Here is a 56,929-nt window from a genome sequence, read left to right as displayed (position 1 = left end):
GTTATCCTTTTATCCAAGTCACAAAAACTAGAAAATCAAAACACCCGGTTTTACTCCAATTTATTTTAATAGAACACTAAAAATATTAGCATATTTTCACAACTTTGAGCCCGATAGATATTCCCTATAATAAAAACGCTTTTAATGGATACCTCCGCTAAGCCGGAACTTGATATGATTTTAGCACCAGCAGATAACATGACAGAACTAAACCCGGTGATGCAGCTGGCTTATGATTATTTAACAGATACGAACACCATAGTTTTCCTGACTGGCAAGGCAGGAACGGGTAAAACTACATTTCTGCAGCGCGTAAAGCAGGAATCAAAAAAGAAGCTGGCAGTGGTTGCGCCCACGGGAGTTGCTGCAATCAACGCCGGTGGTATGACCATCCATTCCCTATTCCAGATCCCCTTTGGGCCTATTATTCCGGGTGGAAACAGCAGACCAGATGCGCATTATAGCACTGAAAAAAAGGAGCTGTTATCAAGTTTAGAATTACTGATCATCGACGAGGTGAGTATGGTACGGCCGGATGTGCTGGATCAAATAGATCTTATCCTGCGAAACCTGAAGGATTGTGCTCATCCGTTCGGTGGCGTGCAACTTTTACTTATCGGCGATCTGTCTCAACTAAGCCCTATCATTCGCGATGAAGAATGGATCATGCTTAACCGTTATTATGCTACCCCATATTTTTTTAGTAGCCAGGTAATGCAAAAGGCTCCCTTTGTCCGAATTGAGCTTAACCACGTGTTCCGGCAGAAGGAACAGGCTTTTGTAGACATTCTGAACGAGGTCCGCAATCAAACTATCAGCAGCTCAAGCCTTGAATTATTAAATGCCCGCCACCTGCCCGGTTTTCGTCCAACAATTGAGGAGCCTTATATTACGCTAACCACTCATAATAGCCTGGCCCAGCAAATTAATAGCGAATTTGTAGAAGTGTTGGATGGAGAGGAATTTGAATTTAAAGCCACCATTCGCGGAGAATTTCCGAAGGATGCCTATCCTACTGAAACTAATCTTAAGCTGAAGATCGGCGCGCAAGTGATGTTCGTCAAGAACCACGGCTCTGCCGAAAAACTATTTTACAACGGAAAGATCGGAACCGTAATCCGGATTGAAAATGATACCGTGTTTGTTCAATGTGGAAATGAAGGCAGAGAAATAGCAGTTCAGGCTGTGGAATGGACCAATATCAAGTATCAATTGGAAGAGCAGCAGATAAGTGAAACGAACGCAGGCAGCTTTGCACAAATACCCCTAAAACTGGCTTGGGCGATCACCATTCACAAAAGCCAGGGACTGAGTTTTGACAGGGCCATTATTGACGTTAGCGAGGCCTTTACCCACGGCCAGGCCTATGTTGCCCTGAGCCGCTGTCGTACGCTGTCGGGGATGGTGCTGCGCAATCCTATTACAACCCAAAACATAATTGGTGATCCGGCAATTTCGCTGTTCAACGAACAGGCAAAAGCCCTGCAACCTGATGCCTTAAAACTTGAACAGGATCGTGAACTTTACAAGCTTTTCCTAATCTCCGAACTATTTAACTTTAATGGCCTGAAAACCAAGGTCGCAGGCTTTGAGGAACTCATACCAGATCTGCAAAAAGATATTTTGGGTGTTTCGGGAAAATTTACCCGGCAATTGGCTCCTGAGCGCGTGCAAAAAGCAGCCGTCTATTTTTATGAAAAATTAAAAAGCGCGATCGAAGTGCTACATGGGCAACTCCCCGGAATGATAGGCCAATCAAAAGAAAAAGCGGCAAAAGCCGACCGCCTAATCAATTGGATGATGGTAAGAATGGAGTTGATGGATTGTTTTTCCACTGTAGATTTCACACCGTTCACATATCTTGATCGTAAAAAGAATGGTGCAACCACCCAAACAAGCTCCTATTTGAAAATTTTGAATGCTAAACCCAATGAAAAGCTATACGATGAATTTTTAACCTGGCGGAATGTGATCGCTGAAAAAGAGCAAATAATGCCGAACATGGTTTTATCCGAAAAAACATTAGCTGCCGTCGCTGAAAAGCTTCCGTCTACTTTAAAACTTATCAGCGCGATAAAAGGCGTTGGCCCGCAAAAAACAAACCAATACGGAACCGATCTTATTACGCTTATCCGCTCCTACCAACAGAAAGAACAAGGCTCCGATACTGAACAGAAAAGTTTATTTTAACGCGTTCGCTACCTGCTTTGGTGTTAGTAAGGTTATCTTCATCCAAACTTCCTTATCCGGATTTCCATCCTTATTGACTTTTACAGCAGTTATTTTATCGATCAGATTCATTCCCTTTACAATTTCTCCGAATACGGTATAGTTTTGATCAAGCATAGGTGTACCGCCCCGGGTACGATAAACTTCCCGCTGGGATTCAGAAAAATGAACGTTGTTCTTCTTTTCAATGGCATTCAGTTGTTCATCTGTGTAAGTCCGACCATCTACGATATAGATCTGCGTTGTGAATGATTCCTTCGCCTTATTATCATCACGCCCCATTGCCAATACTCCTCTTTTATGATATAAAGCGGCGTTAAACTCAGGTTTGATCCATTTTTGTTCGGGCTTTAAGGTTTTTGATTTATCATAAAGCGAATCGGGGTCGCCACCCTGGATCACAAATCCTTTTAAGATCCGGTTGAAGGTCGTCGCGTCGAAATAGCGACTTTTTACCAACCTGATAAAGTTATCGCGATGTATAGGCGTTTCATCATATAGTTTGATTATACAGGATCCTTGCGCGGTTTCAATTTTTACAAATTGATTTTTTAGCTGCGCGTTTGCAGTAGTTATTGCCATGAAAAACATGGCCAGGAAGATCATTTTATTTTTCATTTCCTAAATTAAATAAAAATGTGTATATTCAACTATGGGTAGATCAGTAGAAACATTTAGTAAAAAAGAACGAGAGAAGAAAAAATCTAAAAAACAACAGGACAAAAAGGAAAAGGCAGAAGACAGGAAGGCCAATTCCGGAAAGGGTAAAAGCCTGGAGGATATGATGGCTTACATTGATGAGAATGGCAATATTTCATCAACACCGCCCGATCCGTCGAAAAAGAAAAAAATTGCAGCCGAAGATATTCAGATCTCGGTATCCAAGCAGGCTGAACTTAGCCCCGAGGAACTGATCAGGAAAGGTGTTGTTTCCTTTTTTAATGATTCAAAGGGATATGGCTTTATAAAAGATTTACAAAGCCAGGAAAGTGTCTTTGTACATGTAAATGCTTTGGAAGAAGCTATTAAGGAAAACGATAAAGTTACCTTTGAAACGGAGCAAGGACCGAAGGGATTGAGTGCTATAAAGGTAAAGAAGCAATAGACTGACTTCAAGGAGTATTAGCTTTGTAAGTAAAATACAAGATTGTTGCCGACAATGTAAATTTGTCTCTTTTAAAAATTCTAACCTGTGAAGGTTGGCTGCTAAGCCCGATGTTAAATATCGGGCTTTATCGTTTCTATTCCAGCTCTTGTGATTAGGAAAGTAATTCTATAATTTATTACTTTTATCAACCCAATCAATTAAAATGAAACGATCGTTACTCGCTCTCCTGGTAGCAATACTTTGTTTTAGCAGCTGCAAGAAAAATAACATTAATAAAACTACAGCAAAAACCGACCCGCCAAATACCGTCACAATAAACGGCACTTTATATCCCACCGCTGTAATAGCCGAAAAAACATGGACGGTACGAAATTATAATGGCGCGGATGGGGTTGATTATATTGAGGGGCATAACGACACGACAAAGGGCAAGCTGTATACTCAGTCAGAAGCCAAAGCCATTAAAGTGCCGATTGGTTGGCGTTTACCTTCTCAGGCAGATTATAACACCTTGCTTGATTTGATCGGCAATTTATCAGATGGAAACGGACACTATATTGGTAATGACAACTCTAAGCCGCAAATGTTAATTTCGACAAGTGGTTGGGATTATGGAAGTGGCACCAATGCAACCGGTTTTAATGCGCACCCGGCCGGGTATTACGCTGTTGATTCCGGCGATGCTATTTACTTGGATGCCGGTTGGTCGACCCATTTGGTTACTTCTTCTACCTATCCTGCTGGTGATTCAATAGGCGCAGGTGCTGTATGGATAATAATTTATGAAGATGCCTATAGCCGGTTAGGTGCAGGTGAGAACTCCGGCACAACCTCACCGGCAGATCGAGGATCAGTTAGGTTTGTTAAAGATAATTAGTACTAATATTCCTATAAAAGTTAAACCCAAATGAGAAACAGCTTAATTTTAACTGCGTCGATGTTGTGCATTGTCGCTTTTGTCCAGGGTCAAACGCAAACGTCAGCCATCAGGAAGGCAAATATTCCATCTGCAAATCCAAACAATGCCGAGGTTTATGCGCCATTGCCAAACGTTGTTGTACCCGGGAAAACCTTTAGTAACGCTCCCTCTGATGCGATCATTTTATTTGATGGAAAAAACCTGGATGAGTGGACTTCTGCAGATGGTAAGTCCCCGGCAAAATGGACGGTGGCAGATGGCATCATTACCGTAAATAAGGCAACCGGTGATATCGAAACAAAAAAACAATTTACCAGCTACCAATTACATATTGAATGGAGGATCCCTGCAAATATTGCCGGCGAGGGCCAGGAACGGGGTAACAGCGGTGTGTTCTTGTCGGGCAAGTATGAAATTCAGGTACTGGATAATTCAAATAACGACAACAAAACCTATGTTAACGGAATGGCGGGCAGCATATACCGGGAGGCTATCCCTTTAGCAAACCCGGAGAAAAAACCCGGCGAGTGGAACGTCTATGACATAGCTTATACTGCTCCTGAATTTAATGATAATGGCTCGGTAAAAACGCCTGCCCGTGTAACCCTATTCTTCAATGGTGTATTGGTTCAAAATAACCAGGAAGTCCAGGGTTTTACTTCAACAGATACAAAACATGTTTATGAAAACCATGGACCGGCCCCACTTAGGTTGCAGGCACATGGTGATAAAAGCTTGCCTATCAGCTACCGAAATATCTGGATAAGGGAATAATAAATACTTACCTCTGTTATAACAAAGAAGCCTTTCCTCTGGAAAGGCTTCTTTGTTTAGGATATCTCATCAAGTAAATTAGTCTTGTTTTCTTATCGGCAATATTTTGTGCAACTCAGGAATACGCAGGTAAAGCCCCAGCCAAACCAGCAAACCGAAAACCGAGGCAAAATATAATTGCTGCTCTGCCCGAATCATTATAGCAATGGCGCCGCCGAGGTAACCTGTCAGCAAAATCGCACCGAGGATTGACGTCCGCGGAATTAAGTAAAGAATCGTACTGATCAGTAATGCTATCCCGATGCCCTGGATGGCATGTTCCGGCCACCCCAATTGAACTGATCCTTTTACTGAATGCTCTTCCTTAATGATTTTGGTGATTGAGTCGAAAAGGAAGAAAAGGATACAAAGGCCGCTGATTATCCAGCCGATGCATAATGAAGCTTTTGATGGTGTTGAATTTCCGGTTTCCATAATTTTAGGTTTTAATGAATAAATCTACAAAACAAATCTATTCCTATTTACCTAACATTAAAGATGGAGAACATGCCGATCAAAGGGGGAAATCAGGCCATTATAACGCCCGAATATAGATTGATGCCCAATACGATTATACTAACTGTCAATTCCTTAAATTTATAGGTATGAAAAGTATCCTTATCTCTCAGTACCAGGCATCCTTAAAAATGATACTGAAGACCATTGAAAAGTGCCCGGATGATTTATGGGAAAACAACACCTATGAAAATGCCTACTGGCGGATTGTTTACCACTCGCTTTTTTATACGGCGTTATATTTATCTGAAAGCGATGACACATTTGTTCCTTGGACGAGACATATCTTTAACTATAACGTATTAGGGTTTGTTGACCATGAAAATAATCCAATCGTTATCCGGGATGCCTATTCAAAAGCAGACATGATAAGTTATGCGGATGCTATCTTAAACAACCTTGATGAATTGGTAGTTAATTTAGATACCACAGGTAACAGCGGCTTTGAATGGTTGCCGATGAGTAAGATGCAACTGCATATATACAATATCCGGCATTTGCAACACCATGTAGGGCAGTTAGTAGAACGCCTTCATCAGAACGATGTTACCGGAATTCATTGGGTAAGATGAATTTAGTACGCTCATATTTAATCAAATTTTGTTAATGGATGAAAATGCTTCCACGAATGCAAATATTCCTGGTAAGCCTGGATCTTGCCTAATTGCGCGCCTTTGTTTAAGCCCGCCGTGCACAGGCCATCCCAGTTCCAGGTAGATGCGGTTTCCTTATCAGTCAATGAACCTGTGGGATCGATGCTGAAGTGCAGTGCTTTACCATTTACCGTCCTGTTTAAAACGTGATAGCTGAGACTATCCTTCTCTAACCCAACCATCAGAGGAGTATTTGCCAGGCTATCACTCAATAATTTCGCCTTAGCAAGTTTGCGCCAATTGTAAGCCTTGGCCTGCCCGTTTACAATTACGCCAACAACCCAGCTTTTCCGGTATACGGTATCCTTGTTTTTTATTGTGCTGTCCCTGTCTGCAGCCTGTAGTCGATCGTAGTTTTTAAGATCATCATAATCTGCCTTATAATCTTTATCCGGTTGCAGGATCAATGATGCCGGATGCTTTGCCAGCCATGCACTTAAAGTAGACTGCTCATATGGCAATTCGGTTAAATGCTGACCTTTTAGCGGTCCCGCTGCCGCATTACCGGTAGCCTGGTACCACCAGGTTTTGGTATCAGCATCTTCAATTACGGCATTGTAGTGCCTCGCTCCCACCAACCGAAACTCCTGTTTTTTGCCATTGACAATTGGGCTATAAACCCGCCCGGTGCGGCACATGGTACAATAAGTTACTAGCACGGGTTCGCCGCCTACATTATCCTGTACCTTGTGGTGATATCCTAAATAAATAAGTGGATACGCCTTTGCTACACCATTATTAACTATCCCAACCACCACAAAACGCTCCGGGACTTTATTGTGTATAGCATTGGCAAATTTTACCGTGCCGGGTTCCCTGAACATTGTTTCAGCCTTGTACAGCACATCGCTCACATAAAAGCTTCCGAGGAATAAAAGCAGCGCTACAATTTTTATTATTTTATTTTTTGTTGAGTTTGCTGCAAAGTATTTGATGATGTAAAACAAAACCATCAGCGCCCCGACAATCCGTAACGGTGTAACAATTTTTTCGAGGTAATACGATACGGTTATCGCATTAAGGTCCTGGCTGCCGGGGAATGGCATTAATAAGTAAGCATGTACCAGCCCCGGGATCAGTAGCAAACAGAAACCTATCCAAAACACCCGCGGGTTCGTTTTATTATCTCTCATTTAAATATAATTGGTGGTTTGAATATAGTTATTCAAAATTACTTATCAAGTATTGAATACAGAATCCTAATTTGTCCGGCCATTTTTTCTAGTCTCTAGTCTCTAGTCTCTTGACTAACTCTTCCCGTATCCAACAAAAGCCATTCGTTCGCCCATTTCCTTGTAAGCTTCATTAGGTTGTGGCGACCAGGTGCCCAAACCGTCTACATATCTGTTGAACATGCAAAACGCGGCTGCAATGAGCACAGTATCATGGATCTCGCTGTCTGTCGCACCCTGTTCGCGGGCTGCTGCAACATCGGCGTCTGTTACGTTTTTACCGGCTCTTTGAACCTGGTGTGCAATATTTAGTAAAGCCCTCAGTTTATCAGATACTTCAGTATTGGGTAACCCCGCTTTAATATCGTTGATCAGGTTAAGTCCGCTATCCAAATGAGCGGCAGCTGCGGCGGCATGCGAGGTATGACAAAAATGGCATTGATTCCACCACGAAACCGATGCTGCTATTATTTCACGCTCCCCGCTGGTAAGGCTTGATGGGCCGCGTAGCAGGGTTTCAGCAAGATCAAGTAATGGTTTTGCCGTTTCGTGGCGATAGTTTAAAAGGCCTACTATGCCTGGTAGTTCTTCATTTTTTAACGCTATATGTGCCATTGTTTTTTTCGTTAGATCCCGGTTAATTCCATTTCGCTTACTTTTTTGGGCGGCGTAAGATAGCCTTCACGTGCGCGTTGTTCGCCCATTTTATCATATAATTCGCCGTTGTTGGGTTGCCATGTGGCAAGCCCGTCTACATAACGGTTGTACATGCAAAATGCGGCAGCGATTAATACGGTGTCGTGAATATCAAGATCAGTGGCGCCCTCGCTACGGGCAAATTCAACATCCGCATCGGTAACATTTTTACCACCCGATTGCACCTTTGCGGCAATTTTCAACAAAGCCTTTAACTTGTTGCTGACTGGCGCGGTGTCCGGATTGGCTAATACCTGTTTTACAATTTCCGCATCATTACCTAACTGGTGTTTGGCTATAGCACCATGAATGTTGGTGCAGTAAAAACAGGTATTCAGGTTTGATGTATAGGTAGCTATCAATTCCCGCTCACCTGCTGAAAGCGATGGATGTGGGTTATGAAGCATTGCTTGTACCAATGCGTTCAAAGGCGCAGCAGTTTCGGGCCGGTAAACAAATAAGCTTCGGATGCCCGGAAAATCATTTGATAAATTAATGTGTGGCATATTATAATAATTTACTGATTCTATTTATAAACGCTCGATTGATAGCCCTCTTCTGCCCGGCGTGGCGCTCTTTCTACATAAAATTGTTTGTCCTGCGGGGCCCAGGTGCCGAGGCCGTCGACATAGCGGTTAAACATGCAGAACGAAGCGGCTATTAACACCGTATCATGGATTTCAATGTCAGTGGCGCCCTCAGCTTTTGTTGCTTCAATTTGAGCCGATGTTACCTGCTTCCCTCCTTTTTGAACACTTTCAGCTATGCTTAACAAAGTTTTCATCTTTGGAGAGATCTCTGCCGACCTGAAATCCTGTTTTATATTTTCGATCTCGCCAATATCACATTGCATGTAATGCCCGGCTAAAGCACCATGAACATTCTGACAGAAAAAGCAATCATTGAGATATGATACGTAGGTGCCGATGAGCTCGCGTTCCCCACGGGTTAAGGTGTTATTGTCGTTTCTCAGCAGTGTTTCTGCAAGCAAATTTAATGGCTCAGCTATTTCCGGCCGATAAGCCATCAATCCACGGATGCCGGGTAAATCATTATCAAGCTGGATATGTGCCATATTTTAGTTTTTATAAAGCTCCTTTTTATCGTCTATATCTGTTTCTTAATCGCTAATTCACTAAATCACTAAATCGCAAATTCACTAATTGCTTACTGATGATCGGCCGGTTGAATATTTTTAGCGAACAACACAATGAATAACCCCGGCAAAAACACCAGCGAAAAAATAAACAAAGCATTGCTGTATCCGCCAAGGACTATTACCAATACGCCAACAAACAACACCGCTGCCGCGGTAAATAAGCGACCTGCATTAAAACAGATCCCGGTGGCGGTCGCCCGCACCCCTGTTGGAAACAATAACGGGATGTATACTGACAAAATTCCCTGGCTCGCCCCAAAAAATAAGGCAAGCAAGACAATTTCAGCATAAATAATTCCCGAAAACCCGGCATTGGTTTTAAATAACAGGAACGCCATGATGGTGCACACCGCAAAGCTGGCAATAAGCGATTTTCGTAACCCCATTAAATTTACCAGCCAGCCGGAGAAAAAGCCCCCGGTTAAACCTCCCATTCCAAGGCACATCATGCTTAAGCCACGTTGTTCGTGCGAATCACCTTTAATCAAGCTCCCGATCCATGTTGGCATCCATGAAAAAATAGCCCATAGCCCTATCAACATCGTTCCAAAAATTAAGGAACCGATAAGCAGAGATTTCCTGTTTGTAGCCGAAAATAATTGATCTGCTGCTTCCTGCTTGTTTAATCGTTCAGACTTATGCTTTTCCCATAAACCCGACTCACCAATAAAAAAGAAGGTAAGCAACGCCAGCAAAACCGGAACAATGCCGATGAAAAACCCTTGCCGCCATGAGCTAACAAAGAAATTAATAGCCCCTGCAGAGAAGATGCCAACCGGGAACGAAATTGATAATATGCCGGTGTAAACAGCTTTCGTTTTCTGCGGCCATACTTCGCTCAGTAAAGTAAATGCTATAACCAACTCCCCGCCCACGCCAAAACCGCTGAAGAAACGGCATATCATAATACCATACCAATTGGTCATGAACCCGGTAAGAATGGTAAATATGCCATAACTGGCAACAGCCAGTATCAGCGCTTTTTTTCTGCCTGTTTTGTCGCTAATTGCACCCCAAAGGAACCCGCCGATGGCCCATCCGAAAATGAACAATGAATTGATAGATCCGCTTAAATAATTTAGTTCTTCGGGGCTTTTGTGGCCCTGCATCTCCTTCACAACGTCGGGTAAATAAACCGACATTAATGTGGAAACTGCGCCGCCAAAAGCCGTACTTACAAAACTGATTGTAAACAACGCAAAAAGTTGAGTTCGCTTTACTTGTGTCTTTTCGGCTAAGTCGATTGTTAATGCTTCCATGTTACTATTAATTTGAGACTTGCTTTTTCAGGTGATCATAACCTTGGGGCAGGCGCGCGTAACCGTGATTCTTCAGTCTGTCGGCCAGTACATTAAAATAACCTGCGTCGGCAGGCAATGCTGTATCTAATCCATCAACATATTTATTGTACAGGCAAAAAAGACCGGCAATAAGAACAGTGTCGTGGATCTCCAGGTCGGTTGCGCCCTCGGCCTTTGCCTTTTCTATGTGGGCCGGTGTAACAAGCTTACCACTTTCCCGAACCTTGTCGGCAATTACCAACAATGCCTTCATCTTTTCACTTACGGGCGCCGCTGAAATATTGGTTTTAACCAGTTCGGCAGTTACGGTATCGCCCAAAAGCACATCAGCCGCAGCGGTATGGGCTGCGGTACAGAACTTGCATTTATTGCCGTTTGATACTACTGTTGCTATAAGCTCACGCTCGCCCTCCGTAAGTGACGACGGGCCGCGAAGCAACAGTTGTGTAAGATCGCGAATAGGTTCGGCGGTGTCTCTTCGGTATTCCAACAGGCCGGTAATTCCTGGTAAATGTTCTTCAAGCGGTATATGTGGCATAGTTTGAATGAATTATCGGTTGAACGACTTTAGAAAAATACCTACACAATAATAAACGCACGGTGAATGTAAATTCATGACAACAGGCTTATCGGTATTATAACTGGTTTGTATAAGGTTCTTAAAGATGAGTTTAAAAGATTGTATTTCAAAATTATTTTAAATGATATTTTGAATAAATAGCCTGGCATATTCACTCATAAATAATATATGCGGCTCAGAAATAAACACACCCGAAAAGACCAAGTGTAAGCAACATAGCGTTCCAAAGCGTTCCGTTTTTACAAGTGGAACACCCGGAACGCTGCGGAACATCCTCATTGTCAGATGTTATGACTTTTACAAAGAATTGCAAGTGGCTGATAAAAAGAACTATCCACCAAAATTTATGTCGAACTCAGGTTAATTAAATCAATATTATCGCAATATAAATTCATAGGTGATGCTGCTATAGCAGATCCCTTAAAAAGCAAAAACCGGGATTGAATGATCAACCCCGATTTTGCGCCTCAACTTTTCTTAACTATTATTACCAAAACTTGTTAAGCATCTCTAAATTTACTTTTGCGCATTAAATATGGCCGACAAAAGTGAATTTGCACCCAGTACGTCGTAATCCTCGGCCCATAAATACGATCCCTTAAAACCGTTATTTTTAACCCAGGTAGCTTTTTTCGTGATCAGCGGAACGCCGTTAAAATAAATGCCCTGCCCCATGTTGGTTTCCTCTTTACCAAACGCAGTCGGGTCAAAGGCTAAAATATCTTTGTAGGCGGCGTAGCTGTATGAACCCCAGCTCAGGTTGTTGCCACTACCGTCCAGTTCATCGTAACGTAAGCCAAAGGCAGGCATACCTACAACAATTTTGTTGGCCGGTAAATGGAAATTAGTCCAGATCTGTGCGCTCGATACCATGAAATCATAGCTGGATGATTGGCCAACAGGAGCTCCCGGCCCAATGTGAATATTGTCTTCAAATGCGTGGATGTTCACCCAATCTGCTGATGAAAGATCCGGGTATCCCCAATGCTGGTAATTAACTGTTACTGTAACTGTGATAATTTTACCGGGCAGTGCTGCACGCAACGCCGCTAAGAATGGCGCAATTGCAGCCATATTATCCGGTGTTTGTCCGGAGTTAATATCAGTCATCATGATATCAACGCCATCCATGCGTTTGTTGGTCACATAGGTTTTAACTGAATTCACCAGCGCCGCTCTCGAAGTAGGGTTGATTATAGCCGTTCCGAAATCATTGGTTTCGTAGATGGCCCAGCCGTCAATGCCCGATAGCCTGCCGCTGATGCCCATTATAATAGGAATACCATTGATGTGTGATCTTGCCACCAATTCATCAGCAGTTTGATTGATCTCGCCCGTGGACACATCAAGGCTGCCATCAGGAGATACTAAACCAACCTTATAGGCCACGTGGCTGACAATTCCCCAGTTGATATTAGCAGCTGCACCAGCGCTTGTTAAATAAGCCATGGTAACCTTGTCGAAGCTTTTAAGGGTATAGGTTGTAGGATTTACCAAAACCTTTGTGCTGCGCACGCTACTATCACCGTTATAGGTAATTTTTAGCTTTATGGTGAACTCACCGCCGCCGGTTGGCTTAAAATTAAAGGCGGTATCACTTGAAGCTTGTACTCCATTTACCATCCAGCTGATTTTTACTTTTCCGGCCGGTGTATATTGAATCCCGCTAAACTTTGCAGTTTCACCCTCGCTGATGATCCTGTTGCCCGCAAAATCACGCAGGTTATCAAAGATCCTTGGCGAAATCGGGTTAGCCGCTTCTTGTTGAGCAACTTCGTCCTTTTTACAACCTGCAAACGCAAATAGCACCATTACCAGTAGCAATGGATACCTGAATTGTTTTAATTTTTTCATTTCTTATTTTTTTTAAATATTATACCCGGCGCTTTAGTTCGCAGGGTTTATAGTAGCGTTTATAGTAGTTAATAATGATTTGCTGCCTGTAGCGTCCTGCATAAGCTGCCATACCATAACCCCGCCCGCACTTTTAAGGGCAAGCGTTGTTTTATTTTTTATGGTTGATGTACCATTGTAATAAATAATGCCGCCGCCGGTAACCGTAACCTGGTCAGAATTTTCTGACCCCGGATATTGAATCACCAGGTCATGGAAGCTGATATCAGATGGTGCACCTGTGCCAAAACCGTAACCGTAAAAAGGTAAGCCAAGGCTGATCTTCTCCTTAGCTATTCCCCTGGTATTTGTCCAGTAATCCAAATCAGATACCGCCATATCATAAGGCGAATGCTGACCCGGATTTGCCGGGTTCCACGGTCCGGTTTTATCATACGACATTATATTTACAAAATCGTACTTAGCCAGGGCATTATCTGTATACTGTGATTTATAAGCGGTGGCAATGGCAGATGTGAGCAATTTGCTTTTTGGCTTTAAGGCCGATGAAAGTTGTGTAACAAACGCTTCGTAGTTGTTATCTATCCGTTCACCCTCAAGGTCCACATCTACGCCATCGAGGTTATTATCAGTAACCAGCTTTACCAATTTGTTCACAAAATCACTACGCATGGCATCGCCCAATAGCGAAGTATAATAGGCCGGGGCCGAACCACCACCTATGGATACTAACACTTTTACCTTTTTTGCGTGCGCGGCATTTACCACATCACTTAATCCCGACGGAATGGTAAAAACGCCATTCCCATCCGGATTTATAAAGGCGATGTTTAAATGCGTTATGGTGCTAAAATCAAAAGCTGCGCCGGTACCGTCAGCAAGGCTATAGGTTGGTAAGTAACCAACCACCCTGAAATCGGTATTCTTCTTCGTGGCTACAGGCCCGTCAACCTTTGCACTGCCTTTATTGCAACCTGTAACCAGCGTTATCAATAATATGGCTACCCAAAATTTGTTCAAACTTTTCATCATTCCATTATTTGTTATTGTTTATCCCACCAAACCCTTGCATTCCAGTCGTCAGTTCCGCCAAGAGCCGTAATTGCTTTAGCTATGTTGGCCGAATTTTGTTCGGTTTCTGTTAATGGATATTCAAACCTGCGTGGTGTTGTTGTACTGGTTGATTCAGCAGTAACAGCAGGCACTAAAACCGGGAAGCCGGTCCTGCGCCATTCGGCATAAGCTTCAGGGCCATTTAACAATAAGGCTGCCCAAAGCTGGGTATCTATCATCTGTAATTCCTTACCTGGCGCTAAAGGGTTATCGGTTTTAAACTGCTGGATCTGTGCGTCAGTAATAACCGGTCCGTTTTTAAATAATGCCAGTTGCTGGCAAGCTGCTGCCATCCCGTTGTGGTAATGCGTTGCAGCGTCGGCACCCAGGCTTAAGCCCCAGCGTTGAGTAGCCTCAGCCAATAAAAACTCTACTTCGGCATACGTTAAATGCAGATAAGGTGCATCATTGGTGATCAGGAAATCAGCCAGTTGTGCTTTCTGGCCATTGTTTGGTACAGAAACTGTTCCGTGGCCGGCAACATCAACATTTATCGATCCTAAATAATCATCGTAATTGTATTTGCCTGGCCCTACTCCTATTAACCCAATTTGCGCCTTTACGCCATCGGTAACGTCAATCCTTTCAGATGGCTTGTCTGGGTTTACCCAATAATCACGGGCGATGTATTGTAACCGGGGGTCGTTTGTTCCCTTCATTTCGTCAATCAGGGTATTACAAACCCGTGGGCGACCATCGTCAGGATATTGGTTTATAGCTACCGAAACGCCATTGCCACGAATATCGCTATAGCTATTCTGGATATCTGCATGTTGGGTTTTGCAAATATCATCGTTGCTGGTAAACACGCCGGCAGCATAGGCAGCCATAACTTCGGTTTTAGCCTTTTCAGGATCAATTTTGCTTAGGCGCATTGCCAGCCTTAATCTCAACGAGTTAGCAAACTTCTTCCACGCAGCAATATTTCCCTGGTAGTAAATGTCCTTTGGAACAGCATCTTTTGTTGCATCAAGCTTAGCTACTGCAGCAGTTAATTCTGTAAAAAAGTTGTCATAAATATCCTTTTGGGTGTCAAAAGCGGGCCTTACTACACCTGTTGTGTAAGCTTTACCGGCCTGTGAATAAGGCACATCGCCATAAAGGTCTGTTATTCTCGAAAAAATGTAAACCTTCATGATGCGGCAAATGGCATTTAGGTTACTTTTTGTTGCATCGCTTGCTGTACGGTCAACCGCGTCGGTAATATTTAGTACATCATTCGGGTATCCAAGCTCCCACAGTTCGCTCATGTACTGCTTGTTTTTGATGTATTCAAAGCCGTACCTGTTATAATAAGCCCCGCCAATTTGCTGTACCAGCGGCATGGTCATTATTATGGTGGTACGCTCATTAATAGTAAGCTCACCCGAGAATCTCAATTGTACCAGTGCTAACTGGTTGGCCGGGTCGAGATTACTTGATTTTGTTGGATCAGTATTCACGTCACCAAATTTTTTACATGATCCCAATATCAACAGTATCAACATTGGTATTATCATCCGTTTTGTTAAATCTCTTTTCATTTTATATGTGATAATTGTTGATGTTTAAAATTTTAAATTAAGGTTAAAACCCCAGCTCTTTCTTGAGGTAATGAACCATATTCCAATCCCTGTCCGTTACCGTTGTTATAGTTGGAGTCGGGGTCAACATTCGGTACATTTTTATGAATAATAAATGGATTACGCGCAACTAACGCAACTGTAATATCCTTTATATGCCATTTTGAAGTTAACGACGCCGGGATCTGGTAGCTGGCGGTTATTTCGCGCATTTTGATATAGCTGGCATCGTAAATAAATGGTGTTGCTATGCCGTTACCATCGCTGTAATAGTTGGCCCAATAAACTGATGGATCAAGCGCTTTGGTGTTGCGGGCATAAATCGGGTTCCCTTTTGCATCGGTTCCTGTTTGAACCACGCCTTGCGGTACATATCCCTGCACTTTTCCCGCAGCCGCCCATTGTTCAGCTGACATCCCAGCTGTTTGGCGGGCTTCTTCCGATTTTATCCATTCGGCACGGCCAGGCAGGGTAGCCAGGCTGCTTCCCCTTATCACATCGAACAGGTTGGTCATGGAGAACAGGCTTGAGCCATGTTTGATGTCGATAACAAAGGTTAACCCGAAGTTTTTATAGTAAAGCGAGTTTGTTATACCACCGGTCCAGTCCCAGGTGCCTTTACCCAATACGGTACGGTCGGCGCTTTGTACAGGCGCAAGGGTAACAGGATCGAGTATAACATTGCCATTCGGATCCTTTTGATAGCCATATCCAAGGATGGAACCATAAGCCGCACCTGGTTTTGCAACTACAGATACGCCGAGCCAGCGAGCGTCGGACAAGGTAAGATACGGTACACCTGCAGCGAGCGATTCAACAGTATTCACGTTACGCGCAAAATTCACGCTTACATTCCAGTTGAAATTTTTAAAAGCCAACGGTTTGCCTGTTAGCATTATTTCAACACCTTTATTATCAACTACCCCCGCGTTTATGATCTCCTGTGCAAATCCCGAAGAGAAAGGCAGCGCAACTACGTTGATCTGATCTTTTGATTTAGAAGTGTAGTAAGTAAAATCAAGTCCTAACCTGTCGGTAAAAAACTTCAGTTCGGTACCTGCCTCAAAGCTGGTGGTACGGGTTGGCTTTAAATTTTTGTTAGGTAATATAGTCGTCGCAATGCTGCCTAACGATTGTCCGTTAAAAGTTTGCGGATATAAGTTGTAGTATAAATTAAGCTGGTATGGATCGGTATCATTACCTACTTCAGCGCCTGATAATCTTATTTTACCGAATGACAGGATCTTTTTATCGATCTTAAACGCGTCGGTGAAAACAAAACTGCCTGCCAAAGACGGGTAAGTATAGGTGTTGTTGTTTACCGGCAACGTTGAGGACGCATCTCTGCGTAAGGTTGCATCTAAATATAAAAAGCTCTTATATGCAGCGGTGAATAACCCATATATCGAGTTTGTTTGCTTGCGGTAACGATTTTCAACGATAGTTTTATCTGAAAAACTGTTAACACTAACCACATCAGTGACGGTCATATCGATATTATACCCGGTAGTACCAGGATTATCAATTCTCGAAATACTGGTACCCAGTCTTGCAGATAACCATAATGACGGCGTAACCTGCTTTTGAACAGACAATAATAGGTCAGCTTCAGTTGTTTGCAGCTTTTGGTTGATGTCATCCAGCTCACCCGTTAATGAACCGGGAGTTGAAATCGGGCTGAATTTGGTATAATCAAAATAGGTAAAATCTGTTGAAGCCCTGCCCTGCAAGCTTAACCAACTGGTAATGTTATAATTTCCGGTTGCACCTGCTATAACGCGGTTCTTGGTGGTTTCATTCTTCATCTTGTTGATCACCCAATATGGGTCAAGGCGATATTGACCGCCGCCCCAATCAACATAATTACCCTCAACATCCTGGTAGCCTTGCTTAAAATAAGCCTGGTCAACGTTGTTAGCCAAACCGATGAAGTTATTACCAATATTACCCGGATCGTCAGCTAACGATGGGCGGTTAACCACATCTTCATTCATGTACATCAACCGGGCCTCCATGGTTATTTTGCTGCCGAATTTTGAACTCCCGCTAAAATTGAAGGAGTTACGCCTCATGTGGCTTCCGGGTAAAATGTCATTGTTCCTCATATCCGAGGCTGATAGCCGGAATGAAGTAACATCATTTGAGTTGGAGAATGCAACTGTATTGGTAAATGTTGAACCGGTACGAAAGAAATTCTGAATATTGTCCTTTACCAAAGCATAAGGCCTGTATTTGCCATCGAAGCCAATTACCTGCAGGTTAGGATCTAAACGCGGACCGAAATTATTGAACAGCGTATTTTTAGCCTGGTCAGCAGCCACAACTAGTTGTTCGCCGGTGCCCTGTCCGTAAATATACTGATTGCCATCTTCGTGGGTTAACTGGGTTTCAATTGATGAAGTACTGTTGTATTCAATACCCAGCTCCTTCTTATTACCGCCTTTTTTTGTGGTGATCAAAATAACACCGTTTGCAGCGCGGCTGCCATATAATGCCGAAGCCGAAGGCCCTTTCAATACACTGATCTTATCGACATCATCCGGGTTGATGGCTGAAATGGCATCGCCAAAATCCTGCCCGCCCGAATATTTTCCGCCACCCACCTGGCCGTAGTTCGAATTATCGATAGGCACACCGTCTACTACATAAAGCGGTTGGTTATTGCCTGTGATACTGGTATTGCCGCGAATGATCACACGTGATGATCCTGCCGGGCCGCCTGCGCCGCCGGTAATAACCAAACCTGCTACCCTGCCCTCTAATGAGTTAATAATATTAGGCTCACGTGCTTTTTTCAGATCATTGCCATCAACTTCCGAATAGGCATACCCCAAAGCACGTTCCTCGCGTTTGATACCCAGAGCTGTAACTACTACTGTTTTTAACTCTGTGCTGTTTGGTTTGAGGGTGATAGTAAGATTTTTTTCCTTGTCGGAAGCTGTGATCGTAGTCGGATCAAAGCCAAGCATTTTAAATACAATCACATCGCCGTTATGAGCCTCTATCACAAAGTTACCCTCGCTGCCGGATGACACCGATTTTTGTGTTGTGGTATTGGCAATGCTCACACCCGGCAAAGGCAAATGATCGTTGTCAAATACCTTGCCCGCCAGCTGAAAAGCCTCCGAACCCTTTTGCGTTTTGATCGCTTTGATCATGATGGTTTCGCCATCAATTTTATAATTGATACTTATTTGTTTGGCAACCATGCCAATAACCTGTTCAAGATCTTTATTGCTTACTTCCAGGGTGATCTTTCTTTTAAGATCGATATCCTCCGGGTTGTAGGTGAAATGAACTTTGGCAGCATCTTCTATCTGCCTGATAACGGTTGATACGGTTGAGTTTTGCCAGTTAAATGAATACAAACCCTTTGAACGGGACTGCGCATAGGTTGTTGTTGAGATAATCAACAACAACACTGCCGCCATCCGGAGCAATATTGGTTTGGAAAGTAATTTACTGAGTAATTTTTTTTGCATAGTGATTAGTTTTGAGTTGGTTGATTGTTTGGTTTATTTGAGTTTAAAAATTTAGGGTTACTGTATTTCCATTTTGTTTATAGGTAAAGTGATTGGAAAAGCCGATTGCCTCTAATACTTCAGATGGCTTTTTATTAATGAATGTGCCTGTAAACAGCACGCCCTCGGCAGGAAGATTGGAAGCGACTATATTTATGCCGTAGATGTTTTTAAACTTAGCGGTGATCTCATTAAGGTTCGAATTTGAAAACACCAATTTCCTGTCAATCCAGTTTTGCAGGTTTGAGTTATTATAATTTGACTTCTCGAAACTTAGCTGGCCTTGTTTCAAAACCGCCTGTTCGCCCGGAGTTAGCTTAACATCATCGATATTTGAGGATTGCGTACTTTCTACCTTAACCTTGCCTGTAGCCAGCATAACAGTTGCAGTAGTTTCCGATGGATAGCTTTGCACCTTGAATGATGTACCAAGTGCGGTTGTGGCTGTTTTGCCCGTTAAAACCACAAAGGGGCGTGTGTGATCCTTTTTAACCAGGAAAAAGGCTTCGCCGCTCAGCAATACATACCTTGTTTTTTGATTGTAGTTATTGGCTATTTTTAAGGAGCTTGAGCCGTTCAGGATAACCGAAGTGCCATCAGGCAAAACCACTTTTTTACGTTCGTCAAATGCCGTTGCAGAGGTTAAATGATAGGTCGATGTGCTTACCCGGCTATAAAGGATTGCTGCAGCAGGCGTTGATGAAATATTATATGTTAAATATATTGCAGTTAAAATTAAAATAGACGCAGCTATACTTGCCCATGCCCAAAGCTTACGAACCGGCCTGTTTGATATGCTAATGTTTGAATTGTCTGCCTCAAGTGCTTCTATCTCAAGTTTTAGCTTACTTAGTTGTAAAGCCTTTTCTGCAGGTGATACCTTAATAGCAAGCGAGAGGCATAATTCGCGGGCCTGCTCAATATTGTTTTTAAACTCAGGGTGAGTTACCAATATATTTTCCCAATATATTATATCGTCCTGGTTTAGTCTGTAACAATAATTTACGAAGCTTTCGTTGGTCGCTAAATTCTCAATATTAAAATCTGAACTGTTCATGCTTTTTATTAATTTGTACACAAGTGCAGCAGATCTTAAATTTTTACCAACGCTTTTTAAATTTTTTTATAAAGTATTATTTAATTAAGACTATTTTTAAAATCTTGAGTATCTTTCCCTTAGTTATCAATGAGTTTCAAATCAAAATATACAGTAAAGAACTGGCAGCTGCTGGCGGATGGCGAGCAGCAGGGGCTTTATGAATGTTTTGATATTTTTTACGACGACCTATATAGATTTGGGTTGTCTCTATATAAAAACCCGGAATTGGTTAAGGAGAGCATTAATAACCTTTTTATTGAATTATGGAAAATAAAGGACAAACTATCGGCTGTTAAAAATATTCAGCAATATGTTTTAACCATATATAAGCGGGTATTATATAAAACCTATATCAATAATACCTGCGGAATGCCCTTCGACGGGTTGGACCAGGAAACAATAGAGGCAGGATTAACAGAACAATCCTACGAAACTATATTAATAGCAAGCCAGCACGATGAGCATTTAAAGAAACGTCTGCAGCAGGCGCTATCCCAGTTATCGCCGCGGCAAAAGGAGATTATACGTCTTCGTTACTTTGAGCAAACGAGCATTGAGGGGATCGTTGAACTAACAGGTTTAACCGAACGCACTATCTATAATACAATGTATAACGCGATAAAGGTTTTAAAAGAGGTTTTTGCCTTCCTTGTGGTTTACAATATCCATATCAAGTAAATCGCCGCTCATCTTTTTACCTTGATTAGCTATAATTGCAACTTTCATCGTTATTTAACAACTTTTTTACATAATTTGTCGTTTAACTCGGCTACATTTATCTTAAATACAAAAAAATGCTGCAATAAATTAGCAGCTTGTTATAACCGTTGGCATTTTCAAGTATTTTCGTTTTTAAACCCGGTATTGATTAACCGCTAATTAATACGCCAACACTTTAGCCCTGCTCATGAAATTTTTATTATTATGTTATTCACACTTCCGAAGTACGTTCTTTTTAATCACATGCCTGTTTTGGCTATGCGGTTTAAGTTCGTGCTCACAAACTGATTCGGCAGCACATAATGAGATAAAAAAGCAATTGCAGATTACCGACAGCCTGATCATTGCAGGCAAGGGCGACAGCGCGATAGCGTTATTACAGAAACTACGCACCGGCATTCCCGCCTCCGACCCATTAATATGTACCTATTATTACTTGCTTTCCGGGCATAATTTTAATAGTCCCGCTCTCATGAATAAGTATGCAGATAGCGCAATGGTATTTTTTGCTGATCAAAAAACGATCGAAAAGTATCCAAACGAGTATTTTCAGTCGGTTTTGACAAAGGGAGATGCCTGTTTGAAAAATAAGGATTACATCGGCGCGCTTAAGTATTATTATAAGGGACAAGAAATATTACCCGCCGGTATTTGCGACAATGGTAACCTGGCGAGCAAAATAGGCGTTATTTATTTTGCACAAAAAAACTACATAATGGCTGCAAGGTACCAGGCAAAAAGCTACAGTCGGTTAGGACAATGCAGCGATGGGATTACAGCTCAAAAATTATTTTTCCTGAAACAGGGAGCTCTTAATAATACCGGATTTTCCTTTCAAAAGGCGGGAATGCCCGATAGTGCAATAAAATATTATTTAAAAGACGTTGCGCTAATTGATAATACTGAACGTACCCGCCAAATTGACGAGAGATATATCAATTCCGCACGGTTGGTTGTTTATGACAACCTTGGCGGGATAAACCTGCAACAAGGTAACCTGCAGCTGGCAAAAAGCTATCTTGATAAAAGTACTGCCCTTGATAAGGGAAATATGGATGGCGCCGGCATCCCTCCCTTGTTAAAGCTTGCAGAACTGAACCTTAAAACCGGTAACTACGCCGATATCGCCGGCCTATTTAGTAAAAGCAGGATCCTACTGACTCTTTACCCCGATGAAAATATCGACTCCGAACTTAAATGGAACCGGTTATATGCTCAATATCTTTTTAAAATTAATGAACCCGCAAAAGCCTATCATTTTCTAAATACATACCTGGATTTAAAAGAGCATGAAGATAAAACCTACTCGGATTTGTATAGGTTAAACATCGATAGCGAGCTGAAGTCCCTACAGCAAAAACAAGCCCTGGTTAAATTACAGGAACAAGACAAAATAAAACGAATGTACATAGTCGGTTTTGCGATATTTGTTATTTTTTCGGTTGCTACAATTTTGATGATCAGCAGGATTCTTAAACGAACTAAGGAAAGCCGCGAAACTGTCACGAAGCACAACAAGGAGTTACAGCGGGCAATGGATGAGTTAGAGCGGGTTAATAAAAACTATATCCGTATTATGCGGGTAATGGCGCATGATTTGAGAAACCCATTATCGGGCATCACCGGGCTTGCTGCAATGCTGATGATTGAGGATGAGTTTTCTGAAGATAGCAAAAACATGCTCAGATTGATAGAAACAACTGGTCTGCACTCAATGGAAATGATAAATGAGCTGTTAAAGTCGGGGCTTGCGGACGAAAATGAGAAACTTGTAAAACAAAGAATAGACCTAAACTCGCTACTTTATGATTCTGTTGAATTGCTCCAATTTAAGGCAAGAGAAAAAAATCAAACAATAGCATTTGAACATGATAATAAGCCATTAATGGCGGAGGTTAATCATGAAAAGATTTGGCGGGTAATTAATAACATTATTGTAAATGCGATAAAGTTTAGCCATGAAGGCGGCATTATCAAAGTAGGAATCTCAGGAAAGGAGAGCAAGATCCTTATTTCAATTGCCGATAACGGGATTGGTATTTCGGAAGAGCAAAAGGATATTGTATTTGAAATGTTTACCCCGGCTAAAAAAAGTGGCACCAATGGTGAGCAGCCCTTTGGCCTTGGCTTATCAATTTCAAAGCGAATTATTGAATTGCATGGAGGCAGAATTTGGTTTGAGAGCAATATGGGTAAAGGCACAATATTTTACGTGGAGCTGCCGGGCCTGGATTAGGTGGTTGTGCCTATTGAAAAGTAACAGCATATCGTACAGACGCCCTTACATAGGGATATTTGCTGCTTACATCAGGCTGGTCTCTATAATAACTATTCAGTGAAAAGTGACCCTGTTCGAATGCAATCGCAATATTTTTAATGAGATAGTAACTTATTTCATTAGAAAAAGTATGCAAAATATTATACCGCGAATTACCGCTGATAGTTGCCAGCCATGCCTCACGGTAGTTTACATTATAAAATAATTTGCCAGCCAAATTTACCCCTCCGCCCACACTTACCGATGCACCGGAACCATAATCATAATCGCGGCCTCTGAAAAGGTAATGATCAGGCACAGCACCTAAAATTATCGGGCCTGCACTAACAATGGTATTTATGGTTAATTTATCGGAGATATTATATTCAGAAAAGAAATTAGCCTTCGCACTTTGCCCGCCATAAAAAAAAGAAACATTCCTGATGTAATCGTAATTGGCAGATAAAATGAGTAAATGCTGGTACTTTTCTGACGAACTTATCTCCCAGCCTGCTAACGAGCCGTAGACACTAATAACATTCACTTTTGAACTATCGTCTTTTCCAAACTCGGCATTAATGGCAATATTACTAAACGGCACATCATAGTGTTCTGATGGCGTTCCGTACAGTAATTTTATATGACCATACCAACCCGTCCGGCCTTTCTTAACATCGGTATCAAATTGCCGCCCACCAAAGTCAAATTCAGCGCGTATTTTTGAAGAGTCGCGTTCTGCTGTATTTTTTGACACTTTTCCCCATTGTCCGCTTGTTATGCGGTGTAAGCCATTCATTGGGTTCACCATAAAACCTAACACCTCGTCAACCTGTCTTTTAAATCCGCGTGTTTGGTTATTAATGATTTTATTTGATAAGCGATAAGTCATCTCTCCTAAAATGATCCCTCCATAGCTGGTATTTATAAAATCGTTAGGCGCCGGTGCCTGGTTTTCAGCAAAAGTCTCCCATAAATAGCTGCCCGCAAACGTTGCAGGGGCTGCCTGCCAAAAAGAATAGCCGTTTGCACGAAAGGCACTATAAAAGTTACTGCCATGATAAGGGTGCCCGAACTGGTTGGTTTGAAATTCATCATTATCAAATTGCCAGCTTCCCGGGTTAATATTATGGCCAACACTTTTCCAGGAAATACGGGCATAATCTTTTTTAGTGACATACCTGTCGAACGTCCATGGGATAATTTCTGCCAGCCCGAAATCCAGGGCAGCGTTCCCAAAGTTCTTTCTTCCCTGATTTGTAAAAACATCTTCCTTGTTACCCTTAATCCTCCCCAGGCTATCAGCTTTCATTTGTTGATTTGGATCAACCTGGATCTGGCTAAAAACACATTCCGGGCTGATTAGTGTAGTCAATATAACGACGAGAAAGAGTTTTTTAGAATTGCTTTTTAAGGTAAAGAATAATTTCATAGACGTTATTATTTGTAAAGGCGGCGTGGGCAAAGAAGAATTAACTGTAGAAAAGCTTATTTGGTTTTTAGACAGCACAGAAGGGCTACAGAATTTGACTTTCGAACTATGAATCTATCTATAACAGCGTCGAAATAACCTTTTCGAAATTATTTTTCAATTTAATAAAACCGCCAGATCTCTATTCTTCGTAATTGTAACAGAAGTGTAAATTTTATAAGCACTTTTTAATCAAATCAGTAAACAATTAAAAGAGCCCCGCATGAAAAAGACAATTAAAAAAATCCTGCTTTACAGCCTCTCCACTTTCTTGTTCCTGGTGATCGTTCTTGCTGTTCACATCTATTATGTTTATCGTCCCGCCCCTGATGCTAACACAAAGGTTATGGCGCGTATTGACATCAAGCAGCAGATCACTCAGGACGATGCCAACAAGATCACATCGTGGATGTATCATCAAAAAGGAATTGACCACGTCCTGGTAAATCCACAAACCAACATTGTTGTTTTTACTTTCTATCCTGTAAAAACAACCGGCGACCAGATCACCAAGGATTTTAAGGCATCATTTGCTTTAAAAGCCGAAAGATTTATGCCGACCAGGGAAAATTTAAAAAGCAGTTGCCCGGTTGCTGCTAACTCGCTTACTTACAAAGCATACAAACTTATAACTCAAATAATTTAAAAATCCAATCCGATGAAAAAACTTACATCATTATTATCAGCCATTGCAGTAATTACAATATTATTTGCGATTGAGTCTTGCAGCAAAAGCTCGACTGTTAAACCTACAGTGAAAGCGACTCTTTATGATTCCTTAGGCGGTTCAGTCATGGTTTCAGACCCTGCCAGCCCAGGAAAAACAATTGAAAAAGGGCGCTTAGGCATCCGTTCAGTTATTGACAGTACGATCTTCGTTATCGCAGGTGATACAAGGATCAATGGCCACTTTACCGTATTACTAGGTGAAGTAACTAAGGGTAATCTTTCAGGCTTTACAGAATTAAGCGATAATCTTACCACATTTGTTGCTGTTGCCACAGGTGCAAAAGATTACAAGTATGACGGCCTAAGTATGACAGATGCACACAACCCAGCCACAAATTCAAGAATGAACGGCAAGGCATCAAGTGCAGACTTTGATGCGTTTGTTGACGACCTTGTGAAGGGAGCAAATAAAGTTGGACTGCCCTCAAATCTGTTAGGTTCAGTAGGGAAAATTGTCGTGAGCTTAAAGGCCCAGGTAGTTCAGAAATAACAAGTTACATTGTATATCAAAACATAAAAAACCCGGAATTATTAGTCCGGGTTTTTTATTGAAACAATAAGTCATTTCAAATGACAATTAAATGACAAGATATTGCTAAGGTGCTGGAAACCAATCATGTTTAGAATACGTAATTATATTAAATACGGAACAAATGCAAACACTTAGACTCAACGAAACCTCTCATTTTTACGCTGTTGGCATCAACTATAAAAAAACTGATGCCGCTGTCAGGGGGATGTTTGCTATTAATAATAATGCCTACGATAGCATTTTACAGCTAGCTCCTTCTTCTAATATCGATAGCCTTTTCATTCTGTCTACTTGTAACCGTACTGAAATTTATGGATTTGCGACAGATGCAGACCAGCTTATTAATTTGTTGTGCACGCAAACAAAGGGCACAAAAGAAGATTTTACCCGGCTTAGTTATACAAAAAGAGGGATTATCGCGGTTGAACATTTATTTAATGTTGGAGCCGGATTAGATTCACAAATCCTGGGCGACTACGAAATTACCTCACAACTTAAGCAGGCAGTCAAGTTCTCAAAAGAGCGTGGTTTTATTAATTGTTTTTTAGAAAGGTTATTTAACAACGTGCTGCAATCATCAAAAACTATCAGGAACGAAACGGCTTTAAGCGGCGGAACTGTTTCCGTTTCATTTGCTGCTATTCAATATATAAAAAGCCATGTCAAAATTAACGCTGCTACTCAAATTTTACTTATTGGTACAGGAAAGATCGGAAGAAATACTTGTAAAAATCTGGTCGATTATTTGAAAACCAAAAACATCACGCTGATCAATCGTTCAGAAGACAAAGCAGCAGAACTTGCTGCGGAGTTTGACTTAAATTGTGCGCCATTAACCGATTTAGAGAAGTATATCAATTCGTCGGACATAATTTTGGTTGCCTCCAATGCGTGCGAACCGGTTATTTTAGCATCGCAGCTTAAAAGCGCAGGCAGCAAATTAATCATTGATCTATCCATACCTTATAATGTTGAGGAACAATCCGGTGCGCTGCCTAATATTCACCTGGTAAATGTTGATATGCTTTCAAAAATGAATGATGAGACATTAAGGAAGCGCGAAGCCGAAACTCCAAAAGCTAATGAAATAATTTCGAAACAGCTGATCGATTTTATAGAATGGTACAATATGAGGCGGAACGCCCCTGCGTTGAATGCCATTAAATTAAAGCTTAACCAAATATACCAACAGCGTGATACCAGCTTATTATCTGATAAAATTTGTCCTGTTTATATCGACAAAGAAAAAATTCAACGTATTGTGAACGGAGCTGCCAGTAAAATGCGGCTTAAAAATCAGCATGGTTGTTATTATATAGAAGCTATAAACGAGTTTATGGCCATTGCATAAATTATACCTTTACTTTTATTAATGTATGTTAATCATCAGTTAATCTGAAGCTTAACATATAATTTCCTTATTCTGCTACCAACGTGTTTTACTAAATAATTGTACCGGCATGCCTGTATAGCTACCGCTATACCCTAATTTAATTAACCTCAATAACCCTAATTAAAATGGAAGACCTTCACTTACAAAAACTAATAACGGGCTGCATTGGCCAGGACAGGAAAGATCAAAAAGCTTTGTATAAAGCTTATTATGGTTTTGCTATGGGAATTTGTATTCGTTATGCAGGTAACAGGTATGAAGCGGCAGAAATTATGAACCAGGGTTTTTTTAATGTTTTTACCAAGATAAACAAATACGACAACATAAAACCCTTTAAAGCGTGGGTTGGCTGTATCATGAAGCACTCATCCATAGATTTTTACCGAAACAACTGGAAAACAAAATATACCGATAGTCTTGAAATGGCCGAAGAAGTACTTTCAAGTGATTCTACAGTTGGAAGACTGGATTATGAAGATTTGCTTACCGTTATCAGGCGTTTGCCACAAACCTATCAAGCGGTTTTTAGCCTCTATGCAATTGACGGTTATTCACACCAGGAAATTAGCTTAAAACTCGGAATATGTGAGGGAACATCAAAATCAAACCTGTTTAAGGCAAGAGAAAAATTGAAGAAAATGTTGGTGTACGCTTAATAACTAAGCTAACATAGTTTATCATGAATTTGGCAGCGGCCAATGGAAGCAAAGCAGGTAACCATCCGGATCTTCAAAAGTTAACGCCTTCCAGTTATATCGGGTTATTTCGGGTTTGTTCACATTCAACTCGTTGTTTATCATATGGTTATAGAGCTCATCGGTATCCGGGCAACCGAAGTATAAAGTTGTATCACGATGTACGGAGATGCGTTCAGCTTCCGGGTGTAGCGGTCTGAATTCACGTTCATAGGCTGTGTTAAGCATCAGTTCGATATCGCCAAGCCTCATCAGGATCCAATCTACATCATCGCCCTCGCCGGAAGACATCACCACTTTGAAACCTAAAACATCTCTATAAAAATGGATGGATATGGGCATATCATAAACCTGCAACAGCGGTGCCATGCCCTCGATCCTGAATTTTGCTAATGTTTCCTCCCCTTCCATTTATGTAGAAATATCCTTACTAAGATAAACAGTCTATTTGTAATTTTCAATTAGCTTCCCTACCCGTTCGTCAAAATTTGATGGATTGACGCCGGTAAGTTTGTTAACAACCAGGAAAAAATTATCGTCACCTTTTCCACAGTTAAGCAATTCCTTTACTCCCTCCACTCCTTTTTGACGTTCCACCTCATCGCAAACCATACTGGCCAGTAATGATCGCACTTTGGTTTGATTCGTGAGGATCAATGGATTTTTGTAGAACAGATTGAGCAAACTAGCCCCCGGATGCTGCTGCAAATATTGCTTTAACTGCGGTACCAATTGTTTGGGCGATATCATTTCCCCGTTGTTATCGGTGTAATAGGCATTGCCCCAACTGTAGGCCACGCCCTCATCTGCAGCTGAGTTACGCGCATTTTTCCTGAACTTTCCTGAGTAATAATGAAACGTATCGTGTGAGAAATCCTCGTTATGCATAGTCGAGAAAATCGTACGCGCATCAACGCCATAACCATCAGTGGTTACCCCTGCCGACTCATTATCATACTCATAGCCCAGCAAATGCATTATCTCCTGGTAATTATTGCAGAGGTAAAAATCCAGCGGTTCAGGTTTTAAGCCAAGCTTTACTGCAATGTTTGTATTCTTTTTATCGAATATCCTGGCTCTGCCGATATTGATTTTATCAGCGTAATGATAAGTGATATTACCAACCTTAGTTGTTTTCCAGTTTTGGGTGATATAATAAACCGGGATGGAAAACGTAACCTGGCTATCATTTAAACTCGCTATAAAATTAAAGATCACCCTGATTGGAATTCCCGGAACAGTTTGATTTATATAAGCGATAGAGATTATATATATATCATTATCAACTGGATATAAATTGATAAGCCTGGGTTTGTAGTAGTGCTTATCCCCTGCCTTCTCATTGTTTTCAATCCCCTTCAAATCATTGAAGACAGATACAGTTAATGCATTGCCCACCGGGCTTATTTCAGATGTCAAAGGTTTTGAGTTATTAATGCGGATCAGCAGGGTATCAAGGGCATCCAATAGTTTTACCCGTGTATCATCGGATATTTGCGTATGCAGTTCAATGCTCCTGTCTATAGGTGTCTGGGCATAGTTATAGCTGCAAATGCTTGTCAATAAAAGGATTATCCAAAAGCGCCGCCTCATTATTTAGCGAATTGAACTTTTATCGCAGTTACCATTCGCACACACCTGGCAGGTTTCTTCTCATCCTGGATAACTATATGGAAAGGCCCCTCTGTGGTTGATAGCGGCTTGCCATCCATTTGGGTTGCAAGGATAACTAAACGATCAGTAAAACCCTTATCCAGCTCGGCAATAGCAAATACCACCTGGTACCCGTCGCTTGCCTCAACCTGTACAAATTTATTAAGATTTTTTCCATGCAGGTCTTTGCCCAAAGTAGCACCGGCTTTTTGTAGGATATCCGATAACAGCACGCCGGTATAGATGTGATCATTCCCATCTTTATCCTTACGCTTTACCTCCACTTGGGTAAACTGATTCAGATCGGCCATTTTTAAATTAAGCGGTGTTATAACTTCGCCGCTAACTTTTACCGTTGCCTCTTGCGTAGTAACCTGGGCGTTTAAAAAAAAGGGACTGGTAAGTAAAATAAGCAAGCCTATTAAGATGATCTTGTGTTTCATTTTATGATTTGTTACGTGGTAAATATAGTAGCCATAAGCCAAAAAACCATCTGCACATTTATTTTAGATCAGTGATCCTAAAATATCAATCTTCAAAATAAGCCATCCATTTCTTAATCAACATCACCCTATCTTTTAAAAATTTCGGCCCGAAAAAAATATTTGACCAATCTTCAAAGTTATCATATTGAAAACCGAGATAAAATACCCAAAATCCAAAGCCCAGGTACGGGATAGCTTTAAGCTCGTCGCCATGTAATGGTCTTACCTTGCGGTAGCTTTCAACAAAAGTTGCAAATGCGGTATCCGCCTGCTCACGGGTTTGCCTGTTCATAAATACTTCCATAAAGTAGTGAATGTATAAGGAGGTAATGTCATTGGCTAAATAGCCCTTTCCTGCAAAATCAAAATCGAAAAACGTTAGTTTGTTATCCTCATCAAAATGAAAGTTCTTTGGCAAAAAATCATAATGGCAGTAACCATAACTAAAGTTAGTAAAATCGAATTCGTTAAGCTTTGCTATTACGGTTTTTGAAACGGCGATGAGATCGGCATATTCTTCTTCTAATTCAACAAACGCCGGCTTAACAGTTTCAAGCGGCTGGATAATGGTGGTATCGATATGAAATTCAATTCGTTTATGATTTAGCTGGATGGAGGAGGTAATGTTATGGACAGTTGCCATTTCCCGGCCAAGGGTTGTCAGTTGTTCTTCGTTCATCACATTAACTACCCTGCCCTTTGCGTACGTAAACAGCATGCCGTAGCGAGTTCCCTCCGCAGCATTAAAAGATTGTATAATAGCACCAGATAGATCCTTGATAGGATACGATACACTGGCACCTTTATCGTTTAAGATAGTAAGCAGTTCCGCCTCGCCCTCAATTTCGTCAAGTTTGCGGTGCGCATCCCGATAGATCTTGAAGATATACTTGTCGGTTTGATTCTCAACAATGTAGGTATCGCTCACATTTCGGATAAGCAGGCGACAACTGGTATCCCTTAATCCATAGCGTTCTGAAATAAAGTCATTTAATGCATCCGACGAAAGCGTTGAATACCGGGTGGGGAAAATTTGCATGGATTTTGTGATTGAAGCACGCAAATTTAAAATCATTACTTACAAATGCCCAATTTATTTGCCGGCATTGCCCATGGCATACTCAATTCCACCCAACAAGTGTTTCAAATACAAGGGATCAGCGTATGATTCGTCGGTATGGCCTAATTCAGTATAGAATGCACGACCGCCATCATAATCATGATACCAGGCCATTGGGTGATCGTCGCCGTTCAAGCCACCTGTATAGGTTTTTTCATCGATTTTTATTAGCACGTGCAGGTTTGGCGCAATCCATTTGAAATTATACCATTCATCAAACCTGTGCCAGTCGGCTGGCAGGTGTTTGGTAGCTATAAAATTACGATCAACCACATGCAATACAGCAAACTGCTGTGCCGGGTGAATTTTAAAATAAGCGCCAACCAGGTTACCATACCACGGCCAGTCGTATTCCGTATCTGTAGCAGAATGCACACCGACAAAGCCACCACCGTTCCGAATATATTTTTCAAACGCTGCCTGTTGCGTCTCATTCAAAACGTCGCCGGTAGTGCTCAGGAATATAACTGCCGCATATTGTTTCAAATTATCAAAAGTGAATTTCGCGCCATCCGTTGTAGTATCTGCATCAAAATTATTCTCCTGCCCCAGCTTTAATATTGCAGGAATCCCGACAGCAATTGAGTTATGATGAAAGCCTGCTGTCTTGCTGAATATTAATACTTTTTGTTTCGCCATCGCAGCAGAAATAAACATGCATAACATGGCGAAAATGAATAGGATATGTTTCATAGTAATAGATTTTAGTTTAATCGGTATTCAAAAATATCCATTAATTACTTTATTACAAAGGTTTATTACAGCCTGGTTTATTTACTCCAACTTTCATGAGGTTGTTTTGTTAACTCACAAACAGCATTAGCCAGTTACTACAAAATTTAGTAATTTGCAGCAATTTACCACTATGAGCATCACTACCTACGGCCTACAGGACATAAAAAAGGAGATTCAGCACTTACCGCAAGAGCAGGTTGCTGAACTTTGCCTGCGCCTGGTAAGGTATAAAAAGGAGAACAAGGAGTTGCTGGCCTATCTGTTGTTCGAGGCAAATGACGAACATGCTTTTGTCGAAAAGATAAAAGCAGAGGCGGGTTTCATGATGAGTCAGCTTCCATCGCACAGCTATCTTGCTTCCAAGAGCGTTCGTAAGGTTTTAAGGCTGATCAGTAAGTACGTCAAATTTATTGCATCGAAGCCTGCCGAAATAGATTTACTGTTAAGTTTCTGCTTTAACTACCTGCAATACATCAATCGTAACACGTCATATAAGCCATTGCGCATGATATTGATAAGGCAGGTGCAGAAGATAAATACCAGTATTAAAAAACTGCATGAGGACCTGCAATTTGACCATAGCCAGGAATACAACAGGCTATTGGACGAGGCTCAAAATAAATTCCCGTGGTTTTACAAGAATGATTATTTGTTGTAACATCTTTGGCGTTTTAAAATCTAACTAATAAAATTAACTGATAGTGGCAGAAAAAGAAGCAGCTTTTAAGAAAATTTACGAAGCCAATTCAAAAAAAATCTACCATTTATGCTATGGTTATACGGGGGATGATGATGCTGCGAGCGATCTTTTACAGGAAACATTTTTGAAGGTTTGGCAAAATCTTGATAAATTCAGGAACCAGGCGATGATCTCAACCTGGATCTACCGCATTGCTGTTAATACCTGTCTTACTTACCTGCGTTCGGAAAAACGACAGGCAAAAGACGAACTTACACCTTTAATTGCAGAAACAAAAAAAGAGGAATTATCTGAAAAGAACGAGCAGGTTGCCTTGCTCTATAAGTGTATATCGAAGTTGGAAGAGTCGGAAAGAATTATAATTACTATGGTGCTTGATGAGGTGCCATACCCTGAGATAGCAGATATCTCGGGAATATCGGAGGGAAATCTGCGGGTGAAGATTTATCGTATTAAACAGAAGTTAACAGAATTGTATAACCACTATGAAAGAATTTGAGCATTTAATGTCGGTTTGGCAGGGACAGCCAAAACACGACAAGCTTTCGGTGGACGAGGCGCTTAAGCAGGTTAAGAAAGGGATTCGTGGTATAACCAGCCGGTTATATTGGGGAATTGTGGCGATGATAGCGCTTATTGCATGTGCTTTTATTATAACGTTCTTTTTTGCATTCCGGTCGCCTGCTACCATTGTTGGCATCCTGATTATTTTGGTCACTATGCTGATGTACCTGTCCCTCATTGTACGTCACTATCATATATTAAACAAGCACGATCTCACCCAAAATCCTACAGAATACCTCAATACCCTTAAAGATTACCAGAAAAACAGGAGTAAAGTTATCGGCTGGTTTTATTATGTTTTTATGCTGCTGATCAGCGTGGGTTTAACTTTATATTTCATTGAGGTACTGGAAGATGCGCCTACTTACTTCAAGCTAATAACCTACGGATCAATTATTTTATGGTTCCTGTTTATTACCTTTTATTTAAAGCCCAGGATGTTTAAGAACGAGGAAGAAAAGCTAAATTTGATGATTGACCGCCTGATCCGTTTACAAGAACAATTCGATTAATTTACACCAATGTCTTCTGCTAATATAACCATTGTTAAAGCTGAAATAACCGATGCCGCAGTCTTGCTCGAATTCAGCAAAGCCACATTCTTTCACTTTTTTGGGCCGCTAAATGATCCTGCAAATATGGAGGCTTACGCTTCTGTTGCATTTACTTCCCAAAAAATGCTTTCGGAGTTGATAAACCCCGATTCTGAATTTTATTTTGCAATGATCGGCGATGAGATAGCCGGGTACCTCAAACTGAACTTTAGCAATGCCCAAACAGAATTCAGGGAGGCTGATGCAATGGAAATTGAGCGCATTTATGTTTCACAGGATCACCAGCGAAAAAAGGTAGGCCAGCAGCTTTTGGATTTTGCGATAGAAACTGCAACCAATAAAAAATTTAAATATGTGTGGCTGGGCGTTTGGGAAAACAACCACAATGCCCTCGCTTTCTACAAGCATAACGACTTTGAAGTATTCAGCAGCCATGAATTTGTTTTGGGCGATGATTTGCAGACTGACTTGTTAATGAAGCGGTTATTGAACTAAGATTTATTGGATTGTTAGGATTTCAGGAGAACTTCGACTCTCAAGGTCTTATAATCACACTAATCTTAAAAATCTTAGTTTACATAGTTGGCGCCTGTTCGTAGATACCCCAGTATTGATCTTTAGTATTAGTCTTTTTAGCCAAAATGATCTGCGAATTTACGCCACCTTTTTTATCAGATGTCGTCACATAAAGATCTGTACCTTTTAGTTTTATCATAAACACATCCTTATCAACCTTCTCAAATTCATATTGTTGGGTAGCGGCATTTGTGTTAACAGGCTGCTCTTCAAGTGCAACACCAGCATCGCTGCTGCTTTTTGGCTGAAATGTTTTGTGGGTGAGCAGGTTTTGCAGCTGATATGTATTGCCGTCAACATGTTTGAAGTTCCAGGTCATACATTTCCAGTTTTCGGGATAGTAGGCAACCAGTGGTGTGCCGTTTTCTGAATGTGCATCCTTAACCCTCAATAACATGCCTGTTTGTACATTTTTAATGGCGTAATTTCCCTGGATTACCTGGGCAGACGCTGTTATGCTAAATATCAGCATAAAACAAAAGCCGGTTATTGTGATTGGTTTTTTCATGTCGAATCAAATTAGTATATGATAAATAACGATAAGATAAGGATTTTGTTCTTAAACTAAGATTTATTGGATTGATAGGATTCTATGATCTTATCTTGCTTTTAAAATCCTAAAATCGTTCATATCTTAAAAATCTTAGTTTAGCCACGCATAAACGGGTTGAAATTCCTCGTCCCTATTGCCATTCCGGCTGCCCGGCAAATCGTTTTTTCGCCAAATTTAAAATTGATCTTATCCATAGCCTGGTAAAGCCTGATCTTCTCCTCGTTGTCTTCAAAAAGATTGATCTGGTAACTCCCGCTGCAAAGATTACTGAGCCTTACTCCTATTAATCTTATCGGCCTATGCTGGTTCCATGCTTTTTTGAGCAGATTTTTTACGCCGGGGATCAGGATATGCTCTGCCGCTGTTAACGAGATCTTTTCCTGCTGGGTGTGGGTTTCAAAATTTGCATAGCGCACCTTTATAGCCAGGCATGAGGCTACCTTGTTTTCCTTGCGCAGTTTAGATGCCAGCTCTTCGGTCATGGAAACAAGTATGGTTTCAATGCTTTGCCTATCGGCTATATTGGTATGGAAGGTATGCTCCGTGGATATGGATTTACGGTCGCTGTGCGGCACTATTTCGCCGTGATCAATACCATTAGCCTTTTCCCATATAAAGGCGCCCATCTTGCCGAAAATGGTCTCCAAAAAACGGATATCCATTTTTTGCAGCTGACCAATTCGCTCAATACCGTATTGATGCAGTTTGGCGGCTGTACTTTCCCCCAAGCCTGGAATCTTCCCTATCGCAAGGGGTGCCAGAAAGTCTTTTTCCTTACCATGAGGGATATAAAGCTGCCCGTTTGGTTTAGCCTGGTTTGTAGCCATTTTTGACACCGTTTTACCCGACGACATGCCAAAAGAAATGGGAAGTCCTGTTTCCCGCATTATTTTTTGTCTTAGCTCGCCGGCATGTTTATAGCAATTATGAAAGCGGTCCATGCCGGTATAATCGATATAAAACTCGTCGATAGATGTTTTCATATATAGCGGCACCGCATTATGGATAATCTCCGTAACCTCCCTGCTGGCCTCGCCATACCTGCCGTGCGAGCCCCGTAAAAATATTGCATGTGGACAAAGCTTCGCAGCCTGCCGGCTTGGCATAGCTGAATGCACTCCATATTTACGCGCTTCATAGCTGCAACTGGCCACAACGCCCCGTTCTGCCGATCCGCCAATAATTACCGGCTTGCCGATAAGTGACGGATCGAACTTCCGCTCAACAGATACGAAGAACGAATCAAGATCAATATGCATTATGGTGCGTTTTGCAGGCATAAAACAAAAGTAAAAAATAAATTGAAATTACTAAATATATTAGCATTTTAGCATCGTAAAATTATTGATGCTGATGACTGCCTACACTGATTATTTGATGATAATTTCCTTGCCGGGCGACTTGGTTAAGGAGGTCAGCAGGTATAAGCGGGCATCGGTAAATGCTATAGGGCATTTCGAAGGGATGCACAACCGGGCCTATATTACTGTAACGCACCAGGTGCGTTGTAAACCTTTTTTGGCGCAAGCCGCCATCGCCAGAATGGGGCAGCGGTTAAGTACCATGCCACCGGTTGAATTGTATTTAAATGGTTTCGGTAATTTTAATAACAATCATATAGCCAGCACAATATATGCAAAAATAGAACTAACAGATCGCGCTAACAAATGGTTTAAACTACTCAGCATGCAAATGGGCATCAAGCTTAATAACTTTGTGCCTCACATTACAATTGCCCGTAATATCCCGGCAACTGCATTCAATAAACTATGGCCAAATTTTGAGCAACGGGAATTTAAGCATTCGTTTATTGTTAACTATCTCACCATTTTGCATCGTGATACCTTTGCTGAACATAATGAATGGAAAGTCTATCGAGAATTGCATTTTGGGAACAGGCTGCTGGCATTTTAGTGAAAATTAATTTCAAAACGATTTGCAAATACTAAAAATATTAGCAATATTTGTTTTATTAAATCATTGATGTTATGACAGGTTACCAGGATTATTTAATAGTGCTTACCCCATCTGATAGTGTGTGCAAACGCATAAAACGAATCAAGGAGGATAGCGCTGCCATTATTGGCGATTATGAGGGTAAATATTCAAAGGCGCACATCAGTATTCAGCAATGGCCGCGTAAAAAACCGGTATGGATAGATGCGCTGATGCCCAAACTGGAGCGGGAGCTGTTAACCCTACCCTCATTGCCAATCAGTGTAAACGGGTTTGATTTTTTTCATCACGAGGAAAACCCAACCATTTACGCAAGACTTGAGCAAAACCCCGGAACTACTATTTGGTTTAAACACCTGAAGCGCTTTTTTAGTGGCGGCACCTTTGTGCCGCATATAACCATAGCCCGAAGCTTACCGTCGACAGCATTTAAAAAACTTTGGCCCTATGTTAGCAAACAGGAATGGAACGAAGAATTTAAAGTAGATAAATTAACCATCCTGCGCCGGGATATGATCGGTCATGATAGAAGCTACAAGGTATATAAGGAATTGCCATTTAATCGCCGGCTTGATTTCAACACCTTCGTTAATTCGAAGCTAAAAGCGCCGGTACCGGCAGAAAAACCAGTTGTTTCGTCACAGTTTAGCCTGTTTTAATCAACATGCAGCTGTTTTTCCCAAATAAATTGCAGTTTTTTAAATTCGTTAACTAATTGTATTACAATAGTTCAGCATATCAAAACCTAAACTTTATCACAATAAATTTCCTTTTTTAACAATTTATTAACCGAAAACAAACCTTTTTCTATCTTTGCGCCGGGGTAAGTCTTTTACGGCCAGCTCCTCTTGAACTCCCCCAGGGTGGGAACGCAGCAAGGGTAGAGAGTTGAGCGGCGCGATAAAAGTAGCTTACCCTTTTTTGTGCCTTTATTTTTCCCCGCCGACAAATATCCACTTCCCATTTTTCATGACTTTACTATGAACTAAATGTGCTTATCTTCGCACAAACATCTTCTTAAATGCTCGATATACTCATCATAGGTGGCGGCCCGATAGGAATAGCCTGCGGACTGCAAGCTCAAAAAGCCGGACTTACCTTTTTAATCGTCGAAAAAGGTTGCCTTGTAAATTCATTATACAACTATCCCTCCACCATGACCTTCTTCTCTACTTCAGAGAAATTGGAAATTGGCGGGATCCCATTCGTAACAATTAGCAACAAGCCAACCCGTTCGGAAGCTTTGGAATATTACCGCAGGGTTGCTACGTCAAATAATCTACCCATTAATCTGTTCGAAGAAGTTACCGGGCTGGTTAAACAGGATGATATTTTCACTGTAACAACCAGCAAGGCAACATACCAGGCAAAAAAGGTAATCCTTTCAACCGGTTTTTATGATATTGCCGTCACGCTTGATATCCCCGGAGAGGACCTGTCCAAAGTAAAACATTACTATAAAGACCCTCATTATTATGCCATGCAAAAAGTGGTAGTGGTTGGGTCAAGCAATTCGGCTATCGATGTAGCACTCGAAACATATCGTAAGGGAGCTGAGGTTACGCTAGTGATCCGTGGCGAAGAAGTTAGCCACCGGGTTAAATATTGGGTGCGACCGGATATCATCAACCGGATAAAGGAAGGTAGTGTACAAGCCTACTTTAATTCTAATTTAAAAGCAATTCGTGAAAACGAAATTGATATTGAAACGCCTGCCGGCCTTGTTACCATCCCTAACGATTTCGTTATGGCAATGACCGGTTATAAACCAAACTTTGATTTTCTTAAGAAGTTAGGGATTACCTTAACAGACGACAAATTTATACCCACCTATAACCCCGAAACCATGGAAACCAATTTGCCCGGCCTATACCTTGCCGGTGTAGTTTGCGGCGGTATGGATACGCACCTGTGGTTTATTGAAAACTCAAGGGTGCACGCGGAGATGATTTTGGCGGATATTATTTTTAAAGGTTGAAAACGTTATAGTGGTTGTAAAGGTTGAAGAAGTTACGTTTTTTGTATTAAAGGGACAGACATCAGATATTTTTAACAATTATAACCCTTAAAACAACTACAACATTTACAACCTAACAATAATCATTTTTTTCTTGCATAAATAAAAATTAATGCAATACTTTGCACAAAATTTAAAAAACAATAAAAACAACATAAAAATGAATCAACAAAGCTTAAATAAGCCATTAATCAGAGCGATATTTGCTCCGGTTGCAGCTGCTTTGGTTTCAACTGTTTTTTTATTTTCGCCTTCACGACGAAGGCCGTACATGCCCCGGGTTTGATTTATTTCTCTTCCTTAACCCATTGAGGTTTATATTAAACCTCATCAAAAAAAATCATCTAATTATTAACGCTTTAAATGGCAAATAATTTAACGGTAATTTTTCTATTTCAATGATTAAAGATTTTGACATCCAGGTTGCAACCGCACAGCATGTAGATTTTGCCCCTCAGATTTGTGATGAGATGGCCGAGTCGGCTAAGGCACGCGGTACAGGTATTGCGCAACGCTCTCCCGAATATGTAGCCAATAAGATGCTGGAAGGCAAGGCTGTTATAGCATTTCATAAAGATGGTACCTGGGCAGGTTTCTGCTATATAGAAACCTGGAGCCATGGTGATTTCGTTGCAAACTCAGGTTTAATTGTAAGTCCGCAGTTCCGGAAGGAAGGGCTTGCCAAGGCGATAAAGGAAAATATTTTCAAATTATCGCGCGCAAAATATCCCAATGCAAAGATCTTTGGTCTTACAACCGGCCTGGCTGTAATGAAGATAAACTCTGAACTTGGGTATGAACCGGTAACCTATTCTGAACTTACACAAGACGAAGACTTCTGGGCAGGCTGCAAAAGCTGCGTGAACTTTGATATCCTAACCAGTAAAGGCCGTAAGAATTGTATGTGCACTGCCATGCTGTTTGATCCTGCTGAGAAGCAGAAGGAATACGAAGACAAGATGAAAAAGATCACGCATAAGGCAACGCTGCTTGAACGAATTGAAAATGCGATTAAAAAGAGGATGGATAAATTCTCATACAGCGCAACGTAGAGACGCAGTACTTTGTGTCTTTGAATACAAAGAATAAATAAACGAACTACAAGAGACACAAAATATTGTGTCTCAACATAAATACACATCGATGAAAAAAAAGGTTGTTTTAGCTTATAGCGGCGGATTAGATACCTCATTCTGCTGCATCTATTTAACACAGGACTTAGGTTATGAAGTTCATTCCGTAATTGTTAATACCGGCGGCTTCAGCGAGGAAGAATTAAAGGGAGTTGAAGAACGCGCGTACAAGATGGGGGTTACCTCTCACCACGTAGTTGACGAAACAGAAAACTTTTACAATACCTGCGTTCGCTTTTTGATCTATGGTAATGTATTAAAAAACAACACTTATCCCCTTTCGGTAAGTGCGGAGCGGGTTAGCCAGGCTACAGCCATCGCTAATTATGCTAAAGAGATCGGCGCCGAATTTGTTGCCCACGGCAGTACCGGTGCGGGTAACGACCAGGTTCGCTTTGATATGATCTTCAACATCCTTGTTCCGGAAGTACAGATCATCACCCCTATCCGTGATTTAAAACTAAGCCGCGAGGAAGAGATCCAGTACCTGAAGGATCATGGTGTGGAAATGAATTTCGAAAAGGCTAAATACTCTATCAATAAAGGTATTTGGGGAACATCGGTTGGCGGCAAAGAAACCCTTACCTCTAATTTAGGCTTACCGGAAGAAGCATGGCCTACACAGGTAACCTCGACAGAAGTAAAGAACCTTGAGCTTGTATTTGAAAAAGGCGAGTTAATCGGCATCGACGACGAAAAATTTGATCATCCGACAAAAGCTATCCAGGCATTGCAGGCTATAGCACAACCATACGGTATCGGCCGGGATATTCACGTAGGTGATACCATCATCGGCATAAAAGGCCGTGTAGGCTTTGAAGCTGCAGCACCAATGGTTATTATAAAGGCTCACCACACACTGGAGAAACATGTATTAACTAAATGGCAGCTTTCATGGAAGGATCAGCTATCATCCTTCTATGGCAACTGGCTGCATGAAGGCCAATTCCACGATCCTATCATGCGCAACATCGAGGCGTTTTTATCAGATACACAGCAAAATGTTAGCGGTAAAGTATTTGTACAATTACATCCTTACCGTTTCCAAATTGTAGGTATCGAGTCGGCACATGATCTGATGTCGAACAAATTTGGCACCTATGGCGAGATGAATAACTCATGGAGCGGCGAAGATGTTAAAGGGTTCTCCAAAATATTTGGCAACCAGGTAATGATCTATCATAAGGTGAATGCCCCCCAGCCCCCTGAAGGGGGAGTTATTTAAACTCTTATTAAAAAAGACGTTATGAATTTACAAAATAGTGATTATGCCAGTCAGGCCTCCCCTTTAGGGGGCGGGGGGGGCATCGTAAGAGCAGGCATTGTTGGCGGAGCAGGTTACACCGGCGGCGAGATGCTGCGCATTCTGATCAACCATCCAAATGTCGAGATCGCGTTTGTACACAGCAGCAGCAATGCCGGCAACCATGTTTATGATGTGCACACCGATCTGTTTGGAGATACCGATCTTAAGTTCGCAGCCGAGTTGGCTTATAATATCGACGTGCTTTTTCTTTGTGTTGGTCACGGAGATGCGAAGAAGTTTTTAGAAGCTAACCCCATCCCTGAAAATATTAAGATCATCGATCTGAGCCAGGATTTCAGGTTAAAGAACGATGTATCAAGCCATAAAACAAGAACTAAGGAGTTTATTTACGGTTTGCCCGAGTTAAACAGGGAAGCCATAAAAGAAGCCAAAAACATTGCTAATCCAGGTTGCTTTGCTACCTGTTTGCAGTTAGGTTTACTTCCGCTTGCATCAAAAGGTTTGCTGAATAGCGAAGTCCATGTTACCGCCACCACCGGATCAACCGGTGCAGGACAAAGCCCATCAGCGACAACCCACTTTACCTGGCGTAATGATAACCTGTCGGTTTACAAGGCATTTGAGCACCAGCATTTAAACGAGATCGGCCAGTCGTTAAAACAACTGCAGGCAGGATTTGACGAGCCGATAAACTTTATCCCTTACCGGGGTGATTTTACAAGAGGCATAATTGCCTCGATGTACATTGATACCGATGTAACAGAAGCCGATGCATTAAAGCTTTACCATCAATATTATGATGCGCACCCATTCACGCATGTAACCAGTCGCGACATCGATCTAAAACAGATTGTGAATACCAATAAATGCTTTATCCAGGTTAAAAAGCACGGGAATAAGCTTTTGATCATCAGTATTTTGGATAATCTGCTCAAAGGTGCATCCGGCCAGGCTGTGCAAAATATGAATCTGATGTTCGGACTTGATGAGAAAGCGGGTTTAAAACTAAAAGCCACCGGCTTTTAGAAGAAATTATTATTTAACTTTTTAAAGCCCCTTTAGGGGTTTGGGGCATATGAAACTATTTGACGTTTATCCTATCAATCCAATTAACATTGTTAAAGGCGTTGGCAGTCTTGTTTTTGACGATAAAGGAACTGAGTATTTAGATCTTTACGGCGGTCACGCCGTTATATCTATCGGTCACACAAATCCTCATTATGTTAAACGATTGGAAGATCAGCTTCACCAGATAGGTTTTTATTCAAATTCAATTGAGATTCCCTTACAAAAACAACTTGCTGAAAAGCTGGGGCACGTTTCCGGTAAAGAGGATTATCAATTGTTTTTATGTAACTCGGGTGCCGAAGCGAATGAGAATGCGCTAAAACTGGCGTCTTTTTATAATGGCAAAAAGAAGATCATCGCTTTTAAAGGCGCCTTCCATGGACGTACATCTTTGGCAGTTGCTGTTACCGATAATCCTAAGATTGTTGCCCCTGTTAACGAAACCGACAACGTGATATTTTTACCATGGAAGGATGAGGCGGCGCTGGAGCAAGCGTTCGCTGAAAATGAAATATCTTCGGTAATTATTGAGGGCATCCAGGGCGTGGGTGGAATCCAGGTTGCGCCAGAAAGCTTCTTACTGAAGATCAGATCACTTTGCGATGCTAATAACGCCGTATTTATAGCGGATTCTGTACAGTGTGGTTACGGTCGTACCGGTAAATTTTTCTCGCATGATTTTGCGGGCATTAATGCTGATATTTATAGCATGGCCAAAGGCATGGGTAACGGCTTCCCCATAGGTGGCATCGTTATATCGCCAAAAATTCAACCTGCCTATGGTATGCTGGGTACTACCTTTGGGGGTAATCATTTAGCCTGTGCGGCGGGTTTGGCAGTGCTTGAAGTGATGGAGCAGGATAACCTGATGCAAAACGCTGCTGAAGTTGGGGCTTACCTGGCTGAGGAAATCAGGAAGTTTAAACAGGTTACCGAGGTTCGGGGTCGTGGATTGATGATTGGTATTGAACTACCTGCTGAATTGGCCCATGTACGGAAGGAACTATTGTTCAAGCATAACATATTTACCGGTGAGGCTAAACCAAACGTGGTAAGACTTCTGCCTGCGCTTAACTTAACCAAGGCACATGCCGACAGGTTTTTAGAGGCATTTGCTGCTATTCTAAATTAATTAGCAGCCCTGGGAATTGATTGGTTGATAAAATAAATAATGACATAAGAGACTAGGCCGCCAAGTATAGAGGCTAAAATGTCGTTTATATCAAAAACCATATGAGGCATTAGCGGTTGTACAAATTCATAAAGAATGAGGCCACTTACAAGGCCGGTGATTCCCTTGATAATTAAGTTGTTTTGCAATGGATTTTTTATAATCATGTAAGCAAAGGACATAATTACAGCAGCTAAAAAATTGGGAAGAGACCCTGCCAAAAGATAATTATGATGTGCAAATAGGTATTTTCTTAAATGCAGCTCTTCATAAAGTGTGAAGGCTAAGGCTAAAATAAGAAGGATGATATAAATTGTTCGTCGACCCATTGAATTGAAAAGTTGACCAAAGATAGAAGTATAGGAATATACGCTACAATTTAATATAAAATACTCTTTCTCAAAGGAAAGAATTATAGGTAAAACCCATGAAACTATTTTCCTCTGTAAATGACGTTCCCGACGTAAACGCACTTGTTAAGGAGGCGTTACATCTTAAACAAAACCCTTACGCTTATAAGGACCTGGGAGAAAACAAGACCATGGCACTGGTATTTTTAAACCCGAGCCTGCGTACCCGAATGAGCACCCAAAAGGCTGCATTGAACCTGGGCATGAATGTAATGGTGCTGAATATGGATAAAGAAGGCTGGGCCTTGGAATTGCGCGATAACGTGATTATGAATGGCACCAGCGTTGAGCATATCCGCGAAGCAGCCGCTGTTATGGGACAGTATGCCGATATTATCGGGGTACGTTCGTTCCCGGGATTGAAGGATCGCGACGAGGACTACGGCGAGATGATCTTCAATAAGTTTGTAGAGTTTTGCGGTGTACCAGTTGTGAGTTTGGAATCGGCAACCCGTCACCCATTACAAAGCCTGGCAGATTTGATCACCATTGAAGAATTAAAAACCCGCAGCAAGCCCAAGGTTGTTTTAACATGGGCGCCACACATAAAACCATTACCGCAGGCAGTACCCAATTCATTTGCCGAATGGATGTGCAAGGCTGATGTTGATTTTACCATTGCCCATCCAAAAGGTTATGAACTTTGTACCGATTTCACCCAAGGCGCAAAAATTACCAACAACCAGGATGAAGCTTTAGCTGACGCGGATTTTATATATGTGAAAAACTGGTCAGCTTACGAGCCCTACGGGCAGATCTTCCCCGGCAACGAGGACTGGATGCTTACCAACGAAAGATTAAAGATAACCAACGACGCAAAAGTAATGCATTGCCTGCCGGTGAGGCGTGATCTTGAGCTCTCATCAGAAATATTGGATGGCAAACACTCAATTGTAGTTCATGAAGCGGCTAACCGGGTTTGGGCCGCTCAAGCGGTATTAAAAAGGATGCTGGAAGCCAACCACTAACTTAATTAACCAACTCTATAAATGTACATCCCATCCTTTAACCAGTTCCCAAATCATAAGGAAGTCATCGACTTTATTAAGCGGTACAGCTTTGCGACGATAGTAACCGTTAAGGATAATATCCCCACTGCTACACATTTACCTTTTATTATTAAGGAAGTTGACGGCCAGTTAATTTTATTATCTCATTTTGCAAAAGCGAACCCACAAGCAAACGATATTGTAAATAACCGTGCCTTAGTAATATTTACTGAGCCTCACGCCTATATCTCTCCCAAAAACTACGAGAAAGAGCAAAATGTACCAACCTGGAACTACCTTGCCGTACATGCTTATGGCGATTGCTTTTTGTTAAACGGCGAAGAAAATAAGGCGGCATTATTAAAAGAAACCATTCAATATTATGAGGCTGACTATCTAAAGCGATACGAGGGTTTGACCGACGATTACAAACAAAAAATGATGAAAGGCATTGTTGCCTTTCAAATAATTGTTGATGACCTGCAAGCCAAAAAGAAGCTCAGCCAAAACCGGTCTGAAAAGGAACGGGAGAATATCATTGAAGATTTAGAAAAATCAGCCATTACTACAGAAAAGGAGATTGCTGATTATATGAAATCATTAGCAAAATAAGTTTTTTTTATCGCACGCCTGACCCCATCGGGGTCAAATATTGGTAGCAAGAAATAATAAATTGCAAATGCGCTCCGTAGGTGCGTAACTCCGCATTTTGTTACGCACCTACGGAGCGAAAATTCTTTATTTATATTTTTCTACCAATATTGCGCTCAGATGGAGCGAATTGCAGACTGGTGAGAGATGGATTAATTCGCCTCTTTATCCTTCAATGAAGAATTTATCAATTTATTCAAAGTAAGCCCCTGCACTACAATAGAAAATATCACTATAAAGTAACTGCCGCATAATATAATATGCCGATAGGGGCTAGTTGGTAATGACAGTGCCAGCGCAATGGAAATACCGCCCCTCACCCCTGCCCAGGTTAAAATATTGATGTTTTTATAGTTCACATTTAGCGTACGCCGCAGGAAGGTTAGTGGCAATAAAATACTCAGCCAGCGGGCAATTAAAATGAGCAGAATAGCAATTCCACCGGTTAACCAGTAATTAGTTATGTAAGGCAGATTAACCATCTGCAGCCCGATCATCACAAATAGAATGGTGTTCAGCATTTCATCTATCAGTTGCCAGAATTTCTCCAACGCTTCGTGTGATCGCTCTTTTTCATCGATATTGATCGTCCGGTTGCCCATAAATAATCCGGCGGATACCACGGCTAAGGGGATAGATAAATGGAGATAGGTTGCAATAACTGAAACACTCATCACCACTGATAATGAAACCAGCACAATGGTTTGAAAGTCGGTAATTGATTTCATTAGCCGGAATGCGACAAACCCTAAAATTAATCCTAATCCAATACCTCCGAAAACCTCCCTGGCAAATAATATCGCAGTTTGTGCAAAGTTCACATTAGCAACACCTGAATTTATAGCCTCCAGGATGGTTATAAAAAGTACAAGCCCTACACCATCGTTAAACAACGATTCTCCGGAAATAATAGTTGCCAGGTTTGCCGGAAGTTTTGAAGTTTTGATGATAGCCCCGACCGCTACAGGGTCTGTAGGTGAGATCAGGGCTCCAAACAAAAGGCAATAAACAAACGACATGTGGATATTAAACAACATCGTTCCGTAGTAAAAAAGAACGCCAAAAACACCCGTAGAGAGTATAACACTCAGTGTACTCAAAACAAAAACCGGGCGCAATTCTCTTTTTAATCGCTTTGTATTTGAATTGAATGAGCCCGCAAAAAGCAAAAAGCCAAGCATTATATTTAATACCGCGCCTGAAAAATTGATGTTCTTTGCCAAAACGGTAAGGTAACTTGCGATAGCCGGATCAAGCTTATCGATAGCAATGGTGACTACCGAAACTATTATAGCAATTGTAATAATGCCAATGGTGCCCGGCAGTTTAAAAAAGCGGGCATTCACATACGAATAAAAGGCGCTGACTACAATCAACAGCGTAATGATGAGGAATAATCCCATTGTTGAATATATTACTTAGTAATGTAAAATGCTCAACAATGTTTTAAAACAGGATGTTTTCTATTTTGAGGCTTCGTTAGTTCTCCGGGTCTCGGTATTAAAGCTTCGTATTATCAGCCTGTTATCACTATTTTTTGTAAAATAGTTTAGAAACCAGCTAAAGAATATGATACCCTTGTTCGCAAACCCAGCAAGAGACATTAAGTGTACGACACCCCAAAGCAACCACGCAAAAAATCCCTGGAAACGGAGTTTACCCAAATCGGCGACCGCCTGGTTCCGGCCTATGGTGGCCAATGATCCCTTATCCTTATAGATAAATGGCTTCGTCGGCTCATTCTTAATTAAATGGACCAAATTTTTAGCCAGCCATTGGCCTTGCTGGATCGCCGTCGGCGCCACTCCCGGGTGCCCGTTTGGTGTTTCCGGGGTTATTATTGCAGATACGTCACCAATTGCAAATATATTCTGATAACCCTTTACCCTATTGATTTCATCGGTTTGGATGCGGTTTCCGCGGGTAATAGTTTCAGCCGGGATTCCATCCGGAACTTCGCCCTTTACCCCTGCCGCCCATAAAACGTTACGGGTTTTTATAGTCTTTCCGTTATCAATAGTTAAATAAAACCCATCATAACTTTGTACATGTGCACTATTGAATATGGTTACATCAGCATCTGTTAAAAACTTTTTTGCTTTCTCAGATGCTTGTGGTGACATAGCGGCGAGCAGCCTGTCCTTACCCTCGACCAAATAAACCCGCATATCGTATTTGCTCAACCCGTGGTAATCCTTTCCCAAGATCAAATGCCGCATCTCGGCTAAGGCACCGGAAAGTTCAACGCCGGTTGGGCCGCCACCTACAACTACAAAGGTCATAAGCGCAAATTTTTCACGCATGTCCGTAGTAACCAGAGCTGTTTCCAGGTTTTGGAGAATCAGGCTGCGCAAATTCAGCGCTTCGGGAATATTTTTCATCGGCATGGCAAAATGCTCAATTTGCTCATTTCCGAAAAAATTGGTGTTGGAGCCGGTTGCTATAACCAGGTAATCATAATGAATGGTTCCTACATCCGTTGAGATCGTATTATCTTCGGGGTTTACTTTTTGAACTTCTGCAAGGTTAAAGCTGAAATTATTTTGCTTTGTAAAGATCCGGCGGATGGGAAAACCTATTGAATCCGCTTCGATCGATCCTATGGCAACCTGGTACAATAAGGGTTGAAATGTATGATAATTGTGTTTGTCGAGCAACAGGATATCAACCGGTGCATTTTTTAATTTTTGAGCCAGGGCAAGGCCGCCAAATCCACCACCAACAATAACTACCCTGGGCCTCGAACTATTAGTTTTATCTTCAGATGTAACAGTAAACATATTTGTTTGTAAATTTCAATTATACACAATCTTTCATTAATGTATTGTAAACTTATTGCCAGTGGCAATTTAAATACAATTGATTGACGCATGAGTTTTATAAAAATAACTGGTGTGATTTTATTAAATTTGCAAAACCATTTAAAAATGTCCATCCTTAAACCTTGACAATTCCTCACGTTTGACATTAAAATGTTCATTTTATCTTCATTTATTTAACTTAATAGGCTATTTTTTAGTAATTTTATCCCGTATAAGTGATTAATTGAAGTTTTTTAACTTTTATTTGTTAACAACCGGCATAATATGGGCAAAATCAATACGGTTTCAACCAATAACAAGGCGAATAACAACCTGTACGTTATAAAAATTGGTGGAAATGTTATTGATAATTCCGAAAACCTGCACAAATTTTTAAAGGATTTTACATCTCTTGATGGCTATAAAATTTTGGTGCACGGTGGCGGTAAGGTAGCAACCCAACTTTCTGAAACGTTAGGTATTGAACCTAAGCTGGTTGACGGCAGGCGCATAACAGATATTGAAACGCTGCGTGTGGTTACTATGGTATACGGCGGCCTTATCAATAAGAACATTGTGGCTCAGCTGCAAAGGTTTGGCACCAATGCAATTGGGCTAACCGGAGCAGACGGCGATTTTATCCGCGCGAAAAAACGTCCGGTAAAAACTATAGACTATGGTTTTGTGGGTGATATTGATGACAACTCAATCAACCCGCAAAATTTAAAAAACTTAATGGATGCAGGCTTCACCCCTGTTTTTTGCGCTTTAACACATGATGGCGAGGGCCAGTTGTTAAATACAAATGCAGATACGATAGCATCGGCATTAGCAGTTACGCTTTCAGAACTATACGATACCACCCTTATTTATTGTTTTGAAAAGAAGGGTGTTTTGAAGGATGTTAACGATGAAGATTCGCTGATCCAGGATCTTGATCCGCAACGGTATGAAGAATTAAAACTACAGCAAATAATTCACAGCGGAATGTTACCCAAGCTGGATAACGCCTTTGCCGCCATATCATGCGGGGTAAAAGGCGTAATAATAGGTCATTCCAATGATCTTGGTAAATTGAAGGACGATAAACCATTTGGAACACTTTTAAGCAAAAGCAAATGAACTCACAACAGCATATTGCCATATTGGGCAGCGGTAACATCGGCCTTTCATTAGCAAAAGGGCTTGTAAAGGCGGGGATCTGCAAACCGCAACAAATTTCATTGACACGAAGAAACGTGGGTGCACTTGCTCCGTTTGCAGAGCAGGGATATCATGTAACCGATAATAACCTAAAGGCGGTAAGAAAGGCCGATTTTGTGGTGTTAGCGGTTTTGCCGCATCAGCTAAATAAGCTTTTAGATGAAATAAAGCCAACAATGAAGCCTGAAAAACAACTACTTATATCAGTAGTTTCGGGTGTTAGTTGTGGTGATATCCGTACACAGCTTGATTTAAATGTGCAGGTTGTACGTGCAATGCCAAACACAGCCATAGCCATCGGGCATTCCATGACCTGTATTGCCACGGACAATGGCACGCCAAAGAATATTAACTTTGTCCGTTCCTTGTTTGACACTGTTGGGGTTACTATACAGATAAATGAAGAGCTGATGACTTCTGCAACTGCTTTATGCGCCTGTGGCATAGCCTTCTTTTTAAGATCGATCCGCGCGGCATCACAAGGTGGTACAGAAATCGGTTTCCATGCACATGATGCCTTGAAAATGGCGGCTCAAACTGCAAAGGGAGCTGCCGATTTGTTATTACAACTGGCATCGCATCCGGAACAGGAAATAGATAAGGTAACGTCACCGAGCGGCTGTACCATTGCGGGCTTAAATGAGATGGAACACAATGGCTTCAGTTCGGCTATGATCAAGGGTATAAAACTCTCGGCTGCAAAGGCAGGAGACTTATATCATAAGCCTGAATAAACGCGTCATTTCGATAAAAAGCTTATCAAATCAATAGCAAATCATCCAAGGCAAAAAATCAATATAAACCATAAAAACCTGTATATCAATTAATAATAAACTTTAATTATTACAGGCATAGTTTTAATACCTGCGCTTATAGCGTATATCTTTTATAATGTTAACAGTAGAAAAAATCGGCGGCACTTCCATGACCGCACTTAACGATGTTATCAATAACATCATCCTTTTTAACCGCAGCGGCCAGGAATTATACAACCGCATTTTTGTCGTATCAGCATTTTCAGGAGTAACTAACCTGCTGCTTGAAAATAAGAAGACAGGTGAGCCTGGCGTTTATCATAACCTGGCAAATTTCAGAGATTTTCATAAACCGCTAAGCGAGTTGATCGTAAAACTTAAGCAGATCAACAAGAGTTATGAGAGTTTAGGTTTAAATATTGATGATGCAGACCAGTTCATTGAAAAACGTGTAAAGGAAGCGCAAACCTACCTGGAGAACCTTGCAAACATTCTTACATCAGGCTATGTAAGTAATGAGGGGATTTTACAGGCTGCACGGGAGATCCTGGCATCAATAGGCGAAAGTCATTCTGCGTTTAATTTTGCCAATATTTTACAAAACATGGGTATTAATGCTACCCTGGTCGATTTAAGCGGTTTCCACGACCACCACTCCTACACGATAGATCAGCGCATTAAACGGGAGTTGCAACATATTGATTTTGCAAATACTATATGCATTGTTACCGGCTACGCAAAGGGTACCGAAGGGATCATGCGCGAGTTTGATCGCGGATATTCAGAAGTAACATTCAGTAAAATAGCTGTTGCGGTTAAGCCACAAGAGGCCATTATCCATAAGGAATACCATTTATGTACTGCCGATCCTGTTTTGGTGGGCATAGATAACTGCTACCCGGTTGGTAACACCAATTACGATGTGGCCGATCAACTGGCTGATGTAGGTATGGAAGCAATTCACCCAAAGGCATCAAAGCCATTGGAAATCAATAATATAAATCTTAGAATTAAAAACACATTTGACCCTGAGCATCCCGGCACCCTTATCACAAAGGACTATATCTGTGAGCACAAACGGGTTGAAGTAATTACCGGCACCGAAAAGGTAATGATCATTGATATTTATGATCCGTCGATGGTGGGCACGCCCGGCAGCGACTTAAGCATTATGCAAACCTTTTACGATCATGGCATCAGCTATAACTTTAAGGCAACTAATGCTAACAGCATCTCGATAGTGATCTGGGAAAAGGATTTCAACAAGAAGCTGATCCATGAGTTGGAAGATAGTTTTGAGAAAGTGACGGTTGAAAAAGCAGCGATGGTATGTCTGATCGGTTCTAACATGGACAGGCCGGGCTTATTAGCCAAATCAGCAAACGCTTTAGCAGAGAACGATATTAACATTAAAAGCGCCGGTTTTGCCCTGCGTAAGGTAAATATTCAATTTTTGATAGCAAGAGAAGACTTTGATACGGCAATAATCGCATTGAATAAGGCGATGGGTTAAGAAGTCATAGAGGCTATACTGCACTCGTCAAGTTTTTCAAGGAATAATTTATGCTCACCTTTTTTGATTTTTATTAAGTGCATATCAATCGAAAAGTCAGGTTTTATCTTGAACACTTTATATTTTAATAAATCAATTAATCTATAGTAAGGGATTTGATTAACATATTTTCGTGGGTCATGTAATTGCACCTGAAGTTTTTCATCATCTGCGACTATTTCGTCGATATCTTCCCAATAATATTTCATTCTTTCAAAGTGGTCAAAAACGTAAGTGTCATTTGCGGTAAGGATAGGCTGTTTTAAAACTTTTAAAAAGAAAATCGTTAAAACAGGTCTCAAATAGACAGAAAATAAAACCAAAATCATAGTAATGAAAGAAGAATCAATAGTGTGGGTTTGTTTGAAGCTTTTTACGAAGCATAATGCAGGAATAACTACGACCCACACTAGGCCTATATAAAACTGTTGCGTAAATTTCGAATAATAACTCATGTCGGCGGCATTCCATTAACGTTAGTTTTTGGCGGCTTTACCAAGACCTAATTTAACAGAATTAAATCTAATTCTTACTCTTCCAAATAATAATGCCTAATTCTATTCAAGCCCTCATCCAGTTCATAAACTAACGGCACACCTGTCGGCAAATCTAATTGAGTAACTTCTTCGTCAGTGAGATGATCGATATACTGTATTAAAGCTCTTAAACTGTTGCCATGAGCGCATACAATTACTTTTTGATTCCGACGCATAGAGGGGACAATAAACTCATTCCAGAAAGGTAAAACCCGATCCATGGTTTCACTCAGGTTCTCGGTCAAAGGTAATTCGCGCTCTGTAAGGTCTTTATACCGCAGGTCTTTCCCGGGATAACGGTCATCATCCTTTGTTATGGCAGGCGGCAGCTCATGGGGATCCCGGCGCCATTTTTGTACAAGTTCGGGTCCGTACTTAGCTATAGTTTCATCCTTATTTAATCCCTGTAATGCTCCATAAAAGCGTTCGTTTAAGCGCCATGATTTTTGAACAGGGATCCAGAGATGATCCTGCTCTTCCAGCACGATATGCAATGTTTTTATCGATCTTTTCAATAGCGATGTAAACCCAATATCAAAATTATACCCCTTTTCTTTCAATAGCTCTCCGGCCCTTTTGGCTTGATTGACGCCTTCAGGAGATAGATCTACATCTGTCCAACCAGTAAATCGATTTTCCTTATTCCAAACGCTTTCGCCGTGGCGTAGCAGCACTAATTTTTGCATAGTTAGATTGTTAACCATAAAGTTACAGATCAGTTTGCAGAAAAAATTGGGAAATGTGAAAGGAACAGTTAAATTGCATTATAAACCAATTATAAAAACCTTTAAACTATGATTCCAACAACTCCGGTTGCGATTAAGGATGGCATTGCCAATCCTGCTCCGCTTGGTCTTTGCGCCTTTGGCATGACCACAGTATTACTAAATCTTCATAATGCTGGCTTCTTTGAAATGAATTCAATGATCCTTGCCATGGGAATCTTTTACGGCGGCCTGGCGCAGGTAATTGCCGGTATAATTGAAGCAAAAAAGAATAATACTTTTGGCTTAACGGCATTTACATCGTATGGATTTTTCTGGCTCTCGTTGGTGGGCCTGATTGTTATTCCCAAATTTGGTTGGGCGGCAAAGCCATCAGAAAGCGGTATGTGTGCCTATTTAATTATGTGGGGACTGTTCACACTCTTCCTATTTTTCGGTACACTTAAATTGAACCGTGCGCTACAGGTTGTTTTTGGAACCTTAGTAATATTATTCTTTTTACTGGCCGCCGAGCATGGTACCGGTAATGAAGCTATAGGTAAATTAGCCGGATATGAAGGTATATTCTGCGGTGCGTCAGCTATTTATGCGGGCATTGCCAATGTATTGAATGAGGTTTACGGGAAAACTGTATGGCCACTCGGATAATACTGTCTGAATCAGAATTTTCAGGATTAAAGAATTTTCAGAATCCTTTATCGTACGCTTAGATTCTGTAAATTTACAAATTCTGAAAATTCTGATTCAGACAAAAAACATGAAAGACTTTAAAAAATATTACCGTTTACCCGCAACGCCCGAAGAAATCTATACTGCATTAACAAATCCGCTTACCATTGAATTGTGGACTGGCGAAAGCGCTAAAATGTCGACAGAGCCGGGATCTGAATTTTCCCTGTGGGAAGGGAGTATCGTGGGTAAGAATATTGAATTTGAAGAAGACAAAAAGATAGTTCAGCAATGGTATTTTGACGGGCAGCCGGAAGCGTCGATAGTAACTATTAAAATGCATCCCGATAAAACTGCGACATCGGTGGAATTGAAACACACCAACATTCCCGACGCTGATTACCAGGATATTATTGAAGGATGGGATAACAGCTATTTTGGTTCACTGGCAGAATTTTTTGAGGTTGAATATTAATCAGCTAAATCCGTAAATAACAAAGCCGCTTTTAAGCGGCTTTGTTATTTACGTAAACTTTTAATGTTAATTCAGGCTAAACTCAACCCTCCTATTTTGCTGGCGGCCTTTCGCCGTTTTATTGCTAGCTATAGGGCTGGCCTTTCCATAACCGTCGGCGGTTATCTTCGTAGGATCGACGCCCTGGGTTGCAAGATATGTTTTAACGGCTTCAGCACGATCCCTTGACAGCTTCAGGTTTGCATCAACCGAGCCCACATTATCAGTATACCCGGATAATTTTAAACTGAATTTTTTGGCAACCATTAATTGTGCTAATTTATTGAGGCTTTCATCCGAATGCTGGCGAATAGTTGCCTTACCGAAATCGAACTCAAGATTTTTTACAGCTTCTCTTGCCACGCGCCTGTCATCTTCAGTTACATAAACCTTAACCTCAGGCTTTGCAACAGGTAACGGGCACCCTGCGCCATCAACCTTTGTTCCGGCAGGTGTGTTGGGGCATTTGTCGTAGAAATCGGCTACGCCGTCGCCATCGCTATCTGCGGTGAATTTAGCAAGTGTTGCGTTTGTGGTTGCCAGGTCGGCTTTTAACTGGTCATTTTGTACCTTTTGGGCATCTATCTGGCTTTGTAATTGAGCCCTGGTATTTTGATTTTCCATCATATACTCAGCCCGCATCGACGAAACTGGGTTATATACAGCCATTTGAGGCTTTGATTTGTTGCCTATCGCAAATTCCAAACCGATGTGGGCATAAGAAAATTTGTCATTATTTGTCCCATAATTGTACCCGTCGAGATTATCAGAATAAACAAAGTTAACCTGGTAACCTAAATCAATATTTATCCCCTTTGCTACGTTAATTTTAAGTCCCACCCCTATCGGAATAAAAAACTCATTTATAACACCATTATCAGTTGTTTTGAAATTTGACGAGGTTCCATTAGCTGTTAAAACCGGTTTATATCCTATAATTCCTCCGCCCGCAGTTACGTATGGTTGAATAGCGCCCGCATTATCATGCCAGCTAATGTTGCCGACAGTGACGTTAGCACCTAAACTTAATGCGTAACGCAGTTTTGTGCTAAAGCTATCGTAGGTTTTACCCACTGCGTCAGGTTGGCTGTTATCGCTCGTCAGTTTACCGGCCAACAGATCGCCCTCTATACCAAATGCAGGCGTTATTTGTTTTTTTATATAGCCACCGTACCCGAGTTGTGCATTTGGCGAAGTAAAATCAAGATGTTTGTTTGAACCCAATATGGTGTAACTTGATAAAACGCCCCCACTAAAACCAATTGACCAGGTGCGATAGCTGTTATCCTTTGCAAATGGTTTTACATAATCTGCAGAAGTTTGCGTTGTATCCGGCACCTGGGCAAATAACTTTCCGCACGTCAGTATACCGGTTAACAAAAGGGCTGTTTTTTTGAGATTAATTTTCATGTTTTAAGGTTTGTGAAGATGTTTTTAAAAAGGGTGCTCTATTTTGATGTGACAAGGAATATGGATAATGAATTAACAGTCAACCTGTTTGCCTAAGATACGATTTTAAGTATTACTAAACAATTACAAAAACGAACTCATTTAACTAGAATTTTCACGATGAGACAAAATGGCAAAACTAGCTGTTACTTGAAAATTCTTCAGTACAATAAAATTTCTTATGTTAACAAACCGGCATTATCCTTAAGGGCAACACCTGACAATTTTCGTTTTATAGCCTCATTAACGAGATAGAATATTTTATTGGCCGCATTCCTGTAGCTCAATCCACCCTTACGGATATTTGAAATACAATTGCGCGATTCGTCGGTTAAGCCCGGGCTGGGGTTGAAAGTGAGATAAGCGCCCATGCTGTCGGCTGAACTTAAACCCGGCCTTTCACCGATCAGTATAATTGAGAGTTTGGCTTTTAAACCACCGGCAATATCGTCGCCTATGGCGACCCTGCCCTGTTCAACAAGGCAAAGTGGCGCAATAGTTAACTTGGCGGTACTTAACATTGGAATTAATATTTTCAGCAATCCAAAGGTATTTTCATTAACAGCAGCTGCTGAAAGACCGTCAGCTATAATTATACATATATCGGGGCAAACTATAGAATCATGTAACTGGTTATGTGAATCTTCGCTCAACAGGCGGCCAAGATCAGGCCGTTTAAGGTATTTATGCCGCGTGCTTGCCTGGCTGTGCAGGTGCAAAATGGGTAAATCAAAGATTTTAATCTTTTCTGTCAGTCCGTCGAGATCCAATGTTGAATATACAGCGTCCCTGGCATGTGCATGTGCCAGGTTAAATTCCATCGATTGCTTGAGAGGAATACTGTTCCCTACCCTGCCGATTGCTATCCGGGCGGCGGTAAACTCCCGCAAGGGGGCTAAGGGGTCATTTTTTTCTAAGTGATCACTCATATAATTCCCGATAGCATTTTATGAGATGGATTAACGGGCAGTAAGTCGCCAGAAACGTCAGTAAATCCTTGTTTTATCAGCCATTGTTCAAATTCAGGTGCATGC

Annotated in this window: 58 protein-coding genes and 1 other RNA gene (1 of these 59 running past the window's edge); 30 read left to right on the top strand and 29 right to left on the bottom strand. The window is 41.3% G+C overall.

Annotated elements, in window-relative coordinates:
• Window positions 1-144 precede the first annotated feature (144 nt).
• Complete coding sequence (locus tag KXD93_RS03640) at window positions 145-2,190, top strand: HRDC domain-containing protein (protein ID WP_258135504.1); 2,046 nt, start codon at window positions 145-147, stop codon at window positions 2,188-2,190.
• Here the strand turns inward: KXD93_RS03640 and KXD93_RS03635 are convergent.
• Window positions 2,182-2,847, bottom strand: a complete 666-nt coding sequence (locus tag KXD93_RS03635) for a peptidylprolyl isomerase (RefSeq protein ID WP_258135503.1) — start codon at window positions 2,845-2,847, stop codon at window positions 2,182-2,184. The two genes, KXD93_RS03640 and KXD93_RS03635, sit on opposite strands and share 9 nt — an antisense overlap.
• A 34-nt stretch (window positions 2,848-2,881) precedes the next feature.
• Here KXD93_RS03635 and KXD93_RS03630 point away from each other — a divergent pair, with 34 nt between their 5' ends.
• The 3 genes from KXD93_RS03630 to KXD93_RS03620 all read left to right on the top strand — a co-directional run bounded on the left by KXD93_RS03630 (window position 2,882) and on the right by KXD93_RS03620 (window position 5,030).
• Entirely contained in the window at window positions 2,882-3,334 is a 453-nt protein-coding gene (locus KXD93_RS03630) for a cold-shock protein (RefSeq protein WP_258135502.1), read from the top strand.
• Between the two features lie 205 nt (window positions 3,335-3,539).
• Window positions 3,540-4,214: an FISUMP domain-containing protein gene (locus KXD93_RS03625; RefSeq protein ID WP_258135501.1), complete on the top strand. Its 675-nt coding sequence runs from the start codon at window positions 3,540-3,542 to the stop codon at window positions 4,212-4,214.
• Window positions 4,215-4,244: 30 nt separating this feature from the next.
• Window positions 4,245-5,030 carry a 3-keto-disaccharide hydrolase gene (locus tag KXD93_RS03620; protein WP_258135500.1) on the top strand — a complete coding sequence of 262 codons (786 nt, stop codon included), beginning with the start codon at window positions 4,245-4,247 and terminating at the stop codon, window positions 5,028-5,030.
• Window positions 5,031-5,108: 78 nt separating this feature from the next.
• On the opposite strand, the gene KXD93_RS03615 is transcribed toward KXD93_RS03620, so the two are convergent.
• Entirely contained in the window at window positions 5,109-5,504 is a 396-nt protein-coding gene (locus tag KXD93_RS03615) for a DoxX family protein (protein WP_258135499.1), read from the bottom strand.
• A 170-nt stretch (window positions 5,505-5,674) separates the two neighbouring features.
• Between KXD93_RS03615 and KXD93_RS03610 the strand changes: the two genes are divergently transcribed.
• On the top strand, window positions 5,675-6,157 hold the full coding sequence (locus tag KXD93_RS03610) for a DinB family protein (RefSeq protein WP_258135498.1): 483 nt from the start codon (window positions 5,675-5,677) through the stop codon (window positions 6,155-6,157).
• Window positions 6,158-6,174: 17 nt separating this feature from the next.
• On the opposite strand, the gene KXD93_RS03605 is transcribed toward KXD93_RS03610, so the two are convergent.
• From KXD93_RS03605 to KXD93_RS03555, 11 genes are all read right to left on the bottom strand, one after another.
• Complete coding sequence (locus KXD93_RS03605) at window positions 6,175-7,371, bottom strand: DUF3179 domain-containing (seleno)protein (RefSeq protein WP_258135497.1); 1,197 nt, start codon at window positions 7,369-7,371, stop codon at window positions 6,175-6,177.
• 114 nt (window positions 7,372-7,485) lie between these two features.
• Window positions 7,486-8,025 carry a carboxymuconolactone decarboxylase family protein gene (locus KXD93_RS03600; protein WP_258135496.1) on the bottom strand — a complete coding sequence of 180 codons (540 nt, stop codon included), beginning with the start codon at window positions 8,023-8,025 and terminating at the stop codon, window positions 7,486-7,488.
• A gap of 11 nt (window positions 8,026-8,036) precedes the next feature.
• Complete coding sequence (locus KXD93_RS03595; protein WP_258135495.1) at window positions 8,037-8,612, bottom strand: carboxymuconolactone decarboxylase family protein; 576 nt, start codon at window positions 8,610-8,612, stop codon at window positions 8,037-8,039.
• Window positions 8,613-8,632: 20 nt separating this feature from the next.
• Entirely contained in the window at window positions 8,633-9,181 is a 549-nt protein-coding gene (locus tag KXD93_RS03590; RefSeq protein WP_258135494.1) for a carboxymuconolactone decarboxylase family protein, read from the bottom strand.
• A gap of 92 nt (window positions 9,182-9,273) precedes the next feature.
• Entirely contained in the window at window positions 9,274-10,524 is a 1,251-nt protein-coding gene (locus KXD93_RS03585) for an MFS transporter (protein ID WP_258135493.1), read from the bottom strand.
• A gap of 7 nt (window positions 10,525-10,531) precedes the next feature.
• Window positions 10,532-11,104, bottom strand: coding sequence for a carboxymuconolactone decarboxylase family protein (locus KXD93_RS03580; RefSeq protein ID WP_258135492.1), 573 nt, complete (start codon window positions 11,102-11,104; stop codon window positions 10,532-10,534).
• 558 nt (window positions 11,105-11,662) lie between these two features.
• On the bottom strand, window positions 11,663-13,000 hold the full coding sequence (locus tag KXD93_RS03575) for a glycoside hydrolase family 18 protein (RefSeq protein WP_258135491.1): 1,338 nt from the start codon (window positions 12,998-13,000) through the stop codon (window positions 11,663-11,665).
• Between the two features lie 33 nt (window positions 13,001-13,033).
• Window positions 13,034-14,032 carry a glycosyl hydrolase family 18 protein gene (locus tag KXD93_RS03570; protein WP_258135490.1) on the bottom strand — a complete coding sequence of 333 codons (999 nt, stop codon included), beginning with the start codon at window positions 14,030-14,032 and terminating at the stop codon, window positions 13,034-13,036.
• Window positions 14,033-14,043: 11 nt separating this feature from the next.
• Window positions 14,044-15,636: a SusD/RagB family nutrient-binding outer membrane lipoprotein gene (locus KXD93_RS03565; RefSeq protein ID WP_258135489.1), complete on the bottom strand. Its 1,593-nt coding sequence runs from the start codon at window positions 15,634-15,636 to the stop codon at window positions 14,044-14,046.
• Window positions 15,637-15,668: 32 nt separating this feature from the next.
• Window positions 15,669-19,157, bottom strand: a complete 3,489-nt coding sequence (locus KXD93_RS03560) for a SusC/RagA family TonB-linked outer membrane protein (protein WP_258135488.1) — start codon at window positions 19,155-19,157, stop codon at window positions 15,669-15,671.
• Between the two features lie 43 nt (window positions 19,158-19,200).
• Complete coding sequence (locus tag KXD93_RS03555; RefSeq protein ID WP_258135487.1) at window positions 19,201-20,253, bottom strand: FecR family protein; 1,053 nt, start codon at window positions 20,251-20,253, stop codon at window positions 19,201-19,203.
• 129 nt (window positions 20,254-20,382) lie between these two features.
• On the opposite strand from KXD93_RS03555, the gene KXD93_RS03550 reads away from it, so the two are divergent.
• Together KXD93_RS03550 and KXD93_RS03545 are read left to right on the top strand one after the other, a co-directional pair.
• Window positions 20,383-20,973, top strand: a complete 591-nt coding sequence (locus KXD93_RS03550) for an RNA polymerase sigma factor (protein ID WP_258135486.1) — start codon at window positions 20,383-20,385, stop codon at window positions 20,971-20,973.
• Window positions 20,974-21,202: 229 nt separating this feature from the next.
• On the top strand, window positions 21,203-23,251 hold the full coding sequence (locus tag KXD93_RS03545; protein WP_258135485.1) for an ATP-binding protein: 2,049 nt from the start codon (window positions 21,203-21,205) through the stop codon (window positions 23,249-23,251).
• A gap of 10 nt (window positions 23,252-23,261) precedes the next feature.
• Here KXD93_RS03545 and KXD93_RS03540 read toward each other — a convergent pair whose 3' ends face one another.
• Complete coding sequence (locus KXD93_RS03540; protein ID WP_258135484.1) at window positions 23,262-24,701, bottom strand: DUF3943 domain-containing protein; 1,440 nt, start codon at window positions 24,699-24,701, stop codon at window positions 23,262-23,264.
• A gap of 262 nt (window positions 24,702-24,963) precedes the next feature.
• Between KXD93_RS03540 and KXD93_RS03535 the strand changes: the two genes are divergently transcribed.
• From KXD93_RS03535 to KXD93_RS03520, 4 genes are all read left to right on the top strand, one after another.
• Window positions 24,964-25,386 (top strand): hypothetical protein, encoded by a 423-nt coding sequence (locus tag KXD93_RS03535; RefSeq protein ID WP_258135483.1) that lies wholly within the window; start codon window positions 24,964-24,966, stop codon window positions 25,384-25,386.
• A gap of 12 nt (window positions 25,387-25,398) precedes the next feature.
• Window positions 25,399-25,959 carry a globin family protein gene (locus tag KXD93_RS03530; RefSeq protein WP_258135482.1) on the top strand — a complete coding sequence of 187 codons (561 nt, stop codon included), beginning with the start codon at window positions 25,399-25,401 and terminating at the stop codon, window positions 25,957-25,959.
• 163 nt (window positions 25,960-26,122) lie between these two features.
• On the top strand, window positions 26,123-27,352 hold the full coding sequence (gene hemA / locus KXD93_RS03525; RefSeq protein ID WP_258135481.1) for a glutamyl-tRNA reductase: 1,230 nt from the start codon (window positions 26,123-26,125) through the stop codon (window positions 27,350-27,352).
• 167 nt (window positions 27,353-27,519) lie between these two features.
• Window positions 27,520-28,050: an RNA polymerase sigma factor gene (locus tag KXD93_RS03520; RefSeq protein ID WP_258135480.1), complete on the top strand. Its 531-nt coding sequence runs from the start codon at window positions 27,520-27,522 to the stop codon at window positions 28,048-28,050.
• A 21-nt stretch (window positions 28,051-28,071) separates the two neighbouring features.
• On the opposite strand, the gene KXD93_RS03515 is transcribed toward KXD93_RS03520, so the two are convergent.
• The 5 genes from KXD93_RS03515 to KXD93_RS03495 all read right to left on the bottom strand — a co-directional run bounded on the left by KXD93_RS03515 (window position 28,072) and on the right by KXD93_RS03495 (window position 32,040).
• Complete coding sequence (locus tag KXD93_RS03515; RefSeq protein WP_258135479.1) at window positions 28,072-28,500, bottom strand: VOC family protein; 429 nt, start codon at window positions 28,498-28,500, stop codon at window positions 28,072-28,074.
• A 33-nt stretch (window positions 28,501-28,533) separates the two neighbouring features.
• Window positions 28,534-29,682, bottom strand: a complete 1,149-nt coding sequence (locus KXD93_RS03510) for a hypothetical protein (protein ID WP_258135478.1) — start codon at window positions 29,680-29,682, stop codon at window positions 28,534-28,536.
• Window positions 29,682-30,185, bottom strand: a complete 504-nt coding sequence (locus KXD93_RS03505) for a molybdopterin-dependent oxidoreductase (RefSeq protein WP_258135477.1) — start codon at window positions 30,183-30,185, stop codon at window positions 29,682-29,684. Before KXD93_RS03505 ends, KXD93_RS03510 begins: the two co-directional genes overlap by 1 nt.
• An 85-nt stretch (window positions 30,186-30,270) precedes the next feature.
• Window positions 30,271-31,266, bottom strand: a complete 996-nt coding sequence (locus tag KXD93_RS03500) for a phosphotransferase enzyme family protein (RefSeq protein WP_258135476.1) — start codon at window positions 31,264-31,266, stop codon at window positions 30,271-30,273.
• 54 nt (window positions 31,267-31,320) lie between these two features.
• Entirely contained in the window at window positions 31,321-32,040 is a 720-nt protein-coding gene (locus KXD93_RS03495; protein ID WP_258135475.1) for a ThuA domain-containing protein, read from the bottom strand.
• 172 nt (window positions 32,041-32,212) lie between these two features.
• Here KXD93_RS03495 and KXD93_RS03490 point away from each other — a divergent pair, with 172 nt between their 5' ends.
• The 4 genes from KXD93_RS03490 to KXD93_RS03475 are packed head-to-tail and all read left to right on the top strand — an operon-like array spanning window position 32,213 to window position 34,395.
• Window positions 32,213-32,740 carry a hypothetical protein gene (locus KXD93_RS03490; RefSeq protein WP_258135474.1) on the top strand — a complete coding sequence of 176 codons (528 nt, stop codon included), beginning with the start codon at window positions 32,213-32,215 and terminating at the stop codon, window positions 32,738-32,740.
• A gap of 43 nt (window positions 32,741-32,783) precedes the next feature.
• Window positions 32,784-33,281: an RNA polymerase sigma factor gene (locus KXD93_RS03485; protein ID WP_258135473.1), complete on the top strand. Its 498-nt coding sequence runs from the start codon at window positions 32,784-32,786 to the stop codon at window positions 33,279-33,281.
• Entirely contained in the window at window positions 33,268-33,858 is a 591-nt protein-coding gene (locus tag KXD93_RS03480) for a hypothetical protein (protein WP_258135472.1), read from the top strand. The genes KXD93_RS03485 and KXD93_RS03480 overlap by 14 nt, the downstream gene beginning before the upstream one ends.
• Window positions 33,859-33,867: 9 nt before the next feature.
• Window positions 33,868-34,395 (top strand): GNAT family N-acetyltransferase, encoded by a 528-nt coding sequence (locus tag KXD93_RS03475; RefSeq protein ID WP_258135471.1) that lies wholly within the window; start codon window positions 33,868-33,870, stop codon window positions 34,393-34,395.
• Window positions 34,396-34,474: 79 nt separating this feature from the next.
• Here the strand turns inward: KXD93_RS03475 and KXD93_RS03470 are convergent, their stop codons facing one another.
• Window positions 34,475-34,984 (bottom strand): RICIN domain-containing protein, encoded by a 510-nt coding sequence (locus KXD93_RS03470; RefSeq protein ID WP_258135470.1) that lies wholly within the window; start codon window positions 34,982-34,984, stop codon window positions 34,475-34,477.
• Window positions 34,985-35,124: 140 nt separating this feature from the next.
• A complete protein-coding gene (dinB, locus tag KXD93_RS03465; RefSeq protein WP_258135469.1) occupies window positions 35,125-36,309 on the bottom strand; it encodes a DNA polymerase IV in 1,185 nt (394 codons plus the stop codon).
• A gap of 73 nt (window positions 36,310-36,382) precedes the next feature.
• Here dinB and KXD93_RS03460 point away from each other — a divergent pair, with 73 nt between their 5' ends.
• The 8 genes from KXD93_RS03460 (at window position 36,383) to KXD93_RS03425 (ending at window position 43,602) form a co-directional block, all read left to right on the top strand.
• Window positions 36,383-36,943: a 2'-5' RNA ligase family protein gene (locus KXD93_RS03460; protein WP_258135468.1), complete on the top strand. Its 561-nt coding sequence runs from the start codon at window positions 36,383-36,385 to the stop codon at window positions 36,941-36,943.
• 74 nt (window positions 36,944-37,017) lie between these two features.
• Entirely contained in the window at window positions 37,018-37,644 is a 627-nt protein-coding gene (locus KXD93_RS03455) for a 2'-5' RNA ligase family protein (protein WP_258135467.1), read from the top strand.
• Between the two features lie 162 nt (window positions 37,645-37,806).
• An RNA gene (gene ffs, locus KXD93_RS03450) (signal recognition particle sRNA small type) lies at window positions 37,807-37,905 on the top strand.
• A 101-nt stretch (window positions 37,906-38,006) separates the two neighbouring features.
• Complete coding sequence (locus KXD93_RS03445; protein WP_258135466.1) at window positions 38,007-38,963, top strand: YpdA family putative bacillithiol disulfide reductase; 957 nt, start codon at window positions 38,007-38,009, stop codon at window positions 38,961-38,963.
• Window positions 38,964-39,400: 437 nt separating this feature from the next.
• Window positions 39,401-40,054: a GNAT family N-acetyltransferase gene (locus KXD93_RS03440; RefSeq protein WP_258135465.1), complete on the top strand. Its 654-nt coding sequence runs from the start codon at window positions 39,401-39,403 to the stop codon at window positions 40,052-40,054.
• A 91-nt stretch (window positions 40,055-40,145) separates the two neighbouring features.
• A complete protein-coding gene (gene argG / locus KXD93_RS03435) occupies window positions 40,146-41,360 on the top strand; it encodes an argininosuccinate synthase (RefSeq protein WP_258135464.1) in 1,215 nt (404 codons plus the stop codon).
• Window positions 41,361-41,381: 21 nt separating this feature from the next.
• The gene (argC, locus tag KXD93_RS03430; protein WP_258135463.1) at window positions 41,382-42,428 is read left to right on the top strand and encodes an N-acetyl-gamma-glutamyl-phosphate reductase; all 1,047 of its coding nucleotides are present in this window, start codon (window positions 41,382-41,384) and stop codon (window positions 42,426-42,428) included.
• 49 nt (window positions 42,429-42,477) lie between these two features.
• Window positions 42,478-43,602, top strand: coding sequence for an aspartate aminotransferase family protein (locus KXD93_RS03425; RefSeq protein WP_258135462.1), 1,125 nt, complete (start codon window positions 42,478-42,480; stop codon window positions 43,600-43,602).
• On the opposite strand, the gene KXD93_RS03420 is transcribed toward KXD93_RS03425, so the two are convergent.
• Window positions 43,599-43,970, bottom strand: coding sequence for a hypothetical protein (locus KXD93_RS03420; protein ID WP_258135461.1), 372 nt, complete (start codon window positions 43,968-43,970; stop codon window positions 43,599-43,601). The two genes, KXD93_RS03425 and KXD93_RS03420, sit on opposite strands and share 4 nt — an antisense overlap.
• Before the next feature lie 98 nt (window positions 43,971-44,068).
• Between KXD93_RS03420 and KXD93_RS03415 the strand changes: the two genes are divergently transcribed.
• Together KXD93_RS03415 and KXD93_RS03410 are read left to right on the top strand one after the other, a co-directional pair.
• Entirely contained in the window at window positions 44,069-45,019 is a 951-nt protein-coding gene (locus KXD93_RS03415; protein WP_258135460.1) for a Rossmann-fold NAD(P)-binding domain-containing protein, read from the top strand.
• A 21-nt stretch (window positions 45,020-45,040) separates the two neighbouring features.
• Window positions 45,041-45,652: an FMN-binding negative transcriptional regulator gene (locus KXD93_RS03410; RefSeq protein ID WP_258135459.1), complete on the top strand. Its 612-nt coding sequence runs from the start codon at window positions 45,041-45,043 to the stop codon at window positions 45,650-45,652.
• A 191-nt stretch (window positions 45,653-45,843) separates the two neighbouring features.
• On the opposite strand, the gene KXD93_RS03405 is transcribed toward KXD93_RS03410, so the two are convergent.
• Both KXD93_RS03405 and KXD93_RS03400 read right to left on the bottom strand, forming a co-directional pair.
• The gene (locus tag KXD93_RS03405) at window positions 45,844-47,094 is read right to left on the bottom strand and encodes a cation:proton antiporter (RefSeq protein ID WP_258135458.1); all 1,251 of its coding nucleotides are present in this window, start codon (window positions 47,092-47,094) and stop codon (window positions 45,844-45,846) included.
• A 60-nt stretch (window positions 47,095-47,154) separates the two neighbouring features.
• On the bottom strand, window positions 47,155-48,471 hold the full coding sequence (locus KXD93_RS03400) for an NAD(P)/FAD-dependent oxidoreductase (protein WP_258135457.1): 1,317 nt from the start codon (window positions 48,469-48,471) through the stop codon (window positions 47,155-47,157).
• A gap of 306 nt (window positions 48,472-48,777) precedes the next feature.
• Between KXD93_RS03400 and argB the strand changes: the two genes are divergently transcribed.
• From argB to KXD93_RS03385, 3 genes are all read left to right on the top strand, one after another.
• Window positions 48,778-49,614 carry an acetylglutamate kinase gene (gene argB / locus KXD93_RS03395; RefSeq protein ID WP_258135456.1) on the top strand — a complete coding sequence of 279 codons (837 nt, stop codon included), beginning with the start codon at window positions 48,778-48,780 and terminating at the stop codon, window positions 49,612-49,614.
• Complete coding sequence (gene proC, locus KXD93_RS03390; protein WP_258135455.1) at window positions 49,611-50,429, top strand: pyrroline-5-carboxylate reductase; 819 nt, start codon at window positions 49,611-49,613, stop codon at window positions 50,427-50,429. Before argB ends, proC begins: the two co-directional genes overlap by 4 nt.
• Window positions 50,430-50,586: 157 nt before the next feature.
• Window positions 50,587-51,963, top strand: a complete 1,377-nt coding sequence (locus KXD93_RS03385) for an aspartate kinase (protein WP_258135454.1) — start codon at window positions 50,587-50,589, stop codon at window positions 51,961-51,963.
• On the opposite strand, the gene KXD93_RS03380 is transcribed toward KXD93_RS03385, so the two are convergent.
• Entirely contained in the window at window positions 51,960-52,331 is a 372-nt protein-coding gene (locus KXD93_RS03380) for a hypothetical protein (protein WP_258135453.1), read from the bottom strand. The two genes, KXD93_RS03385 and KXD93_RS03380, sit on opposite strands and share 4 nt — an antisense overlap.
• 200 nt (window positions 52,332-52,531) lie before the next feature.
• Window positions 52,532-53,224: a 2,3-diphosphoglycerate-dependent phosphoglycerate mutase gene (gene gpmA / locus KXD93_RS03375; protein WP_308726279.1), complete on the bottom strand. Its 693-nt coding sequence runs from the start codon at window positions 53,222-53,224 to the stop codon at window positions 52,532-52,534.
• A 108-nt stretch (window positions 53,225-53,332) separates the two neighbouring features.
• Between gpmA and KXD93_RS03370 the strand changes: the two genes are divergently transcribed.
• Window positions 53,333-53,911, top strand: coding sequence for an acetate uptake transporter (locus tag KXD93_RS03370; RefSeq protein ID WP_258135451.1), 579 nt, complete (start codon window positions 53,333-53,335; stop codon window positions 53,909-53,911).
• Between the two features lie 109 nt (window positions 53,912-54,020).
• Window positions 54,021-54,407, top strand: coding sequence for an SRPBCC domain-containing protein (locus tag KXD93_RS03365; RefSeq protein ID WP_258135450.1), 387 nt, complete (start codon window positions 54,021-54,023; stop codon window positions 54,405-54,407).
• A 66-nt stretch (window positions 54,408-54,473) separates the two neighbouring features.
• Here the strand turns inward: KXD93_RS03365 and KXD93_RS03360 are convergent, their stop codons facing one another.
• The 3 genes from KXD93_RS03360 to KXD93_RS03350 all read right to left on the bottom strand — a co-directional run.
• Complete coding sequence (locus KXD93_RS03360; RefSeq protein ID WP_258135449.1) at window positions 54,474-55,856, bottom strand: DUF6089 family protein; 1,383 nt, start codon at window positions 55,854-55,856, stop codon at window positions 54,474-54,476.
• Between the two features lie 218 nt (window positions 55,857-56,074).
• The gene (gene eutC / locus KXD93_RS03355; protein ID WP_258135448.1) at window positions 56,075-56,824 is read right to left on the bottom strand and encodes an ethanolamine ammonia-lyase subunit EutC; all 750 of its coding nucleotides are present in this window, start codon (window positions 56,822-56,824) and stop codon (window positions 56,075-56,077) included.
• Window positions 56,821-56,929, bottom strand: the final stretch of a protein-coding gene (locus KXD93_RS03350; protein WP_258135447.1) for an ethanolamine ammonia-lyase subunit EutB. It continues 1,268 nt past the right edge of the window; 109 of the gene's 1,377 nt are visible here — the last part of the coding sequence; its start codon lies beyond the right edge, outside the window; it ends in the stop codon at window positions 56,821-56,823. Before KXD93_RS03350 ends, eutC begins: the two co-directional genes overlap by 4 nt.

Source organism: Mucilaginibacter phenanthrenivorans, assembly GCF_024721155.1.
Taxonomy (GTDB): domain Bacteria; phylum Bacteroidota; class Bacteroidia; order Sphingobacteriales; family Sphingobacteriaceae; genus Mucilaginibacter; species Mucilaginibacter phenanthrenivorans.
Note: the sequence above shows the minus strand (reverse complement) of the source record. Positions and strands in the feature narration are given on the sequence as shown.

Excerpts from the sequence above, each read along its gene's own strand:
- KXD93_RS03415 (WP_258135460.1), top strand. The coding sequence starts at position 44,069 with ATGAAACTATTTTCCTCTGTAAATGACGTTCCCGACGTAAACGCACTT.
- KXD93_RS03530 (WP_258135482.1), top strand. The coding sequence starts at position 25,399 with ATGAAAAAACTTACATCATTATTATCAGCCATTGCAGTAATTACAATA.
- KXD93_RS03630 (WP_258135502.1), top strand. The coding sequence starts at position 2,882 with ATGGGTAGATCAGTAGAAACATTTAGTAAAAAAGAACGAGAGAAGAAA.
- KXD93_RS03590 (WP_258135494.1), bottom strand. The coding sequence starts at position 9,181 with ATGGCACATATCCAGCTTGATAATGATTTACCCGGCATCCGTGGATTG.
- KXD93_RS03625 (WP_258135501.1), top strand. The coding sequence starts at position 3,540 with ATGAAACGATCGTTACTCGCTCTCCTGGTAGCAATACTTTGTTTTAGC.
- KXD93_RS03560 (WP_258135488.1), bottom strand. The coding sequence starts at position 19,157 with ATGCAAAAAAAATTACTCAGTAAATTACTTTCCAAACCAATATTGCTC.
- KXD93_RS03540 (WP_258135484.1), bottom strand. The coding sequence starts at position 24,701 with ATGAAATTATTCTTTACCTTAAAAAGCAATTCTAAAAAACTCTTTCTC.
- gpmA (WP_308726279.1), bottom strand. The coding sequence starts at position 53,224 with ATGCAAAAATTAGTGCTGCTACGCCACGGCGAAAGCGTTTGGAATAAG.
- KXD93_RS03425 (WP_258135462.1), top strand. The coding sequence starts at position 42,478 with ATGAAACTATTTGACGTTTATCCTATCAATCCAATTAACATTGTTAAA.
- dinB (WP_258135469.1), bottom strand. The coding sequence starts at position 36,309 with ATGCCTGCAAAACGCACCATAATGCATATTGATCTTGATTCGTTCTTC.
- KXD93_RS03600 (WP_258135496.1), bottom strand. The coding sequence starts at position 8,025 with ATGGCACATATAGCGTTAAAAAATGAAGAACTACCAGGCATAGTAGGC.
- KXD93_RS03605 (WP_258135497.1), bottom strand. The coding sequence starts at position 7,371 with ATGAGAGATAATAAAACGAACCCGCGGGTGTTTTGGATAGGTTTCTGT.
- KXD93_RS03420 (WP_258135461.1), bottom strand. The coding sequence starts at position 43,970 with ATGGGTCGACGAACAATTTATATCATCCTTCTTATTTTAGCCTTAGCC.
- KXD93_RS03505 (WP_258135477.1), bottom strand. The coding sequence starts at position 30,185 with ATGAAACACAAGATCATCTTAATAGGCTTGCTTATTTTACTTACCAGT.
- KXD93_RS03550 (WP_258135486.1), top strand. The coding sequence starts at position 20,383 with ATGAGTTTCAAATCAAAATATACAGTAAAGAACTGGCAGCTGCTGGCG.
- KXD93_RS03570 (WP_258135490.1), bottom strand. The coding sequence starts at position 14,032 with ATGATGAAAAGTTTGAACAAATTTTGGGTAGCCATATTATTGATAACG.
- KXD93_RS03400 (WP_258135457.1), bottom strand. The coding sequence starts at position 48,471 with ATGTTTACTGTTACATCTGAAGATAAAACTAATAGTTCGAGGCCCAGG.
- KXD93_RS03640 (WP_258135504.1), top strand. The coding sequence starts at position 145 with ATGGATACCTCCGCTAAGCCGGAACTTGATATGATTTTAGCACCAGCA.
- KXD93_RS03410 (WP_258135459.1), top strand. The coding sequence starts at position 45,041 with ATGTACATCCCATCCTTTAACCAGTTCCCAAATCATAAGGAAGTCATC.
- KXD93_RS03585 (WP_258135493.1), bottom strand. The coding sequence starts at position 10,524 with ATGGAAGCATTAACAATCGACTTAGCCGAAAAGACACAAGTAAAGCGA.
- KXD93_RS03635 (WP_258135503.1), bottom strand. The coding sequence starts at position 2,847 with ATGAAAAATAAAATGATCTTCCTGGCCATGTTTTTCATGGCAATAACT.
- KXD93_RS03615 (WP_258135499.1), bottom strand. The coding sequence starts at position 5,504 with ATGGAAACCGGAAATTCAACACCATCAAAAGCTTCATTATGCATCGGC.
- KXD93_RS03555 (WP_258135487.1), bottom strand. The coding sequence starts at position 20,253 with ATGAACAGTTCAGATTTTAATATTGAGAATTTAGCGACCAACGAAAGC.
- KXD93_RS03475 (WP_258135471.1), top strand. The coding sequence starts at position 33,868 with ATGTCTTCTGCTAATATAACCATTGTTAAAGCTGAAATAACCGATGCC.
- KXD93_RS03405 (WP_258135458.1), bottom strand. The coding sequence starts at position 47,094 with ATGGGATTATTCCTCATCATTACGCTGTTGATTGTAGTCAGCGCCTTT.
- eutC (WP_258135448.1), bottom strand. The coding sequence starts at position 56,824 with ATGAGTGATCACTTAGAAAAAAATGACCCCTTAGCCCCCTTGCGGGAG.
- argB (WP_258135456.1), top strand. The coding sequence starts at position 48,778 with ATGGGCAAAATCAATACGGTTTCAACCAATAACAAGGCGAATAACAAC.
- KXD93_RS03440 (WP_258135465.1), top strand. The coding sequence starts at position 39,401 with ATGATTAAAGATTTTGACATCCAGGTTGCAACCGCACAGCATGTAGAT.
- KXD93_RS03470 (WP_258135470.1), bottom strand. The coding sequence starts at position 34,984 with ATGAAAAAACCAATCACAATAACCGGCTTTTGTTTTATGCTGATATTT.
- KXD93_RS03480 (WP_258135472.1), top strand. The coding sequence starts at position 33,268 with ATGAAAGAATTTGAGCATTTAATGTCGGTTTGGCAGGGACAGCCAAAA.
- KXD93_RS03510 (WP_258135478.1), bottom strand. The coding sequence starts at position 29,682 with ATGAGGCGGCGCTTTTGGATAATCCTTTTATTGACAAGCATTTGCAGC.
- argG (WP_258135464.1), top strand. The coding sequence starts at position 40,146 with ATGAAAAAAAAGGTTGTTTTAGCTTATAGCGGCGGATTAGATACCTCA.
- hemA (WP_258135481.1), top strand. The coding sequence starts at position 26,123 with ATGCAAACACTTAGACTCAACGAAACCTCTCATTTTTACGCTGTTGGC.
- KXD93_RS03385 (WP_258135454.1), top strand. The coding sequence starts at position 50,587 with ATGTTAACAGTAGAAAAAATCGGCGGCACTTCCATGACCGCACTTAAC.
- KXD93_RS03495 (WP_258135475.1), bottom strand. The coding sequence starts at position 32,040 with ATGAAACATATCCTATTCATTTTCGCCATGTTATGCATGTTTATTTCT.
- KXD93_RS03575 (WP_258135491.1), bottom strand. The coding sequence starts at position 13,000 with ATGAAAAAATTAAAACAATTCAGGTATCCATTGCTACTGGTAATGGTG.
- KXD93_RS03580 (WP_258135492.1), bottom strand. The coding sequence starts at position 11,104 with ATGCCACATATACCGCTTGAAGAACATTTACCAGGAATTACCGGCCTG.
- KXD93_RS03370 (WP_258135451.1), top strand. The coding sequence starts at position 53,333 with ATGATTCCAACAACTCCGGTTGCGATTAAGGATGGCATTGCCAATCCT.
- KXD93_RS03460 (WP_258135468.1), top strand. The coding sequence starts at position 36,383 with ATGACTGCCTACACTGATTATTTGATGATAATTTCCTTGCCGGGCGAC.
- KXD93_RS03535 (WP_258135483.1), top strand. The coding sequence starts at position 24,964 with ATGAAAAAGACAATTAAAAAAATCCTGCTTTACAGCCTCTCCACTTTC.
- KXD93_RS03500 (WP_258135476.1), bottom strand. The coding sequence starts at position 31,266 with ATGCAAATTTTCCCCACCCGGTATTCAACGCTTTCGTCGGATGCATTA.
- KXD93_RS03455 (WP_258135467.1), top strand. The coding sequence starts at position 37,018 with ATGACAGGTTACCAGGATTATTTAATAGTGCTTACCCCATCTGATAGT.
- KXD93_RS03565 (WP_258135489.1), bottom strand. The coding sequence starts at position 15,636 with ATGAAAAGAGATTTAACAAAACGGATGATAATACCAATGTTGATACTG.
- KXD93_RS03545 (WP_258135485.1), top strand. The coding sequence starts at position 21,203 with ATGAAATTTTTATTATTATGTTATTCACACTTCCGAAGTACGTTCTTT.
- KXD93_RS03610 (WP_258135498.1), top strand. The coding sequence starts at position 5,675 with ATGAAAAGTATCCTTATCTCTCAGTACCAGGCATCCTTAAAAATGATA.
- KXD93_RS03595 (WP_258135495.1), bottom strand. The coding sequence starts at position 8,612 with ATGCCACACATTAATTTATCAAATGATTTTCCGGGCATCCGAAGCTTA.
- KXD93_RS03445 (WP_258135466.1), top strand. The coding sequence starts at position 38,007 with ATGCTCGATATACTCATCATAGGTGGCGGCCCGATAGGAATAGCCTGC.
- KXD93_RS03520 (WP_258135480.1), top strand. The coding sequence starts at position 27,520 with ATGGAAGACCTTCACTTACAAAAACTAATAACGGGCTGCATTGGCCAG.
- argC (WP_258135463.1), top strand. The coding sequence starts at position 41,382 with ATGAATTTACAAAATAGTGATTATGCCAGTCAGGCCTCCCCTTTAGGG.
- proC (WP_258135455.1), top strand. The coding sequence starts at position 49,611 with ATGAACTCACAACAGCATATTGCCATATTGGGCAGCGGTAACATCGGC.
- KXD93_RS03490 (WP_258135474.1), top strand. The coding sequence starts at position 32,213 with ATGAGCATCACTACCTACGGCCTACAGGACATAAAAAAGGAGATTCAG.
- KXD93_RS03515 (WP_258135479.1), bottom strand. The coding sequence starts at position 28,500 with ATGGAAGGGGAGGAAACATTAGCAAAATTCAGGATCGAGGGCATGGCA.
- KXD93_RS03380 (WP_258135453.1), bottom strand. The coding sequence starts at position 52,331 with ATGATTTTGGTTTTATTTTCTGTCTATTTGAGACCTGTTTTAACGATT.
- KXD93_RS03365 (WP_258135450.1), top strand. The coding sequence starts at position 54,021 with ATGAAAGACTTTAAAAAATATTACCGTTTACCCGCAACGCCCGAAGAA.
- KXD93_RS03360 (WP_258135449.1), bottom strand. The coding sequence starts at position 55,856 with ATGAAAATTAATCTCAAAAAAACAGCCCTTTTGTTAACCGGTATACTG.
- KXD93_RS03620 (WP_258135500.1), top strand. The coding sequence starts at position 4,245 with ATGAGAAACAGCTTAATTTTAACTGCGTCGATGTTGTGCATTGTCGCT.